Annotated in this window: 46 protein-coding genes and 1 riboswitch (2 of these 47 only partly in view); of the genes, 27 read left to right on the forward strand and 19 right to left on the reverse strand. The window is 34.0% G+C overall.

Going from position 1 to position 57,671, the window contains the following annotated elements; translation table 11 throughout:
• The 6 genes from V1468_RS12715 to V1468_RS12740 form a co-directional block, all read left to right on the forward strand.
• On the forward strand, positions 1–933 hold the 3' portion of the coding sequence (locus tag V1468_RS12715) for a metal-dependent hydrolase family protein (protein ID WP_331810604.1). It extends 345 nt beyond the left edge of the window; only the last 933 of its 1,278 coding nucleotides appear in the window; its start codon lies off the left edge, out of view; its stop codon occupies positions 931–933.
• A 189-nt stretch (positions 934–1,122) separates the two neighbouring features.
• Positions 1,123–1,314 (forward strand): hypothetical protein, encoded by a 192-nt coding sequence (locus V1468_RS12720; RefSeq protein ID WP_331810605.1) that lies wholly within the window; start codon positions 1,123–1,125, stop codon positions 1,312–1,314.
• A gap of 169 nt (positions 1,315–1,483) precedes the next feature.
• Positions 1,484–3,019, forward strand: a complete 1,536-nt coding sequence (locus V1468_RS12725) for a helix-turn-helix domain-containing protein (protein ID WP_331810606.1) — start codon at positions 1,484–1,486, stop codon at positions 3,017–3,019.
• A gap of 433 nt (positions 3,020–3,452) precedes the next feature.
• Entirely contained in the window at positions 3,453–6,620 is a 3,168-nt protein-coding gene (locus tag V1468_RS12730; protein ID WP_331810607.1) for a SusC/RagA family TonB-linked outer membrane protein, read from the forward strand.
• An 8-nt stretch (positions 6,621–6,628) separates the two neighbouring features.
• A complete protein-coding gene (locus V1468_RS12735) occupies positions 6,629–8,083 on the forward strand; it encodes a RagB/SusD family nutrient uptake outer membrane protein (RefSeq protein ID WP_331810608.1) in 1,455 nt (484 codons plus the stop codon).
• Between the two features lie 15 nt (positions 8,084–8,098).
• On the forward strand, positions 8,099–8,863 hold the full coding sequence (locus V1468_RS12740; protein WP_331810609.1) for a hypothetical protein: 765 nt from the start codon (positions 8,099–8,101) through the stop codon (positions 8,861–8,863).
• Between the two features lie 83 nt (positions 8,864–8,946).
• Here the strand turns inward: V1468_RS12740 and lspA are convergent, their stop codons facing one another.
• The 4 genes from lspA to V1468_RS12760 form a co-directional block, all read right to left on the reverse strand.
• The gene (gene lspA, locus V1468_RS12745) at positions 8,947–9,453 is read right to left on the reverse strand and encodes a signal peptidase II (RefSeq protein ID WP_331810610.1); all 507 of its coding nucleotides are present in this window, start codon (positions 9,451–9,453) and stop codon (positions 8,947–8,949) included.
• Positions 9,454–9,464: 11 nt separating this feature from the next.
• Complete coding sequence (gene fabD, locus V1468_RS12750) at positions 9,465–10,358, reverse strand: ACP S-malonyltransferase (RefSeq protein ID WP_331810611.1); 894 nt, start codon at positions 10,356–10,358, stop codon at positions 9,465–9,467.
• 74 nt (positions 10,359–10,432) lie between these two features.
• Positions 10,433–11,254 carry a hypothetical protein gene (locus V1468_RS12755; protein WP_331810612.1) on the reverse strand — a complete coding sequence of 274 codons (822 nt, stop codon included), beginning with the start codon at positions 11,252–11,254 and terminating at the stop codon, positions 10,433–10,435.
• Positions 11,255–11,332: 78 nt separating this feature from the next.
• On the reverse strand, positions 11,333–12,262 hold the full coding sequence (locus V1468_RS12760) for a dihydrofolate reductase (RefSeq protein WP_331810613.1): 930 nt from the start codon (positions 12,260–12,262) through the stop codon (positions 11,333–11,335).
• Between the two features lie 284 nt (positions 12,263–12,546).
• Here V1468_RS12760 and V1468_RS12765 point away from each other — a divergent pair, with 284 nt between their 5' ends.
• The gene (locus V1468_RS12765) at positions 12,547–12,843 is read left to right on the forward strand and encodes an isoamylase early set domain-containing protein (protein ID WP_331810614.1); all 297 of its coding nucleotides are present in this window, start codon (positions 12,547–12,549) and stop codon (positions 12,841–12,843) included.
• Positions 12,844–12,902: 59 nt separating this feature from the next.
• On the opposite strand, the gene V1468_RS12770 is transcribed toward V1468_RS12765, so the two are convergent.
• From V1468_RS12770 to V1468_RS12795, 6 genes are all read right to left on the reverse strand, one after another.
• Positions 12,903–13,742: an energy transducer TonB gene (locus V1468_RS12770; protein ID WP_331810615.1), complete on the reverse strand. Its 840-nt coding sequence runs from the start codon at positions 13,740–13,742 to the stop codon at positions 12,903–12,905.
• An 11-nt stretch (positions 13,743–13,753) separates the two neighbouring features.
• Positions 13,754–14,578, reverse strand: a complete 825-nt coding sequence (locus V1468_RS12775; RefSeq protein ID WP_331810616.1) for a thymidylate synthase — start codon at positions 14,576–14,578, stop codon at positions 13,754–13,756.
• A 175-nt stretch (positions 14,579–14,753) separates the two neighbouring features.
• Complete coding sequence (locus tag V1468_RS12780) at positions 14,754–16,478, reverse strand: NupC/NupG family nucleoside CNT transporter (protein WP_331810617.1); 1,725 nt, start codon at positions 16,476–16,478, stop codon at positions 14,754–14,756.
• 15 nt (positions 16,479–16,493) lie between these two features.
• Positions 16,494–17,111, reverse strand: coding sequence for a bifunctional nuclease family protein (locus V1468_RS12785; RefSeq protein WP_331810618.1), 618 nt, complete (start codon positions 17,109–17,111; stop codon positions 16,494–16,496).
• A 150-nt stretch (positions 17,112–17,261) separates the two neighbouring features.
• Positions 17,262–18,224, reverse strand: a complete 963-nt coding sequence (locus tag V1468_RS12790; RefSeq protein ID WP_331810619.1) for an electron transfer flavoprotein subunit alpha/FixB family protein — start codon at positions 18,222–18,224, stop codon at positions 17,262–17,264.
• A gap of 10 nt (positions 18,225–18,234) precedes the next feature.
• A complete protein-coding gene (locus V1468_RS12795; protein WP_331810620.1) occupies positions 18,235–18,981 on the reverse strand; it encodes an electron transfer flavoprotein subunit beta/FixA family protein in 747 nt (248 codons plus the stop codon).
• A 209-nt stretch (positions 18,982–19,190) separates the two neighbouring features.
• Here V1468_RS12795 and V1468_RS12800 point away from each other — a divergent pair, with 209 nt between their 5' ends.
• Positions 19,191–20,168, forward strand: a complete 978-nt coding sequence (locus V1468_RS12800; protein ID WP_331810621.1) for a pyruvate dehydrogenase complex E1 component subunit beta — start codon at positions 19,191–19,193, stop codon at positions 20,166–20,168.
• Between the two features lie 89 nt (positions 20,169–20,257).
• Positions 20,258–22,768, forward strand: a complete 2,511-nt coding sequence (locus V1468_RS12805; RefSeq protein ID WP_331810622.1) for a DUF5686 and carboxypeptidase-like regulatory domain-containing protein — start codon at positions 20,258–20,260, stop codon at positions 22,766–22,768.
• A 5-nt stretch (positions 22,769–22,773) separates the two neighbouring features.
• On the opposite strand, the gene V1468_RS12810 is transcribed toward V1468_RS12805, so the two are convergent.
• Positions 22,774–23,445: a hypothetical protein gene (locus V1468_RS12810; RefSeq protein ID WP_331810623.1), complete on the reverse strand. Its 672-nt coding sequence runs from the start codon at positions 23,443–23,445 to the stop codon at positions 22,774–22,776.
• A gap of 158 nt (positions 23,446–23,603) precedes the next feature.
• Between V1468_RS12810 and V1468_RS12815 the strand changes: the two genes are divergently transcribed.
• Together V1468_RS12815 and V1468_RS12820 are read left to right on the forward strand one after the other, a co-directional pair.
• The gene (locus V1468_RS12815; protein WP_331810624.1) at positions 23,604–24,131 is read left to right on the forward strand and encodes an inorganic diphosphatase; all 528 of its coding nucleotides are present in this window, start codon (positions 23,604–23,606) and stop codon (positions 24,129–24,131) included.
• Positions 24,132–24,256: 125 nt separating this feature from the next.
• A complete protein-coding gene (locus tag V1468_RS12820; RefSeq protein ID WP_331810625.1) occupies positions 24,257–26,734 on the forward strand; it encodes a sodium-translocating pyrophosphatase in 2,478 nt (825 codons plus the stop codon).
• Between the two features lie 80 nt (positions 26,735–26,814).
• Here the strand turns inward: V1468_RS12820 and V1468_RS12825 are convergent, their stop codons facing one another.
• Positions 26,815–29,346 carry a S9 family peptidase gene (locus tag V1468_RS12825; RefSeq protein ID WP_331810626.1) on the reverse strand — a complete coding sequence of 844 codons (2,532 nt, stop codon included), beginning with the start codon at positions 29,344–29,346 and terminating at the stop codon, positions 26,815–26,817.
• 179 nt (positions 29,347–29,525) lie between these two features.
• On the opposite strand from V1468_RS12825, the gene V1468_RS12830 reads away from it, so the two are divergent.
• Entirely contained in the window at positions 29,526–30,530 is a 1,005-nt protein-coding gene (locus V1468_RS12830; protein ID WP_331810627.1) for an App1 family protein, read from the forward strand.
• Here V1468_RS12830 and V1468_RS12835 read toward each other — a convergent pair.
• The 4 genes from V1468_RS12835 to V1468_RS12850 all read right to left on the reverse strand — a co-directional run bounded on the left by V1468_RS12835 (position 30,527) and on the right by V1468_RS12850 (position 34,303).
• Complete coding sequence (locus tag V1468_RS12835) at positions 30,527–31,141, reverse strand: deoxynucleoside kinase (RefSeq protein ID WP_278005291.1); 615 nt, start codon at positions 31,139–31,141, stop codon at positions 30,527–30,529. The two genes, V1468_RS12830 and V1468_RS12835, sit on opposite strands and share 4 nt — an antisense overlap.
• Before the next feature lie 3 nt (positions 31,142–31,144).
• Positions 31,145–31,927 carry a hypothetical protein gene (locus V1468_RS12840; protein ID WP_331810628.1) on the reverse strand — a complete coding sequence of 261 codons (783 nt, stop codon included), beginning with the start codon at positions 31,925–31,927 and terminating at the stop codon, positions 31,145–31,147.
• A gap of 137 nt (positions 31,928–32,064) precedes the next feature.
• Positions 32,065–32,748 carry a response regulator transcription factor gene (locus V1468_RS12845; RefSeq protein ID WP_331810629.1) on the reverse strand — a complete coding sequence of 228 codons (684 nt, stop codon included), beginning with the start codon at positions 32,746–32,748 and terminating at the stop codon, positions 32,065–32,067.
• Positions 32,741–34,303, reverse strand: a complete 1,563-nt coding sequence (locus V1468_RS12850) for a sensor histidine kinase (RefSeq protein WP_331810630.1) — start codon at positions 34,301–34,303, stop codon at positions 32,741–32,743. Before V1468_RS12850 ends, V1468_RS12845 begins: the two co-directional genes overlap by 8 nt.
• A 126-nt stretch (positions 34,304–34,429) precedes the next feature.
• Here V1468_RS12850 and V1468_RS12855 point away from each other — a divergent pair, with 126 nt between their 5' ends.
• The 4 genes from V1468_RS12855 (at position 34,430) to V1468_RS12870 (ending at position 39,475) form a co-directional block, all read left to right on the forward strand.
• Positions 34,430–34,798, forward strand: coding sequence for a hypothetical protein (locus V1468_RS12855; RefSeq protein ID WP_331810631.1), 369 nt, complete (start codon positions 34,430–34,432; stop codon positions 34,796–34,798).
• A 14-nt stretch (positions 34,799–34,812) separates the two neighbouring features.
• Entirely contained in the window at positions 34,813–35,661 is an 849-nt protein-coding gene (locus V1468_RS12860) for a GLPGLI family protein (RefSeq protein WP_331810632.1), read from the forward strand.
• 112 nt (positions 35,662–35,773) lie between these two features.
• A complete protein-coding gene (locus tag V1468_RS12865) occupies positions 35,774–36,670 on the forward strand; it encodes a GLPGLI family protein (protein WP_331810633.1) in 897 nt (298 codons plus the stop codon).
• A 21-nt stretch (positions 36,671–36,691) separates the two neighbouring features.
• Complete coding sequence (locus tag V1468_RS12870; protein WP_331810634.1) at positions 36,692–39,475, forward strand: carboxypeptidase regulatory-like domain-containing protein; 2,784 nt, start codon at positions 36,692–36,694, stop codon at positions 39,473–39,475.
• 57 nt (positions 39,476–39,532) lie between these two features.
• Here the strand turns inward: V1468_RS12870 and V1468_RS12875 are convergent, their stop codons facing one another.
• Together V1468_RS12875 and metK are read right to left on the reverse strand one after the other, a co-directional pair.
• Positions 39,533–41,353: a carboxypeptidase-like regulatory domain-containing protein gene (locus V1468_RS12875; RefSeq protein ID WP_331810635.1), complete on the reverse strand. Its 1,821-nt coding sequence runs from the start codon at positions 41,351–41,353 to the stop codon at positions 39,533–39,535.
• Positions 41,354–41,501: 148 nt separating this feature from the next.
• Positions 41,502–42,755, reverse strand: a complete 1,254-nt coding sequence (metK, locus tag V1468_RS12880; protein ID WP_331810636.1) for a methionine adenosyltransferase — start codon at positions 42,753–42,755, stop codon at positions 41,502–41,504.
• Between the two features lie 373 nt (positions 42,756–43,128).
• Positions 43,129–43,253, forward strand: a riboswitch (SAM riboswitch).
• Between the two features lie 283 nt (positions 43,254–43,536).
• Between metK and V1468_RS12885 the strand changes: the two genes are divergently transcribed.
• From V1468_RS12885 to V1468_RS12930, 10 genes are all read left to right on the forward strand, one after another.
• Positions 43,537–44,829: an O-acetylhomoserine aminocarboxypropyltransferase/cysteine synthase family protein gene (locus V1468_RS12885; protein ID WP_331810637.1), complete on the forward strand. Its 1,293-nt coding sequence runs from the start codon at positions 43,537–43,539 to the stop codon at positions 44,827–44,829.
• 97 nt (positions 44,830–44,926) lie between these two features.
• Positions 44,927–45,943, forward strand: a complete 1,017-nt coding sequence (locus V1468_RS12890; RefSeq protein ID WP_331810638.1) for an alpha/beta fold hydrolase — start codon at positions 44,927–44,929, stop codon at positions 45,941–45,943.
• Complete coding sequence (locus V1468_RS12895; RefSeq protein WP_331810639.1) at positions 45,906–46,988, forward strand: homoserine dehydrogenase family protein; 1,083 nt, start codon at positions 45,906–45,908, stop codon at positions 46,986–46,988. Before V1468_RS12890 ends, V1468_RS12895 begins: the two co-directional genes overlap by 38 nt.
• The gene (locus tag V1468_RS12900; protein WP_331810640.1) at positions 46,981–48,162 is read left to right on the forward strand and encodes a trans-sulfuration enzyme family protein; all 1,182 of its coding nucleotides are present in this window, start codon (positions 46,981–46,983) and stop codon (positions 48,160–48,162) included. Before V1468_RS12895 ends, V1468_RS12900 begins: the two co-directional genes overlap by 8 nt.
• Entirely contained in the window at positions 48,162–49,172 is a 1,011-nt protein-coding gene (locus V1468_RS12905) for a homocysteine S-methyltransferase family protein (RefSeq protein ID WP_331810641.1), read from the forward strand. Before V1468_RS12900 ends, V1468_RS12905 begins: the two co-directional genes overlap by 1 nt.
• A gap of 9 nt (positions 49,173–49,181) precedes the next feature.
• Positions 49,182–51,956: a methionine synthase gene (gene metH, locus V1468_RS12910; RefSeq protein ID WP_331810642.1), complete on the forward strand. Its 2,775-nt coding sequence runs from the start codon at positions 49,182–49,184 to the stop codon at positions 51,954–51,956.
• 72 nt (positions 51,957–52,028) lie between these two features.
• Positions 52,029–52,985, forward strand: a complete 957-nt coding sequence (gene metF, locus V1468_RS12915) for a methylenetetrahydrofolate reductase [NAD(P)H] (protein ID WP_331810643.1) — start codon at positions 52,029–52,031, stop codon at positions 52,983–52,985.
• A 251-nt stretch (positions 52,986–53,236) separates the two neighbouring features.
• The gene (locus tag V1468_RS12920) at positions 53,237–54,331 is read left to right on the forward strand and encodes an acyloxyacyl hydrolase (protein ID WP_331810644.1); all 1,095 of its coding nucleotides are present in this window, start codon (positions 53,237–53,239) and stop codon (positions 54,329–54,331) included.
• 62 nt (positions 54,332–54,393) lie between these two features.
• The gene (locus tag V1468_RS12925) at positions 54,394–55,137 is read left to right on the forward strand and encodes a head GIN domain-containing protein (RefSeq protein WP_331810645.1); all 744 of its coding nucleotides are present in this window, start codon (positions 54,394–54,396) and stop codon (positions 55,135–55,137) included.
• 13 nt (positions 55,138–55,150) lie between these two features.
• On the forward strand, positions 55,151–55,717 hold the full coding sequence (locus V1468_RS12930; protein WP_331810646.1) for a hypothetical protein: 567 nt from the start codon (positions 55,151–55,153) through the stop codon (positions 55,715–55,717).
• A 72-nt stretch (positions 55,718–55,789) separates the two neighbouring features.
• Here V1468_RS12930 and gldA read toward each other — a convergent pair whose 3' ends face one another.
• Entirely contained in the window at positions 55,790–56,683 is an 894-nt protein-coding gene (gldA, locus tag V1468_RS12935) for a gliding motility-associated ABC transporter ATP-binding subunit GldA (RefSeq protein ID WP_331810647.1), read from the reverse strand.
• A gap of 341 nt (positions 56,684–57,024) precedes the next feature.
• On the opposite strand from gldA, the gene V1468_RS12940 reads away from it, so the two are divergent.
• Positions 57,025–57,671, forward strand: the 5' portion of a protein-coding gene (locus V1468_RS12940; protein ID WP_331810648.1) for a prephenate dehydratase. 181 nt of this gene lie beyond the right edge of the window; only the first 647 of its 828 coding nucleotides appear in the window; the start codon lies at positions 57,025–57,027; the stop codon falls past the right edge of the window.

Consider the following 57,671-nt stretch of genomic DNA (forward strand, 5'->3'; position numbering starts at 1 on the left):
ACTCTAATGAATGGTTTCACAACCGTTAGAGATTTAGGAGGCTCAGGAGTTAATGTGTCTCTTAGAAATGCTATAAATGCAGGAAAAATAAAAGGCCCAAGAATCTTTACGGCAGAAAAAGCGCTGGCTACAACTGGTGGACATGCAGATCCTACAAATGGCTCTAATAGAGAATTAATGGGTAATCCTGGTCCTAAAGAAGGAGTAGTCAATGGTGTTGATGATGCCAAAAAAGCAGTAAGACAGCGTTATAAAAACGGTGCTGATCTTATTAAAATAACAGCAACAGGAGGTGTGCTTAGTGTTGCAAAAAGTGGTCAGAATCCACAATTTACAGTTGAAGAAATAAAAGCCATCTGTGAAACAGCTAAAGATTATGGATTTCATGTTGCGGCACATGCTCATGGTGATGAAGGTATGCAAAGAGCCATTTTAGGAGGTGTAAAAACTATTGAGCATGGCACTTTAATGAGTGATGAAACTATGGAGCTTATGAAAAAGCATGATGTTTACTTAGTTCCTACCATTACGGCTGGTAAATTTGTGTCTGATAAAGCTAAAATCAAAGGTTATTATCCTGAAGTTGTTGTACCCAAAGCACTAAACATTGGTCCAAAAATTCAAGATATGTTTGGCCGAGCATATAAAGCTGGTGTTGGTATTGCTTTTGGAACTGATGCAGCAGTTTTTTACCATGGAGAAAATGGAAAAGAATTTGGTTATATGGTTGAAGCTGGAATGCCAGCAATCGAAACCATTCAGAGCGCTACAATTACCAATGCAATGATTCTTAATATGGAAGATAAACTAGGTCAAATAAAAGAAGGTTTTATTGCAGATATCATTGCTGTAAATGACGACCCTACAAAGAATATTTCTACAATGGAAAATGTTGTTTTTGTGATGAAAGAGGGTGTTATTTATAAAAATTAAGTGTTCTTCGTGCTTTTTTGATTATAAATCTATCAAAGAGGAGGAAATTATATTACGAATTTTTTAATGATTTTAGTATCTGATTTTCAATATGATAATCTAAAATAAGCTTAACTAGGATTTAACATATATTTCTTGGGATTGCTTGTTAGTCTTTGTTGCTTTGTACGGAATGATAAATGGATTATAATGAAATTGATAAGCGTAAAAAGAGAAACAAAGCAAGAAGGTCGATTCTCTAAAAAGATGGGTGTACTATCTACAAAAGTTACCTACATTAAGAAACAATTCTTAAGTATTCCTTATAAAACCCTTCATAAATACCGCGAAACTTACTACGGAGAGGTTAAAGATTGTGAAGATTGTCAATTGGCAAGATAATCAGTGTTTTAGCTGCTTTTTAATTCAATTTTTCTATTCTTTAAAAGGTAAACCTTTATCGGTTTTTACACTTTTTTTACCCATTTAAGAAATTTTTAAGAACTTATTACGACTGATAACTATAACTTTAAAACTAACTGTAAAGTTATAATCAACTAAATTCTTAAAAATGGTATCTAAAAGGCACATATTTTTATTGCTTGCCTTGTTCTTGTTTTTTTATAAGAGCTATGCCATTTCCTGTGACAATTCGGATTCTAAAATTAATATAGAAACACTATCTGAAAAAGGGTTAGATAGTATATTAAAAGTTCAGAAAATAAAAGATTCGGTTGAGCGTGCCGATTTAATAAAAATTAACGAAACACTTCTATCTAATCATACTAGTGACTCGATTTCAGTTACTAAAACATTAGCAATTCTTTATTCGGAAAATAAAAATTCAGATAAAGCATCCGAGCATATAAAAAAATACATTAAGGATACTCAAGATTTGTCTATTCTTAATGACCATGTGTTTTCTGATATCAAGGGAACACAAGCTTACAGCAAGTTAACCAAGGAATATAAACCTCATTTTAATTTCTTATCACTAATACATGCTTTAACAGGTGTAATAGGCGTTTTTATTGTTATAATTCTTTTTGCTAAACGAAACTTAGATAAAATTTCAGTGTTGTTAATTGGTTCCTTTATCTTGTTTCATTCTTTTTTCATGTTGCACATTAGCTTGTTTATGTCTAATTACAATTTAATGTTTCCACATTCATTTTATGTATCTACACCATTTTCTTTTTTATATGGGCCATTACTTTATTTTTATTTTAAAAGGGTAGTTGAAAATTATAAAATATCTATGAAAGATGCTGTACATTTAATACCAACCGTATTGTTGGTATTATGGCTTATGCCTTATTACGGTCTAAGTGCTACAGAAAAATTCAACTTGTTAATAGATAATACAGAGTCTGTTCACCTTGGTAGAAAGGTTTTGGTTGTTATAAAGTCTTTATCGTTATGTCTTTATGCTATTGCTATTTATCTTGTATATAGAAACAAAAGGAAAAATATAAAAGATAGTAATTCTGAAATAAAAAGTAGAGCGTTATGGGAACGAAGCATTATGATTATTTTTATTTGTTATGCTTTTGCGTATTTGCTTCATGGTGCCGTTGTAGTTAGATTGGTAGATTATTTGCCTTTTGATTATCTGAAATCCGTTTTTATGATTGCTATGATTATTTACATGGCATTAATGTCTGGGTTGAGGCCAGAAATTATTATGAATGCTAATGGAAATGCTTTTGGAATAAGCAGTTTGCCAATAAAGTATGAAAAATCTAATCTTACGGAAAGCTTTTCCAACGAGTTAAAAGATAAATTGGTTGATTTGTTAACCCATCAAAAAGTTTATAAAAATAATAGTATAAGTTTAGAGGCACTTTCTGAAATGCTCGGAACGACTCGGCATAATACCTCTCAGGTTATTAATGAGCATTTTGATATGAGCTTCTATGACCTAATAAATCAATATAGAATTTTGGAGGCGGTTGATATTTTTGATGAGGATCAAAAACGAAATCTCAACATTATAGAGGTAGCTTATGAGGTTGGTTATAATAATAAAGTAACTTTTAATAAAGCCTTTAAAAAGCACATGAATCAAACGCCATCTACCTACATTAGATCACTTCGATTGGCTTAATCTTTTTTTCTAGGGTTTGGTTCATCAAATACATTCCTTTTTTTCTCAGTTCTTATCTAGTGACTCAAAACTTTATTATCAAAGTGAAAGTAGTCCGTAGCTGAAATGCTGGTGCATGGTTAATTTTTGTCTCAGTAAAAAGTGAATCTTATACTAACCTTCTCAAGTCCTTTTTTTAAAAGGTAAATAGGAGGTAATTATCTGTCGGTATAGGTAAAGTCTTATAATTCTTACCCCAAGTTTGCTGTCTTGTTGGTTGTTTTACTTGCGCAATTGCAAAGGGAGGCAGTGGAAGCCTTACTTTTTATGAAATAACCATGTTAACTTTAATTTCATCAATCAAAGTAATTATTTTGAATTAGTCTTTAAAATTACTTCGCTGCCGACCTTTCTTATTGCAACAAACTGAGTGTATAATCTAAAATGAAATTTTATGAAAGTAAAAAATTATGCTTTGGTTCTGTTGTATTTATTTTTTGGATCTCAAATGGTTTTAGCCCAAGAAAAAACAATCACCGGAACCGTCACAACCGAATCAGATGGAATGCCTTTGCCAGGTGCAAATGTGATTGTAAAAAACACCTCTAGAGGAGTGCAATCAGATTTCGATGGTAAATTTTCTATCCGAGCAACAGAAGGAGATATCTTAGTTGTTTCTTATGTTGGAATGGAATCTGCTGAGGTCGTAATCGGCAATGCCAATGTTTATGATGTTGCCTTAAAGGATGGAAGTGCCCTAGATGAAGTCGTTGTAGTAGCTTACGGAACACAGAAAAGAGAGGCCATTGTGGGTTCTGTTGCTGTGGTAAAATCTGAAGTTATCGAAAATCAACAGGTTACGTCGCCACTTAGAGCATTACAAGGAACAGTAGCAGGTATTAACCTTATTACAGCAGGTGGTCAGCCTGGTAACAATCCAAACTTTGTTATTAGAGGTTTTGGAAGTTTTAATGGAGCTAACAGTCCTCTTATTGTTATTGACGGAGCACCATTTACCGGTAATTTAAATACCATAAGTCAAGACCAGATAGAGTCTATTTCAGTATTAAAAGATGCCTCATCAGCATCACTTTACGGATCTAGAGCAGCAAATGGTGTTGTTTTAATTACAACAAAAAGAGGTAAGCGAAACACTAAAACAAGTGTAAGGATAAGAACACAATATGGTGTTTCTAATCCAGCTGTTGGTATACATGATGTTGTCGATTCTGAGGACTACTTAAAATTAATGTGGCAAGCTCTTAGAAATGATAATTTATATAACCAAGGGCAATTACCTGCCGAAGCAGCAAGCAATGCCACAAATGCTCTAATACCAACATTAGGTTACAATCCTTACAGTGTTTCTAACCCTATAGATACAGATGGTAATTTAGTGCAAGGTGCTAATTTATTGTGGGAGACCGATTGGCAAGATGCAGTATTAAGAGAAAATGTACCAAGAGTTAATCATAATATTAATGTTTCGGGAGGTACAGAAAATACCAATTACTTTTTTTCTGTAGATTATTTAAGTGAAGATGGGCCAGTAATTAAGTCCGATTTCGAAAGAATTGCTACAAGAGTAGGATTGGACAGTCAGGTTAATGATTGGCTAAAACTTGGTATTACAGGTGGTTATTCTAGATCGTATTCTAATAATCCAGATCAAACTTCTGGTAGTACCACACAAGCTATATCATGGATTTATAATGTAAATGGTATTTATCCAATCTATGTAAGAGATGTAGATGGTAATATTATTTTAGATGATAATGGAAACAAAATATACGACCTTGGTAATGGTAACGGAAGACCAATAGGTCAGCCAGTAAACTTCAATAGACCAACTAATCAAGGAGAGAATATACTAGCATCTATATTGTTAGGAACAGAACAACGTATTAGAACTAATTACTTAGGATCTGCTTATGCAGAAGTAAGCTTTCTTAAAAACTTTACGTTTCGATCTACTTTAAATTATGAAAACTTTGCTTTTGATAGTCATAGTTTTGATGATGATGAGATTGGTGCAGCATCCGCTGTTGGAGGTAGAGTTAGCAAAGCGAGAAATGTCACTACAGGTCTAAATGCTATCCAAGCGCTAAATTATAAGACTACGATAGCAGATGCTCATAATATTTCTGTAGATGCAATTTATGAAGCAAACACAACAACGTCAGATACGTTTAGTGCGTCTGCGACTGGTTTCTTGCCTGGTCAGGAGGAGTTAGGTAATGGTACAATTGCTGAAACGTTTGGTGGCTTTAGAACAGAAAGACGAATTGTTAGTATGTTGGGTCGCGTGGCTTACAATTATGATAATAGATATTTCATAGAAGGTTCAGTAAGACAAGATAAATCTTCACAGTTCAATACAGATTATAATACAGGAGAGTTTTTCTCAGTAGGTGCATCATGGAATGTTACAAATGAAGCTTTTATGGAAAATGTGGATTGGTTGAACAATCTTAAATTAAGAGCATCTTATGGTGAATTAGGGAATATTAATATTCCAGGAGGATTTTTTCCAACAAGCTTTTTGTTTGGTGGAGCCAATTTTGGTGGTGTTGTAATTTCTCCGGTTGAGGGTCAGCCAGCTAATTTACCAGCAGGAACGTTGCCAGATCCAGCACTACAATGGGAAACATCTACCAACCTTAATTTAGGCATGGACTTTACCATTTTTGATGGCGCACTAACAGGTACTGTTGAATATTTCAAAAGACGTAGTGAGGATTTAATTCAGGATATAACAGCAACACCTTCACCAGGAGTACCTGTAGTTAGAGCTAATGCTGGGATTATAGAAAATTCTGGCTGGGAAGTAACGTTAAACAGTGATATCTTTAATAAGAAAGATTTTAGTTGGAGTGTGGGTGGTAATTTTTCAGTATTGAAGAATGAAATCATTCAGATCTCTCCATTTACAGATCGTCAAGTTCAGGGAACAAAGCTTTGGGCACCAGGAAATTCATTATTCGAATTTTATATGAGAGAATGGGCTGGTGTAAATCCAGCAACTGGTGATGCGCTTTGGTATCAAGATGTTTTAGATACAGACGGAAATGTTACTGGCAGAACAGTTACCAATGATTATGACCAAGCTACACGTTATGAAACAGGTAAGGAATCTTTACCAGATTTTCAAGGAGGTTTTAATACAAGTGTAAGATATAAGCAGTTTGATCTTAGTGCATTGTTTAACTTTAGTTTAGGTGCTTACTTATTAGATACAGATTACTCTGGTCTAGTGAATAATTTTGATGCTATTGGAGCATCAGCGCATCCAGACAACTTTAATGCATGGTCACAACCAGGTGATATTACGGATTTTCCTAGGTTGACTACATCAAATAATAACTTCAATTCTCAATCAACAAGATGGTTGTTCAAGAATGATTATTTACGTCTTAAAAGTATTACTGTAGGTTACAATTTACCTGAAGATGCTTTAGAAGACATAGGATTAACCTCAGTAAGGGTTTACTTCCAAGGAGATAATTTATTAACGTGGCAATCTCATGGAGGTATTGATCCAGAACAAGCCTTTAATGGATTAACAGCAAACAGATCTCCATTACAAAGAACATTTACGTTTGGGACATTAATTCAATTTTAAAAAATAATATGATGAAAAATAAAAATATAAAACTTAGAGTATTACTGCCATTGGTGGTTATGATCTTGGCAAGCACAATGCTGTCTTGTGAAAAAGATTATATAGAAGAACCTTCGGACACAACAGGTGTTACTGATGAGTTGATTTTCTCATCTAGAGAAAATGCCCAGACTTTTGTTAATGGTATTCTTTCAAACTATAAAGGACAGTATGGCAACGTAGATGCAGGTGGTTTATATGCTATGTATTTTGCCAGAGCTGTTAAAGGGAATGATATCATTCAAGATTTTAATTGGTATACTTTCGATTACGGACATGAAAATAGAGAGCCTAATTTTAGAAGAACGAATTTTACTTGGGATTTTAATTATGAGAATATCAACTTTGCAAATACATTGATTTTTGGAGTTAATAATAGTGATGCTTTAAGTGAAGAAGAAAAGCGAGAATTTGTTGCCAAAGGAAAATTTTTTAGAGGCTTTCACTTATTTGAGCTTGCCTTAGAGTTTGCTCCAAACTACAATAATGACAGAAGTTTAGAGAGAATTCCGATCTACACAACACCAACATCTTTAGAAACCGTAGGAGGTAATCCTCCAGAACCGATGAGTGAGGTTTATGGTCAGATTATACAAGATTTAGAAGATGCTGTAGCCGATTTGCCAGATAATAGATTGGGTAAAAGCTTTATCAACAAAGCAGTAGCTCAAGCTGTTTTGGTAAGAGTATATTCTGTTACTCAAGATGACTGGCAAAGAGTTTCAGATTTAGCAAGAAGCGCTTATGGTGGTAACGCAAATCAGGCAGTACAATCTACAAATTGGGGAGCAGGATTTGGCGATATGCAAGACCAAGAGTGGCTTTGGGCCATGTTTCAAAATGGCTCTGATGAAACCAATTTTTTCTGGGGACATGCAGCTCCTATGTTCGATCATTTAACACTTAGTTACAATGCGTCGTATATAGATCCAGATTTTGCTGCTGAGTTTACTGCTACAGATGTTAGAAATACCTTTATAGATATTTACGGCGTCTCAGATACAACGCCTTGGCGAGAATTTGTGTCTACAAAGTACGCTTTTACGTTTGCCTCAGATATACCACTTATAAGAAAGTCTGAAATGGTTCTTTTTGATGCCGAAGCACAGTATCATTTAGGTAATATTCCAGAGGCTAGAAATCTATTGTTTGCATTGCAATCTGCCAGAGATCCTAATGCTACAATAACTACAAATTCTGGTCAGGCACTATTAAATGAGATTTTGTTAGAACGAAAGAAAGAGTTTTATGGAGAGTTTGGTCCGCAATGGTTTGATGCGAAGCGTTACAACTTGCCAATGACACGAAACGACATTCATAGAATATCTATAGACGTGCCTGCAGATAGTAATCTATTTTTCTTAAAAATTCCTGAGGACGAAATAGATTTAAATGACAATTATGCTGGCTTCAATAATATTTAATTAAAACCTATTACAATGAAAAAAATTATATATACAACCTTGGTGTTATGCAGTCTCATTTTTGTTGCTTGTGATAGCGAAATTGATGCAGATGCAACCAGTGTTTCAGATTATGAATTTATAAGTTTTGAGGATGATATTTTAAATTTTGAATTAAACCAGAGCGGTACATCAGTTAGAACCATAACGGTTTATAATTCTAGAAAATCATCTTCTGATGTTACCTATTATTTGGAGATTTTACCTTTAGAATTTAATGACGGACAGGGCACAACCATAAGCTCAGATTATTATAATGTACCGAGTTCTGTTACCATACCAGCCAATTCGTCTTCAGCTCAGTTTGATGTTACAATTACAGATAATGGTTTTGGAAGCGGAGATAGGTTGGTTGTAGGATTTGCAGACGATAATACAGCTTTAAATCCGCATCCATTACGTATGGATATCGTTATTGTTTGTCCTGCGAATGAACTTATTTTAGATATTACTTTTGATAATTATGCAGAGGAAACGAGTTGGGAGCTATATTCGGATATAACAACATCTCCAACCTTAATAGCCTCAGGAGGCGGTTATGATGACTTAGATGATCAGTCTATACAGCAACGACTTTGTATAGATGATGGTGATTTTGGTTTTGTAATCTATGATGCTTATGGTGATGGTATGTGCTGCAGTTTTGGGGAAGGAAGTTACTCGTTAACCGTAAATGGAGAGGTGATTCGCCAAGGAGGCTCTTTTGGTGCCAGTGAAGTAACAACCTTTTCTCTACCTTAAAGAATTATTTTTTAGATTTTTATCAAAACAAAAAAGACCCTTTCTGCAAAAAAGGGTCTTTTTTTATTTTTTAAATTCAGTGATTATGAATCACTTGTTTTGATGTTCTTTTTGTTATTGAAAATTCCACTGTAGAGTAGCATTATCATACCTGTTGTTACTGAGATATCAGCAATATTAAAAATACCTGTTTTAAAAACTCCACCTAAATCTATAAAAAAGAAATCGGTGACTTGTCCATAAACGATGCGGTCAAACACATTAGCAATGCCTCCACCAACAATACAACAAAATGCGATAAGACTAAGACGGTCTAGTTCTTTTGTTTTTACAATATAATATATAACGTACAAAAGGACTATGGTAGGTAAAATTAAAAGGAAAATAAGACGAAGTGTAGGATTCATATCACTTCCCATGCCTAAAAAAGCTCCTTTGTTTTCTACCCAAATCAATTGAAAATAATCTTTAATTATATCAATTTGACCTCTGGCGCCTTCAACCATATTGTTTCTAACAATAACCTTTGTGATCTGGTCTATAGCAATATTAAAAACAATAAGAAGAGTAATAAATAGGTTTCTATTCAAAATACAAAGATTTAAGCATTAGTTTCAAAAGTAGCTGAGGCAGTTTCAGCTTCTCTGTTAATTTTCTTTACTAAACCTTGTAAAACTTTACCAGGACCAACTTCTGTGAAGTGTGTAGCTCCATCTGCAATCATTTGTTGTACAGATTGTGTCCAACGAACAGGAGCTGTTAATTGAGAAATTAAATTAGCTTTTATTTCATTTTCGTCTGAAACTGCAGAAGCTGTTACATTTTGATATATAGGACAATTAGGTTTGCTAAAGGTTGTGTTTTCTATAGCAGCAGCTAATTCTTCACGTGCAGGCTCCATCATAGGAGAGTGAAAAGCACCACCAACAGGTAATACTAATGCACGTCTTGCTCCTTCTTCTTTTAGCGTTTCGCAAGCTTTGTTTATAGCGTCAACTTCACCAGAAATTACTAATTGACCAGGGCAATTGTAGTTTGCTGCAACAACAACACCTTCTGTATTTTCGCATACTTTTTCTACAACATCATCATCTAAACCTAAAACAGCAGCCATTGTGCTTGGCTGTAGCTCACATGCTTTTTGCATTGCTTGTGCACGTTGAGATACCAATTTTAAGCCATCTTCAAAAGTTAGAGCTCCAGCAGCAACAAGAGCAGAAAACTCTCCAAGCGAGTGGCCAGCAACCATATCTGGTTTAAAGTTATCTCCTAATGTTTTTGCTAAAATTACTGAGTGTAAAAATATGGCAGGTTGTGTAACCTTTGTTTGTTTCAGGTCTTCGGCAGAGCCTTCAAACATAATATCTGTGATAGAAAAACCAAGTATATCGTTAGCTTTTTCAAAAAGTTCTTGTGCTAATGGTGAATTTTCATAAAGGTCTAAACCCATTCCTGAAAACTGAGCACCTTGACCTGGAAATATGTATGCATTCATGTGACTAATTTTTAGTGCTGCAAAAATAGAGATAAAATATTAATCTATTATGTTTACTATGACATAGAGAATAACTAAAGGAAAATAACAATAAACTCTTTAGAGTTTAGTTCTATTCCATATAGTTTGGTCGATTGCCATTCGTTATTCAAAATTTGATTTTTTAATTGACTTTTAAAGATGTTTTCATACTCTTTACTTAAGCTAATAGAAGATAATTTTAAACTGTCTATATGTCCTGATCTGTTGATTATGAAGTCAGCAGAAACATAAGTTATGCTGTCATTTTTAACTGTATAGTTTTTAGGAATAATAAAGTTCTTACTAAAGGCTTTACTTATAGAGTCGTGCCAATTTCTATAAGTTTTAGATTTTGACCTATTCAACATTCCATAAGAATTAAACCTTGAATATATAGTATCGGGATTTTTATGATGATAAACACTATCCACAATTCTTTTCGATTTAGAAATAAAATCTTCTCCGTACTTTTTTTCTATTGCGTCATGCATTAATCTCTCATAACATTTGCCATACTTGTCGTCGTCTGTGACAACGCAACCTATTAACAATTGAATAGAATTAATTGAATAATTAGACTTTAGATACTCTGGTAGATTAGTAAGAGTTTGTTTGAGGTATTCTCTGTCATGACCAATGAAATAGTTTAGTTTACCTTTTTTTATGTCTAATTCGGCTTTAAAAGAATCTAAAAGACAATATGATTCTTTTGTTGGTCTAATCTTTAAAATTTCACTTTTATAATCCCTATATGATTCATAGTTGTAAATGCTGTAGCTATTTAGCATTTCTTCATACTCTGAAATTTTTTTGTATTTAGAGTTTTTGCAACCTAACAGACTAATTATAGAAAAAATGAAAAGCAGTTGTTTCATAGCAATTTAAACGATTAATTAACTTGAAAATTACTTATTCATGGATATATAAAAGTTAAAAATCGTTTTTTGAGTAGGCTATTTTCTTACATAAGTAATAAACGAAAATGCATAGTTATGATCTTCATCAGCTTCATGAGTGGTTCTAGAAACCTCTTTCCAGATGTTTGTGTCAACGTTAGGGAAGAAGGTGTCAGCACCATCAAAAGAAGCGTGCACTCTTGTCAGTTCTAGTTTGTCTGCAAGATTAATAGACTGTTTGTAGATTTCGCCACCACCAATAATAAAAGGTTGCTTATCTTTTCTTGCAGCATCTAGTGCATCTTCAAGATTGTTAACTACAATAACTCCTTCTGGTACTTTATAGTTACTTTGCCTTGTAATAACAATGTGTGTACGGTTTGGTAAAGGTTTTGGAAAACTTTCAAAAGTCTTGCGTCCCATAATGATATGATGACCAGAGGTTAACTTTTTAAATCGCTTTAAATCATCACTAAGGTGCCAAATAAGGTCATTGTCCTTTCCGATAGCATTGTCTTCGCCAGCAGCAACGATTATTGTTAATTCATTGGAGTTTTTTTTTTCGTCAGAAAGCTCTGTTTTGGCTTCGTTATAAGCTTGCGATTGTGCTATTTTCTTTTCCTCTTTAAGAAATCCTTCTTTTAACTTATCTATTCGTTTTTGTTGTTGGCTAACAAGTTTGTCTAACTGTTGTTTTTCCCAATCCTTGCCCATAAACTTATTTGTGATAAATACATTTATAAAATGGTAAACAAATAGGAATAACCAAATAAGAATAGCATACACAAACCAATTAATACCAGCTATAGTAAAATCCTTGCCAATACCAAGAACAGTATTTGCGAGAATTAAGAAAACAGCGCCTATTAGAAACACAACAAAATGAATGTATAATCGTTTTTTTTGTTTAATGCGTTTTTGAGCATTTTCAATAAGCTCTAATTGGTCTTTATCTATTGTAGAAACTTGTTTTTTCTTTCCAAACATGGTTGTAAAATTATAAGATAAAGATACTTCTTTTTCAGCAAAACGTTAACGCAAAACAATAGATTTTATGTTTACAATTTTCGAAAACGATGTCGTTGATTATCAGTTTATAAAGTGTGATTTGGTGTTTCTGATTTCATAAATTTCATAATGAAAAAATATATAGTTTACTAAAAAGTAAAGACTATTTTATTAAAATGATAATTCTTTCATTTAAAGTAAGTTAAACTGTATTTTCTGCTTTTTTCTTTTATACTTTTGGGCCATTATTTAAAACTATAATTATGGCAATTAAAAAACAGTATTTAAAAAGTAAGCCAGTTTGTAAGGTAACATTTTCTGTTCCTGCAGAGGAGGCAAAAAGTGTAGCGGTTGTTGGAAGCTTTAACGAGTGGAATACTGAAGCTACAGAATTAAAGAAACTAAAGAATGGTACATTTAAAGGTACTCTAGATTTAGAGAGTGATAACTCTTATGAATTTAGATATGTTGTTGACGGTAACTACGTTAATGATGAGCAAGCGGACGCATATGCTTGGAATGACTATGCAGGTGCTGAAAATGGTGTATTAAACTTATAATAGCCCTTATTTAAGACGGTAAAAGGCGTTTCTTTTTAGAAATGCCTTTTTATTTTTAATCAATCACTTACAGCAAAGACTATAGGTATGGAGAAAGGGACTATAACAGGTTTACCACGCTGATATCCTGGTTTTTTTAGTCGAGGTATTTTCTTTATAACTCTTATAGCCTCTTTTTCAATTTCAGGATGCGGTCCTCTTGCAACGATATCTTTAACGCGTCCTTTCTTATCTATTTTAAACATAACATAAATGCGCTGTATACCTGGTTTTAAGTTATGTTTAGTTGCAAGATTTGTTCTGAAATTCTCAGAAATTAATTGCACCACCTTATCATTCATACACTTTTTTAAACCCTCATTGCTCATGCTTTCATCACAACCTCTGTAAACAGGTACTTTTTCTATGATTTCGTAAGGCACTTCGCTTGGTGTATAACCAAAAATTGGTACGATTGTGTCTTTTGCTTTGTTGAGATAAAATCCAAATAGTTTTCTGATATTAAGTGCAACACCATTATTTTTTTTGTCTAAAACAGGCTTAACAGTTGGAATGCTATCCAGTAAATACTCTAGTCCTTCAATTCTATTGCTCGCTGGATTAGAAATTCTTGAATGTCGCTTAACAACTTTCCCGTTTTCACCATACAGAATGCTGGCGCTAACCGTTATGGTGTCTTTTTTTGCTTTAAAGAAAATAGAATCTTTTAAAGCTTTCCTATTAATGTGTTTAGCCAAAAACTCATGAAAAGAAATTTCATAACAACGCTCTAAATCTTCCGGGTCTTCACAACCTTCGTAGGCAATAAAAGAGCGTTTGTAAAAATCTTGTTTGGTTTCTTGAGTAAATCCTAAGTAACTAAAGAGTAAGGAAAGAATAGCAAACTTTACAATTTTCATAATAAGAAACGTTATACAGCAACTACACCTTTAATATGTGGATGAGGATTATAATCTTCAAGTGTAAAATCTTCGAACTTAAAGTCAAAAATGTCTTTTACATCTGGATTGATAATCATTTTTGGTAATGGTCTAATATCTCGAGATAGTTGTAATTCTAATTGTTCGAGATGGTTGTTGTATATGTGAGCATCACCAAATGTGTGTATAAATTCACCTGGTTGGTAGCCGCAAACTTGTGCCATCATCATTGTAAATAGTGCATAAGATGCAATGTTAAAAGGTACGCCAAGAAAGATGTCTGCACTACGTTGATAGAGTTGACAAGATAGTTTACCATTAGCTACATAAAATTGAAAAAATGCATGACAAGGAGGTAGAGCAGCTTTACCGTTGGCAACATTTTCTGAAAAGGATTTAGATGTATCTGGTAAAACAGAAGGATTCCATGCAGATACCAACATTCTTCTGCTGTTTGGGTTGTTCTTAAGCGTTTCTATGACTTCTTTAATCTGGTCTATCTCTTCACTTGCCCAATTGCGCCATTGGTGTCCGTAAACAGGACCTAAATCACCGTTTTCGTCTGCCCATTCGTTCCAGATTCTTACACCATTTTCGGTTAAGTAGTTAATGTTTGTGTCTCCTTTAAGAAACCAAAGTAACTCGTATATAATAGACTTAAGGTGTAGTTTTTTTGTAGTTACCATAGGAAAGCCTTCGCTTAAGTCAAAACGCATCTGGTAGCCAAACACACTTTTAGTACCTGTACCTGTTCTATCTCCTTTTTCGTTTCCGTTTTCTAATACGTGCTTTACTAAATCGTGATATTGTTTCATAAACCCATCTTCCGTCTTCCCGAAGGGAAGAAACTTTCATTTATAGTTAAAATAATTGAAGGCTAATGTAATTAAAATGAAAATTATAGACTTTGAATATCCATAAGCAGATATTAAAAGTTATTAACGAATTTTAAGTGCTTGATGTTTTTTCTTTAGGGAGTTAAAGGGGCTTTTACCCAATTATCATTCCTGCTATAGTTGCAGAAATTAATGAGGCAATTGTACCTCCAATTAGGGCTTTCATACCAAATTTAGATAATTGTTTACGTTGTCCTGGTGCTAAAGATCCAATACCTCCAATTTGAATACCTATTGAAGCAAAATTTGCAAATCCGCACAGCATATAGGTTGCCATAATTACAGATTTGTTATAGTTTAAATGTGTGGCATTAGCAATATCTTTTAAGTCAGCAAGCTGAATATAGCCTACAAATTCACTAGCTGCTAATTTGATGCCTAAAAGCTGACCCATCATCATCATGTCTTCTTTTGCAACACCAATAAGCCACATCAAAGGTGCGAAAATTGTACCTAGAATAGCTTCGAGAGAAAAGCTTTGATATGGTGTGTTATCTGCCATCCAATTATTTAGTGTAGTAACTTCGCCAGCCCAACCAAGAATACCATTAATCATAGCTATAAAAGCAACAAATACTAATAGCATAGCACCAACATTTACTGCTAGTCTAAGTCCTTCAGTAGTTCCATTTGCAATAGCATCTAGTATGTTAGCACCTATTTTTTCTTGAGATACTTTTACATCAGTGTTGATATCCTCTGTTTGTGGAAACAATATTTTAGAAATTACAATAGCGCCAGGTGCTGCCATTACAGACGCAGCTAATAGATGTTTGGCATATTCTAGTCTTAGCTCTGGGTCATCACCTCCTAAAAAGCCAATATATGCAGCGAGTACTGCTCCGGCAACAGTTGCCATACCACCAATCATAACCAGTAGTATTTCAGACTTATTCATTTTTTCTAAATAAGCCTTAATCAGAAGTGGTGCTTCTGTTTGTCCTAAGAAGATATTACCAGCAACACTTAAACTCTCTGCGCCTGATATTTTAAGAAGTTTAGTCAACAGCCATCCAAAAGCCTTTACCACCTTTTGGATTACTCCAAGGTAGAATAAAACCGAAGTTAAAGCCGAAAAGAATAATATTGTTGGAAGCACTTGGAATGCAAAAATAAACCCAAAGGTATCCATGTCTACAACCAAACCGTCAAATAAAAACTCGCTTCCTGCTCTTGTAAAATCTAGTACGCTTACAAATAAACTACCAACCCATTCAAAAGCTGTTTTTACAAATCCAACTTTAAGAACTCCTATAGCAATAAGTAGTTGAAATGCTAATCCGATTCCTACGGTTTTCCAGTTTATGGCTTTACGATTACTGCTAAATAGAAAAGCAATGACTATTAGGGTAAACATACCCAAAACACCTCGCCATAAACTACTAAAAGAAAAACCTTTACTTGGTTTTATAATGTTCTCAGAATTCTCATTTGTTATAGCTGCTGCTGAAGCAACGCTTTCAGATTCAAGAGGTTTGAAGTTATAAAAAGTTGATTTTTCAGTAAATACAAGTGTCGAATCTGTAAACTCACGAACCTTATACTTTCTAATAGTATCTTTAGGTGTGTTGTAATAAAAAACTAAAAGATTATTTTGGAATGTGTAATGACCAGAAGCTTTAAGACTGTCTTTACTTAATAATTTATACGAAAAGTCTCCGTCTTTAAACTTTAAAATGTCAGAATCAGAAATAGACAGTGATTCGTTTGTTTGGCTATTCTCTATTGATGAAAATTGCCATGTTTTTTCTAGCTCTTGTGCTGTAATTGATGAAAATCCAATAAATATAGCAATAAGGGCCTTGAAAAAATGATTCATAAAAAGAAGTGTTAGTTAGCGCTTAGAAATTTCGTCTCTGATTTTTGCTGCCTTTTCATAGTCTTCGTTATTTACAGCTTCTTCTAAAAGGCTATTTAATTCTTCTAAAGATTTATCTTTATAACCTTCTTGATCAGCAACAGCATTTTCAATTTCTTCGGCAATAAAATCATCTACAAGTATACTATCTTGTTCTTCTTCTTCCTCTTTTTTAGGATTAACTTTAAGATAAATACCTGCTTTGTCTAAGATGTTTTTGTAGGTAAATATTGGTGCCTGAAAACGCAGCGCTAAAGCAATGGCGTCACTTGTTCTGGCATCAATAATTTCTTCAATTTTGTCGCGCTCACAAATAAGACTAGAGTAGAAGACACCATCTACTAATTTGTGAATGATAACTTGTTTGACAACAATATCAAATCTATCGGCAAAATTTTTGAATAAATCGTGAGTTAATGGTCTTGGCGGACGAATCTCTTTCTCTAAAGCAATAGCAATAGATTGTGCTTCAAAAGCACCAATAACAATAGGAAGTTTTCTGTCACCGTCAACTTCATTAAGTATCAAGGCATACGCGCCATTTTGTGTTTGGCTGTAGGAAATACCTTTTATATTTAAACGTACTAAACTCATGAATTTTAAAACACAAAGAACTGTTTAAATTTGGACTTTACCAACTGCAAAATGGAGAATTGGATATTTTTCTCAATACTTTCGATAAAACGTAAAGCTATTCAGAAAATCTAAATTTAAACAGTCCTTTAATACTACAAGGTAATAAAATTATGCGTTTTGAGCTTTAAAAGCTTTTAGTTTTTCTATTAAAGTAGGTACAACTTCAAAAGCATCTCCAACCACACCGTAATCTGCAGCCTTAAAGAAAGGAGCTTCAGGATCTGTGTTAATAACAACTTTTACTTTAGAAGCATTAATACCTGCTAAATGCTGTATAGCACCAGAAATACCAACAGCAATGTATAGGTTAGAGGCTACAGGTTTTCCTGTCTGTCCAACGTGTTCACTGTGCGGTCTCCATCCAAGGTCAGATACTGGCTTAGAGCATGCTGTAGCTGCGCCTAAAACGTCTGCTAACTCTTCTATCATTCCCCAATTCTCAGGACCTTTTAATCCTCTACCACCAGATACAACAACTTCGGCATCAGCAATATTTACCTTGTCTGTTGCTTTGTCCACAGACTCTACATTAACACCAGAGTCTGGTATTGAAGGTGAAAAATCTTCAACAGAAGCACTACCACCAGCCTCAACTATTCCGAAAGAGTTGTTAGATAAACCAACGATTTTCACATCTGTATTTATTTCTGTATTGGCAAAAGCTTTGTTTGTAAAAGCAGTTCTTTTTACTGTAAAAGGAGACGTGCTAGATGGTGCTTCTACTACATTAGAAACATATCCTGCGTCTAAACCTACAGCTAATAATGGTGCTAAATATTTACTGTTTGCACTAGAACTTAAAACAACAACTTTTGCACCTTCATTTTTAGCAGCTTGTTCTATAACAGCTGCATGCTTTTTTGCGTTAAATTTATCTAAACTACCATCTTTTACAGACAATACTTTAGAAGCTCCGTAAGCTCCTAAATTATCATTTTTATCTGCATTAATAGCAACAGCAGTTACTGTTGTACCCATTTGGTCTGCAACAGCTTTTGCATAAGAAACGACTTCTAAAGCTGCTTTCTTAAATTTTCCGTTCTCTGATTCTGTATATACTAAAACTGACATAATTCTTTTTTTAAATGACTTTAGCTTCGTTATGAAGTAAATTTACTAACTCATCGATATTATCGGCATCTACTAACTTTACCGCTCCTTTAGGTGCAGGTTTTTCAAAACTAGCTGTTGTAGTTTCTGAAGTAGTATCAACAGGTTCAACAACATTTAGCGGTTTTTTACGAGCCATCATAATACCTCTCATATTTGGGATACGAAGATCACTTTCTTCAACAATACCTTTTTGTCCTGCAACAACTAATGGAAGAGAAGTACTCACAGTTTCTTTACCGCCATCAATTTCTCTTACGGCTTTAGCACTTGTGCCATCGACTTCTAATCCTATACAGTTAGCAACAAAGTTAGCATCTGTCATGGCTGCTAACATACCAGGAACCATTCCGCCATTGTAATCAATAGACTCTCTTCCTGCTATAACTAAGTCGTAACCACCATCTTTAACCACCTTCGCTAATTGTTTTGCAACGGAAAAGCCGTCAGTAGCATCAGTATTAACTCTAATTGCAGTATCTGCACCAATAGCTAAAGCTTTTCTCAATGTAGGTTCAGTTTCTGCACCACCAACATTAACAACATCTACGCTAGCACCTTGCTTTTCTTTAAACCACATTGCACGGGTTAAACCAAACTCATCATTAGGGTTAATTACAAACTGTACACCATTGGTATCAAACTTTGTGTCTCCATCTGTAAAATTAATTTTGGAAGTCGTATCAGGTACGTGGCTGATACATACTAAAATCTTCATACTTATATCTTATTTAAGTTTACATTATTATGTGAAATTTTACGATAACGATTTCGCTAACCATTTGTAAAACATCAAAAAATTGTGGTTACGAAGGTAAATATTTTATTTCGAATATTTACTATGCGTGCATAATAAATTTTAAAGAAATTTGATTTACTTAGTTTTTCTTTTATTGCTATTTTTGTTCTTCGTTTAAAAAGAAAATAATGAAGACAATTCAATTTAGAGAAGCTATCGCTGAAGCCATGAGCGAAGAAATGCGAAGAGATGAAAGCATTTATCTTATGGGTGAAGAAGTTGCAGAATATAATGGTGCATACAAGGCATCAAAAGGGATGTTAGATGAGTTTGGGCCTAAGCGCGTTATTGATACGCCTATCGCAGAGCTTGGATTTGCAGGTATTGCTGTAGGTTCTACGATGACTGGTAACCGTCCTATAGTTGAGTATATGACGTTTAACTTCTCTTTAGTAGGTATTGATCAGATTATAAATAACGCTGCGAAAATTAGACAAATGTCTGGCGGGCAATTCAAGTGTCCTATCGTTTTTAGAGGCCCAACAGCATCCGCTGGTCAGTTAGCAGCAACACACTCACAAGCATTTGAAAGTTGGTTTGCAAATACACCTGGTCTTAAGGTGGTAGTGCCATCAAATCCATATGACGCAAAGGGACTTTTGAAATCTGCAATTAGAGATGACGATCCAGTAATTTTTATGGAGAGTGAGCAGATGTATGGTGATAAAGGAGAAGTACCTGAAGGCGAATATACTATTCCTTTAGGTGTTGCAGATATTAAAAGAGAAGGTACAGACGTAACCATTGTGTCTTTTGGTAAAATTATTAAAGAGGCTTTTAAAGCAGCGGACGAATTAGAAAAAGAAGGTATTTCTTGTGAAATTATAGATTTGCGTACTGTACGTCCTATGGACAGAAAAACGGTTGTAGAATCTGTAAAGAAAACAAATAGATTAGTTGTAGTAGAAGAAGCTTGGCCTTTTGGAAACGTAGCTACTGAGATTACATACCTAGTACAATCTGAAGCGTTTGATTATTTAGATGCACCAGTTGTGAAAATTAATACAGCAGATACACCTGCTCCATACTCACCAGTACTTTTAGAAGAGTGGTTGCCTAACAGCGATGACGTTGTAAAAGCGGTGAAAAAAGTAATGTATAAGTAAATAAATCGCAGTTTTCTGCGTTAAATAAACTTCATTAATAACCAAAATCTAATTTTAGTATGGTTGTTGATGAAGTTTATTGTTTAAATATGAAGTTAAAACTATTCTTTGCCCTATTTACTATTGGCTTAACCTCAGCTTTTGCTCAAACAAAAGTTAGTGGTTACGTTTATGATGCAAACGATGAGCCAATTCCTTTTGCAAACGTAGTTTTTAAAGGTTCTACCGAAGGTACCATTACAAACGAAGATGGACGATTCTATTTAGAGTCTGACGAAATCTGGAATGCTTTAGTGGTTTCTTTTGTTGGTTATGAAGTATTAGAATTTCAACTTACAAAAAAGGTAAACTACGATTTAAGATTTGTGCTCAAGGAGGAAGCAGAATCTTTAAAGGAAGTGGTTATTGTTAGTGGTAAACAATCAAAGAAAGCTTCAGAAAATCCTGCAATACGCATTCTTAAGAAGATTTGGGAACGCAAGAGGCAAAACGGTCTTAGCCAGTTTAAACAATACGAGTACGACCAATACGAAAAAGTGGAGTTTGACCTTAATACCATAGATAGTGCGCTAATAAAAAGTAAACTGTTTAAGGGTATGGAGTTTGTTTTTGAAGAAGTTGATACTTCCTCGGTAACAGGTAAAACGTATTTGCCAATTTTCCTGAATGAGTCTGTAAAAAAGGTTTACGGTGATAATGAAAGAAATGAAAAGCGAGAGGATTTAGTAGGGAATAAAAACTCGGGATTTAGTAACAATCAGGTTATTATAGATTTCATAGATGACTTATATTCAGACTATAATATTTATGACAACTATTTAAAGTTCTTTGATAAGAGTTTTGTAAGTCCGTTGAGTCGTACAGGTATTCAAACCTATAACTATGTACTTTCAGATAGTGCATACATAGACAACAAATGGTGCTACAATATCATTTACTACCCAAGACGTAAAAATGAATTAACTTTTAAAGGAGACTTTTGGGTTAATGATTCTACTTATGCTATCAAAGAAATAAATCTTCAAGCCTCTAAAAGAGCCAATATTAACTGGGTAAAAGAAATATATATAGAGCAAGAATTTGAAGTTTTAAATGATTCAGTTTTTCTTATAAAACGCGATTATTTTCTTTCGGATTTTGCCTTAAATAAGAAAGAAAAATCACGAGGAGTTTATGGTAAGCGAACAACGTTGTACGATAATTATAAATTCGATCAACCGAAGGATGAAAAATTCTATGATAAGGTTGTTTATACCTATGATGCAGATATTTATAATAGAGAAGATGATTTTTGGGAAAAGAATAGGTTAGAAGCTTTAAATAAAGATGAAAAAGGTGTCTACAAAATGCTAGACACTTTAAAAACCGTAAAGAAGTTTAAGCGTCTTTATAACTTAGGAAGCATATTAGCTTCTGGATATGTAGAGTTTCCAAGTATAAATTTTGACTATGGTCCAATTTTTTCAACATTCGGTTTTAACGAGGTTGAAGGTATGCGACTAAGAACAGGAGGAAGAACTTATTTTGGTCCAAATGATTTGTGGCGACTAGAAGGATTTTTAGCTTATGGCTTTAGAGACGATAAGTTTAAATATGGTATTTCTGGAAAATGGCTTTTAGATAAGCGCAGTCGTTTAACTGTTTTTGGAGGTAACCGAAGAGATATAGAACAGATAGGTGCAAGTCTAACGAGTTCTACAGATGTTTTGGGTAGAAGTTTAGCTTCTAATGCGGTTTTTACGGCAGGCTCAAATGATAAATTAACTAACATTAATTTAACCAATTTGGGGTTTTCTATTGAGCCGTTAAGAAATTTTGAAGTACGTCTGGATGGAAGTTTTAGAACCTTAAGTTCGGCATCGCCAACCTTTAGTTTAGATTATAATGATGCTGAATCTTCAACAGGAATTTCTTCAGAAATTAAACAGTTTGAAAGCAGGTTAGCGTTGTCCTATTTCCCAAAGCGTGAAATGACAGGTTTTGGAGTAGAACGCAAAGAGAAGAACGATAATTTTGCAAGACTTTTTGCTCAGGTGACACGAGGAGATCGCAATTGGTTTGATAGTGATTTTGACTATACCAAAGTGCAATTTTCGTATATACAACCATGGCAAGTAGGTGGTTTTGGACGTTTGGTAACATCAATAGAAGCTGGTAAAACATTTGGTGAAGTGCCCTTAGGATTGCTTAGTGTAGTGCCTGGTAACCAAACCTATTTCTCAATATATAATACATTCTCACAGCTAGATTTCTATGAGTTTGTAACAGACACTTACACTTCTGTTCATTTTGAACATAATTTTAATGGTCGTTTATTTTCTCGTATTCCATTCTTAAAGAAATACAACCTCAGGGCAATTGTTGGTCTTAGAGGTGTTTGGGGAGAATTATCTGATGAAAATATAGCTTTAAGTACTACAGGAAATCCTGTTGAATTTCCTCTTATAGCTCCAGATACACGCATGTATTATGAGTACAGTTTTGGTGTGGCTAATATTTTCAAAATCTTAAGAATAGACTTTAATTTTAGAGGAAACTATTTAGATAATCCAGAAGCGAGACGTTTTGGTGTAACAGGTAGTTTTGGCTTTTATTTCTAAAAGATTTATTTTTTTCTTTTTAATTCACGTAGAGCATCTTCATAATCTTCTTCATCTACAGCTTTAAAAATATATTCTGGTTTTAGGTCAATGTTTAGGTTCATACCGTTAAGAAAATCTATTATTTCTTCAGAATATAATTCAACAGCTTGGCTTTTAAATTGAATTGTTGGTGCAAATCCATCAGTGTTAACAGAGTAGTATTCTTTCATCTTTTTTAGTTTAGCACTGTTTTTTGCTAATTCATACCCTTTTTTGGTAGGCATATATAGTTCATATTGAGTAGAAGATGTTTTAATTAAGGTGCCTAATATCGTTATACTTTCTCCACGTTCCCAGAGAGTTCCTTGTGCTAAATATCTGTCGTCAACGGTAGATTCTTTTAATCGTATATAGAATTTAGCCTTTTTTTTTGAGTTTTTTTCTTCAACTTCAGCAACCCAAATTTTACTTTTGTTAAAGTAACCAGCTTTATTAAATACTAGTGGCATTATTAATTCTTCATCGAGATTTTCATCAATTTCATACACTAGCCAGTATTTGTCAGAGATATTGATGGAGTCGCTATTTATATCCGTAAGTAGTAAACTTTCTGTTGCGATTCCACTACAATTAAATATTAATAGTAAAGGCAAAATTATAAATAAGTATTTGTAATACAGCTTTAGATTGGTCATGGTCGGTGTAAATTTTTGATACTGTTAAAGATATAAATTTTTATTATGATAAGAGAGAAGTGAATTTTTATGAAATTTCATAATAACATCACATAGAAATGTTTCCAAACATGGTTTAATCTAACTATCTTTACAGCCTTTTTTAAATGTAATAGAAAATGACAGATACAACTAAGTTAACCTTCGATGTTTTAATAGAAATTCCTAAAGGGAGCCGAAATAAATATGAATACGATTTTGCACTAAACAAAATCCGTTTCGATAGAATGCTTTTTTCATCAATGATGTATCCTGGTGATTACGGTTTTGTGCCAGAAACATTGGCGCTAGATAGCGACCCTTTAGATGTTTTGGTTTTAGGGACAGAGCCAACATACCCAATGGTTGTAATGGAAGTAAGACCGATAGGTGTGTTTCACATGACAGATGAAAAGGGACCAGATGAGAAAATTATTTGTGTGCCAGTTTCGGATCCAATTTGGAGTAATAATCATGATATTAGTGATCTTAATCCACACAGACTTAAAGAAATTGAACATTTTTTCCAAGTCTATAAAGATTTAGAAGAAAAGAAAGTAGACGTAGGAGGATGGGGAAATGCAGAAGAGGCTAGAAAAATCTACAACGAATGTGTTAAGCGATATGATGAAAGTGAACATAAGAAAAAGCGCACCTTCACAATATAAATAATCAGATTTATTAATATAATTTATATTAAAAAAGCAATATCATGTATTTGATATTGCTTTTTTCGTAAAATTTGATTGATTTTACTACATTAGCCACGCTAAAAACAAATCAAATTAATTATATGGAACAATACATTTTATATGTGCCAGCATTATTGGCAATTATTGGTTTAATCTTCATGGGTGCTAAATACGCATGGGTAAAAAAACAAGACTCTGGTAACGAACGTATGAAAGAACTTTCTGCAAGTATAAAAGAAGGTGCACTTGCGTTTTTAAGTGCCGAATACCGACTCTTGCTGATTTTTGTAATTATAGCCAGTATTTTGTTGGGTGTCGTAGCTTATGTAGTACCTTCTACAGAATATATTATCATATTAGCATTTATAGTTGGTGCTATTTTTAGTGCTTTTGCAGGTAATATAGGTATGAGAATAGCAACAGATGCTAATGCGCGTACAACGCAGGCCGCAAGAACGAGTTTGCCTAAAGCCTTAAAAGTGTCTTTTGGGGGAGGAACAGTAATGGGTATGGGTGTAGCAAGTTTGGCGGTACTAGGATTAAGCTTATTCTTTATCTTATTTCTTAATATGTACATGTCTGGCGAAGGCTCCTTTTACGATAACATGACAGTGGTATTGGAAGCTTTAGCTGGTTTTTCTTTGGGTGCTGAGTCTATTGCGTTGTTTGCACGTGTAGGAGGAGGTATTTATACCAAAGCAGCAGATGTTGGAGCGGATTTAGTTGGTAAGGTAGAAGCAGGAATTCCTGAGGATGATCCTCGTAATCCAGCTACTATTGCAGATAACGTAGGTGATAATGTTGGAGACGTAGCAGGTATGGGAGCCGATTTGTTTGGTTCTTATGTAGCAACAGTATTAGCATCAATGGTGTTAGGTAACTACGTGTTACGCGATATGAGAGAAGCAGGCCAAGTTACAGAAGCTTTTGATGGTATGGGTCCAATTCTTTTACCATTGGTTATTGCAGGTGTAGGTATTATAGCTTCAATCATAGGAACATTATTAGTAGGTATTAAAAATAATGAAGCAAAAGAAGCTCAGGTACAAAAAGCTTTAGATACAGGAAATTGGATAGCCATTGTTATTACCCTTGTTGCAAGTTGGTTTTTAATAGATTGGATGTTGCCTGAAACTATGTCAATGAATTTCTTTGGGGAAGGTGCTAAAGAAATCTCATCAATGAATGTGTTTTGGAGTGCATTAATCGGTTTGGCTGTTGGCGGATTAATTTCATGGGTTACAGCCTACTACACAAGTATGGGTAAGGATCCTGTAAATGATATTGTAAATAACTCAGGTACAGGTGCTGCAACAAATATTATAGCAGGTCTTGCTGTAGGTATGATTTCAACAGCAGGTTCGGTATTGCTTTTTGCTGCTGCAATTTGGGCTTCATATGCTTTTGCAGGTTTTTATGGTGTTGCAATCGCCGCTAGTGCTATGATGGCAACTACAGCTATGCAATTAGCAATAGATGCTTTTGGACCTATAGCGGATAATGCAGGTGGTGTTGCTGAGATGGCAGAATTGCCAGAAGAAGTTAGAGAACGTACAGATATTTTAGATTCAGTTGGTAATACTACTGCAGCTGTTGGTAAAGGTTTTGCAATTGCATCTGCAGCTTTAACAGCATTAGCGTTATTTGCCGCTTTTGTAACCTTTACAGGTATAGATGGTATCAACATTTTTAAGGCACCAGTTTTAGCAGCCTTATTTGTTGGTGGTATGATTCCTGTAGTATTTTCTGCTCTAGCTATGAAATCCGTAGGAAAAGCAGCTATGGCAATGGTAATGGAAGTTCGTCGTCAGTTCAAAGAAATTCCTGGAATTATGGAAGGTACTGGTAAGCCAGAATACGACAAGTGTGTGGCTATTTCTACACAAGCTTCATTAAAAGAGATGTTATTACCAGGATTAATCACTATTGTAACTCCTTTACTAATTGGTTTGGGTACAGCTATGATAAGTGGTAACTATACATTAGGAGCAGAAGTTTTAGGTGGTTATATGGCAGGTGTTTGTGTAAGCGGTGTTATGTGGGCAATTTTTCAGAATAACGCAGGAGGAGCTTGGGACAATGCTAAAAAGTCTTTTGAAGCAGGAGCTATGGTAAATGGTAAAATAGAAAAGAAAGGTTCTGATGCTCATAAAGCAGCAGTAACTGGTGATACAGTTGGTGATCCTTTCAAAGATACGTCTGGGCCATCCATGAATATCTTAATTAAATTAACCTGTTTAGTTGGTTTAGTAATTGCGCCAATATTAGGTGGTCATTCTTCTGAAGAAGGTTTAGCAATGAATACTACAGTAGCTGAGGTTAACTTTTCTGAAAACGAAAATTCGGTTGAAAAACGAGTTGAAGTTAAGATGACTAAAAATGAAGATGGAACAACTAAAGCTAACGTAGTAACTACAACAGTTACTAATGGAGGTGAAGAGGTTGTTGAAGAAAAGGTTTTTGAAGGAACTGAAGAAGAAGTGAAAGCTCAGTTAGATAAAATGAGTGAGACCTCTGAAGATGTTCAGGTAAAAGTAAAAAAGGTCATAAAAGAAGTAAAAGAAGAAGTCGAAAACTAAAAAGGTGTTTAACTTCTTAAATTGAAATAAAAAACCACGCTCATAAGCGTGGTTTTTTATTGACTATAAATTCTTTTTAGTTAAGACTTTGTTTTGGGCTTATCTCTGTTCATTTCAGTAATATCAATACTTGTAGCTTCTACACCTAAAAAGTGTTTGCTAAAGTGATCTGCTCTTAACCAAAAAGAGTATTCCGTCATGTTACCAAAGCCGTGTCTTTGACCTGGCATTAGCATAAAATCAAAACGTTTGTTGGCTTTTATCAATGCATTAGCCATTCTTATAGTGCCTCCAGGATGTACGTTGTTGTCTACATCACCTGTAATAAGCATTAAATGACCTTTAAGGTTACTAGCTAATGATTGGTTATTGTCAATCATATACTTGTATTTTACATTACCGTTTTCATCAATTTCTTCTTGTACACCATGATGTGTTTCGCTCCACCAACTATTATAGATGTTGTTATCGTGATTTCCTGCGGAAGATACTGCTGCTTTAAAAAAGTCTGGATAAACCAAAATAGCAGCTGTTGACATAAATCCACCACCAGAATGACCATAAATACCAACTTTATTAATATCTATATATTCGTATTTGTCTGCTAACTGTTCGGCAACGTGTCTTTTGTCTGCTAAACCGTAATCTCTTAGATTGCCGTAACCATAATTATGATACCATTTTGAACGGTCAGGATGTCCACCACGATTACCCATGGTTACTACTATAAATCCAACTTGAGCCATTCTATCTAATCTATCCATACGAACAGAGAAAGACTTGTTTACAGCTTCAGTTTGAGGTCCAGGATATACATATTCTAATAATGGATATTTTTTAGTAGAATCCATGTCAAATGGTCTGTAAATTACACCATAGATGTCTGTAATACCATCATCAGCTTTCATCTTAAAAGGCTCAGGGAATTTGTAACCAGTAGCCATTAGTTGCGATAAATCAGCTTCTTCTAACTCCATGACTACGTTGCCGTTGCTATTTCGTAATTCAGATTTAGGAATCGTATTTACTCTAGAGTAGTTACTAACGAAAAAGCCATTAGAGTCACTCATACTTGTATTTGTATTGAAATCCCCTGGATTTAGAGCTTTTAAACCGCTTCCGTTTAAATTAATCTTATATAAATGCTCGTAGTAAGGGTCTTGATCTTTAGGAATGCCATGCGCTGTAAAGTAAAGCGTTCTTGATTTTTCATCAACACCTATAGCTCTTTCTACGTGATAAGAACCTTTGGTAACTTGGTTTTTTAGGTTTCCTTGTGTGTCATACAAATAATAATGTGCCCAACCAGAGCGTTCTGCCCAATGCAACATTTCAGTTTCATTATTTAATAAGACAAGAGGACGAGATTCTATATAGGTGTTAAATCGTTCTTCAATGAGAACTTTAGTTTCTCCTGTATTGATATCAGCAACACAGATGTCTAATTTTTTTCGATCTCTGCTTATCGTATTGTAGTATATTTTACCTTTTTTAGATAATAAGAGAGAAGGTGTGAAATCATCATCATAGCTAGATTTTTTTATAGGTTCTCTATATACTTGTACACTTTGCTGTTTTACGGTATCTAATTGTACTAGTATATTACTTTTAGAAGGTATATCAAAAACATAAAGTTGGGTTTTGTAAAACTCATCTTCACCTGGCATATGATACTTGTATGTTTCTAGTGTTGGTCGTTTGCTAGCTGTGGTATTTATAACCCAAAGATCCTTGATGTGTCTGGAGTCTCTTCTTTGAAATACAAACTTTTTAGAATCGTGAGACCATATACCAAAGATGCGCTGGCGCTTGTCTTTGTTTTTTTTCATAGACTCATTGGTTTCTCCGCGACCACTAGATCCACCAAAGGAATAGTATAGTTCACCATCAGTTGTCCATTGGTTTTCTACGATTGTTGTGTCTTTTTCGTTTTCAACAGCTTTTAGGAAATTTTCCTTGTCCATCCAATAAAGATTATAGTTTTTAGAAAATAAAACAACCGAGCTGTCTGGAGCAATATTTGCCCATTTTCTCCAATCTTCTTTTTCCTTTTTCTTGTTGTCTAGTAGTGTTAAGGAATTACTGCCTAATGTGTATTCAAAATGATAAACTTTATTTACCATTTTAGGTTTCCCTTTTTTCTTTTTCTTGGTTTCTGTGGAATCTGTTTGCTTTTCAGCTTCCTCATCAGAATTGTCATTTTCTTCTTCAACTTTTTCGGTGGAAGTCACGTAAAATTGGATAGCTGTTTCGTTTTTTACAAACTTAAAGTCAAAACGAGGCAAGTGTTGAGCATCATAAGGGTCTTTGGTTATTTCTGTTAACCATTGAGCCATTTTTTCATTGTCAAAAAGTTCTTTTTTACTTCGCTTATCAGCATCGACGATATAGTATTTTGAACCACTTGTGGTTTTGTATTGATACCAAAAACGATTACCATTTTTTAGCCAATGAGGTCTTACTGAAGTAGAGTGGACTAATTTGCCTAGATTGGTTGGCGAGTATTTTGCTGCTGCCCTGTAATTTGGTTTAGGAGTTAAGTTGTTTGCGTCCTGGGCAATACAAAAATTGAATAATAACCCAAATGTTAGGGCTAGTGCTATTTTTTTCATTTAATGGTTAGTTTAATTAGAATGTCACTAAAATACTAAAACTACTGCCTTATGCTCGTTATTTAACGTGTTAGGAGCTGATTTAAAGAAATATTTAACAATTGTGTAATAGAATATAAGGTTTTAATGTTTACGTTATTTTACTTTTAGTATCTTGAGACCTTTAATAAATAAGAATCTTGAGCTGGTTTAAAAAAGATCCACTTCAAATAATTGCATTTCAGGGTTATGGCACAGATACGCATTTTTATGCGCGTGGCAGAGCTTTAGAAGATGAGTCTATTGATCTCGAAAGTCAAAATATTTGGCATCTTATTATTAACACATGGAAACGGTTTGAAACGGATGAAATTAAGAATGTAGGCATTAACATAAAGTTGCCTAACGGAAAGATATTAAAAGGCCAAACAGATAGAGATGGTTATTATAAAGTTGAAGCCAATTTAGATGAATTAGCTAAGCTGGCGAATGATGAAGGTTGGTTGCCTTTTGAATTGTCTTATGACGATGTCAACATCAAGAGAACCATTCAAAATGATAATAGGTTTCCTGGCGAAATACTAATACCATCTACAAAAGCTCAATTTGGAGTTGCCAGCGATATAGATGACACTATTTTACATACAGGAGTGGTAAGTACTTTAAAATGGAAAGTGATTTATAACTCTGTGTTTAAGCATGCTAAAAACAGAATTCCACTAGAAGGTGCTGCGGATTTCTATCATAAATTACACAGAGGTGCGTCTAGTAAAAATGCCAATCCCATATTTTATGTAAGCCATAGTCCTTGGAATCTCTATCGCTATCTTGAATTATTTTTAAAGCAAAATAACTTTCCAAAAGGCCCAATTTTATTGAGGTCTATGAGTAATTTGCTAAAACGTAAAAAGCAAGATGAAAAGCCTCAAAAACAAAAAGAGATTCTTAATCTGCTAAAAACTTATCCTGACTTACCATTTATATTAATTGGAGACAGTGGTGAGCACGATCCAGATATCTATATGGAAATAGCAGAAGACTTTCCAGATAGAATTTTAGCCATATATCTACGTAGCGTTAAGCACAAAAAGCGAATGCTCCGCGTAAAAGGGCTTATAGAAAACTATAAAACGACAGAGGTATTATTGGTAGAAAGCAGTGATCAGGCTATTAAACATGCAAAAGAACACGGATTTATCTCTTAAAATAATCCATTGATTTCTGCATCAATTTTATTGATGATACCACCTAAATCTTCAGGGTTAGCGACAAAGTCTAAATTATCAACATCTATAATTAATAAGTTGCCTTTGTTGTATTTTGTAATCCATGCTTCATAACGTTCGTTAAGACGGCTTAAATAATCAATACTAATGGTGTTCTCATAATCACGACCACGTTTATGAATTTGAGCTACCAGATTAGGAATCGAACTTCTTAGATATATTAGTAAATCCGGACCTTTTACAAAAGATTCCATCAATTCAAACAATGATGAGTAGTTCTCAAAATCGCGATTGGTCATTAAGCCCATAGCATGCAAGTTAGGAGCAAAAATATGAGCATCTTCATATATGGTTCTATCTTGAATGATGTCTTTGCCACTATCATGAATTTGATTTACTTGTCTAAATCTGCTATTTAAGAAATAAACTTGCAAGTTAAAGCTCCAGCGCTCCATCTGGTTGTAAAAATCATCTAAATAAGGATTGTCTACAACGTCCTCTAATTGCGCCTCCCATTTATAATGTTTAGCTAATAATTTTGTGAGTGTGGTTTTACCTGCACCTATATTTCCTGCAACAGCAACATGCATAATCTATTCTTGTTTAAGTTGGTATTGACGCAGAATTTCGTCGTGGTAAATATACAAGGTTTCATTGGTTACCAAAAACTGATTTATTAACAAATTTGGATGTTTTACAGGTAGTATTTCATCACTGTTTTTAGATAATAAAAAGAGATTGTTATCCTTTTTTAAAACCAGGTGAGCCTTACTGAATGCTAGACTTTCATAACCAATATTAGGATGCTTTGAAATTAAACTTCCAAAATAATTATAGATATAAAGATACTTTTCTGTAAGCATGTAGCAGTTGTTGTAGTCGCTTTTTAAATCTAAAACTTCAGACTGCACAGGTACTGTTTTCTGCTTTATTTTATTGGTTTTATAGTCGTACAATTCTAATTGTTGTAAATCCTGATTAAAAATCCAAAGCGTATTATCATATCCTGTAGATACAAAACTTACATTTTTATAATTCTGAAGCGTGTTAAAGTCTACTTTATAGACCTCTGCCAAACGATTGTCTAGTATTACAACAGTATTAAAATCTTTGTAAAAAAGATTAATTTTTAGAGGGTTAAAGGTGTTGGCCGTTGTGATTTCTCCAAGCTGAAAGTTGGCATACGTTATTGTAGTGTCCTTAGCTTTTTTATTAAAAGTGTTGTTGTCTGTGGCATAATATAACGTGCCAAAAGTGTCTACTCCAAAAATGGTTTTAGCTTTTAAAGCTGTAGAATCTATTAAAACAGCTTTTGCTTGGTTTTGCGAATGTGCCGCTATACCAATAAATAAAAAAATAAAAATTAACCTTTGCATATTGATGTTGAAATTACAAAAATTGAACCAATGATTATGTCATTCTGAATATGTTTCAGAATCTTTTTGGCAAATTAATCTTGAAAGGCAATTTAGAAGCTGAAATCAATTCAGAAAAACTAAAAAGAGATAAGATTTTAATCTGTGAGTTTATAACCAAATCCTCTGACATTTATAATCTGGATACTGTCATCTTTTTGAAGTTTTTTACGGAGTTTGGTTATAAAAACATCCATGCTTCTGGCAGAGAAAAAATCGTCCGTTCCCCAAAGTTTATTAAGAATTAAAGAACGATCTAAAACTTGATTTTTATTTTTTATTAGGTGAAATAATAGATGCGCTTCTCTGTGTGTAAGTTGTGTTGGTTCCTCGTTTTTAAAAGCAAGTTGTTGCTTAGGGAAATCAAAAGTATATGCACCAATAACTAAACTTTCTGAGGTTTTCTGAACTTTTGTGCGGTTTAGTAGATTATGAATTCTTACGATGAGTTCTTCCATGCTAAATGGTTTCTTCAAATAGTCGTTACCACCAATAGAAAATCCTTCTACCACATCTGCTGTTTGAGATTTTGCGGTTAAAAATATTATAGGAATAGCATCGTCAATGGCTCTAATATCTTTGGCTAAGGTAAAACCATCTTTTTTTGGCATCATAACATCAAGTACCAATAGTTCTGGTTGCTCGGATTGGTATTTTTCAAATGCTTTTTCACCATTATCACAAAGTGTCACTTCAAAATCTCTGGTTTCTAAGCTTTCTTTTATAATTTGTCCTAGAGCCGCCTCATCCTCAGCCAGAAGTAGTTTTATTTTTTCAGCCATTGGGTAATGTAATTTTAAAAGTGGTAAGGTTTTTACTAAGGTTTACATCTATATTTCCTCCATGTTTTTCAATAATAGATTTGGTGTAATATAAGCCAATACCAAATCCCTTAATGTCGTGTGTGTTGCCTTTTGGGACGCGGTAGAATTTTTCAAAAATACGTTCTTTATTGGCTTTAGATAGTGTGTTTCCGTTGTCCGAAATTAGAATTTCAAAGTTTTTTTCGTTCGGAATTAAATCGATAGAAATAATATCGCCTCCATATTTAACGGCATTATCTAAGATGTTATTTAAGGCGTTTTCAAAATGAAAACTATCGACTTTAGTTTCTAGAAGTTCAACTTTAAGACTTGTGTTAAATTCTTTTTCAGGATATTGAATTTTATAACGTCTAGATAGGTCATTTAGAAGTGTTACAACGTCAATGGTTTCAGTATTAAGTTCTAGGTTATTGCTGTCTAAGGTTGCTGTTTCTAATAGTTTTTCAACCATAAGATTTAGTTTTTCTAACTGTTGTGACGACATACTTATGTAGTTCTTTGTTTTTTCTTTGTCTTCTATAGCATTAAAATTACTAATACTTTCTAGCGCTACTCCTATGGTAGCAATAGGTGTTTTAAACTCGTGTGTAATATTACTAATGAGGTCGTTTTTTACTTCGGCGAGTTGTTTTTGATGTTTTATGATTTTTAGAAGATAGAAAAGGCTGCTTATAACGGCTGCTATTAGTAATGTTGAAATAAGAATACCACCAAGACTTCGTTTTAAAACTAACGCGGTTTCATTGGTAAAGCTAATATCTAATGTGCTTCCTTTTGGTAAGAAGGTAGATTTTGAAGTTGTTTTTAATCTTTTTGATAGATGCTGAATAGAATTTGCGGTGTTTTTCTTTCCATTATCGAAATGTAAATCATAATCTAAGAAAAGCTTCTTTCTCAATAATTCTATACCAACCAAACTATCTAGTTCAACCAGGTCTAAACTATCGTTGTTTATGGATACTACAATTTTTGAAGTTAGCATTTCAATTTGGTAGGCATCAGTTAATACTTCAGGGTTTTTAATACTATCAAATTTACTTTTAAATTGAAAAGCTTGATTTGCTCCTTTTACTTTTTTTAGACTATCAATTTTAAGATTAAACTCTTTGAATTCTATGGGTTTAAGTTGTCTGTCAATAACCTCAGACATAGAGTCGGCACTAAAACCTCTCATTACTGTAATACCTTCAATTGAATTAACATCAATACTATCTATGTTTTTAAAGCCAAAAGAATCTTCATCGATTTGTTTTAAGAGTTTTTGGATATGACCACCTTCTTTTAATGGATCTTTCTGTTCATCTCCTTCTAAGAAAATTCCAATTGTAGTGCGTTCGGCTAAAGCAGCATAATAGTCGTCAACAGCTTTGTCTAAACTTACCTGAACATCGTTAATAAGCTGCTGTTTATTAGATTGATAGTTTTTGTAATTCCAAAATAGTTGTATTCCAATCGTAACTGTAATTACAGTAACAATGGTATACAAAATCCATTTATATCTTTTGTCGTTCATACTTCAAAAGTAAACGTAAAAAACTAGTTAGTATCAATCGGTTAACACACGTTAACACTAGTTAACGCAAATGCTGAAAATTGATATTGATATTTGCGATGTATTAATCAATTAAAAACAACAGTTATGTTTAAAAAATTATTCACTTGTTTAGCGCTTACAGCAGTTACACTTGCATTCAGTCAGAATCCATTAAAAGGGACAATTAGTAATTTATCAGAAACTAAAATCACTAACTTAGAAGTGGTTGTTACTGTAGACTCAGCTAAAGATATTGAAGATACTTTTAAGGTTGCAGATATAAAAGAAATCTTAAATGACGTCGATTCTAATGAAGAAATTTCATTTAGCCTAGTTTGTAATGGAACTAAAATGTCAAACGGAAAAAAATCTACTATGACATACAAAATTGAAGGTAACTCTGATGAGCCAGAAGAATTTTTATCTTTAGTTACAAAGCTAAGAAAATCAGCTATAAAGTATTACGAAAATTAAAAATCAATCAAAAAATGAACACAATTATTAGAGTTTTAGTTATGACGTTAACGGTAGTTTTTACTACCGTTAATGCTCAAGAATTTCAGGGTATAGCAACTTACAAAACCCAACGAAAAGTAGACATTAAGTTAGATAGTACTCAGATGGATTCTCAAATGCAAGAGCGTATGCTTGCTATGATGAAAAAACAGTTTCAAAAAACATACAATCTTACATTTAATAAAGAAGTTTCAACCTACAAACAAGAAGAAGAGTTAGATAAACCTCAAGTAGGTGGTGGAGATTTTCAAGTGATGGTCGTTGGTAATGGAGGTGGAGATGATGTACTTTATAAAAACACCAAGGAAAGCAGGTATTCTGAAGTTAGAGATAGCTTTGGTAAAATTTTCCTTATTCAAGATGAATTAGATCTAATTGAGTGGAAATTAGAATCAGACACTAAATACATTGGTGAATATCAGTGCTACAAAGCCACATATACCAAAATGGTAGAAAAAGCGAAGGTGTTCTCTAACGTTGAAGACGATAAAGACGATGATACTGAGCCAGAAATGGAAGAGCGTACAGTTACTGCTTGGTACACTCCTCAAATTGCTGTAACTAATGGGCCAGATAAATATCAAGGACTACCAGGTTTAATATTAGAAGTGCATGATGGTGACTTAACTGTGATTTGTAGTAAAATTGTTTTAAATCCGCAGGATAAAGTAGAAATAGAAGAGCCGACTAAAGGTAAGAAGGTGAACCGTGATGAGTACGAGAAAATTATGGAGAAAAAGGCCAAAGAAATGATGGAACGCTATGCACCTAGAAAAGGAAGAGATAACGGTGAGACTATAGAGATACGAATCGGAGGCTAAATCATTAACATAAGTTTAACGCAATTAAATTTAACAAATAGCATCTAAAAAAGTCTAAGTAAACGCTTAGAACAATAAATTTACATTTGTTAATCAAGATTAAACTTATACAATGAAAAAATTACTTCAAAACTTTACTGCCTTAGTTTTATTATGTTTTTGTGCTGTTTCATTTGCCCAAAAAGACTTTCAGGGCAAGGCTTATTACATGTCTAAAACAACAATGGATTTAGATGAATGGGGAGGACGAGAAATGACTCCTGAACAAAAAAAGAGAATTGAAGAACGCATGAAAAGCTTTCTTGAAAAAGAGTATATACTAACCTTTAATAAAGAGGAATCCATATACAAAGAAGACGAAAAACTAGAAGCTCCAGGTTCTGGACGAGGTTGGGGAGGTTTTTCTGGTGGTTTTACTGGAGGGCCAAAATATAAAAATGTAAAGTCTAAAGAATTACTACAAGATCAGGAATTCTTCGGAAAGCAATTTTTAATTAAAGATGAGCTAAAGTCTCTAGAATGGAAAATGGGCACTGAAACTAAGCAAATAGGTCAGTATACATGTTTTAAAGCAACTGCTACAAAAACAGTTGATGGATTTGATTGGAGAAGTATGAGACGAAGAAGAGATAATGATGATAAAGACAAAAAAGAGGCTGAGAAGAAAAACGATTCAATAAAAAAGGATGATGACCCAATGAGTGAAATTGAGGTTCCAAAAACCATAGAGGTTGTGGCATGGTATACACCTCAAGTACCAATTAATCAAGGGCCAGATGATTATTGGGGTTTGCCAGGTTTAATCTTAGAAATTAATGCAGACAGAACTACTATTCTTTGTACTAAAATAGTTATGAATCCTGATGAAAAGGAAGACATTGAAAAACCTAAAAAAGGAGAAGAAGTAACTAAAGCCGAGTATAACGACATCATCACAAAAAAAATGCAAGAGATGCGCGAGATGTATGGACGTAGAGGTAATCGTGGAGGAAGAGGCAGAAGAAATTAATATTATACTAACAACCAATTTATGAAGAAAATACTAATGCTACTTTGTTTAGTAGCAGCAGGAAATTCCTTTGCTCAAATTAAAATGCAAGGAATTGTAAAGGATAGCATAGGTGCTCCACTAGAGTTGGCTAATGTTATTGCAATTAATCAAGAAACTAATGGTTTAGAGTCTTATGCTGTAACAAACGATCAAGGTAAATATGTTTTGTCTTTAGGGAAAAACGGCAAATACAAGTTACAAGTAAGTTACATTGGTTTAAAGTCGCATGAAGAGGTTATTTCAACAGCTGAAGCGGATATCACAAAGGACTTTACTTTAATGCCAGATAATTCTCTTGATGCAGTTGAGCTAACTTACGAAATGCCAGTTACTGTAAAAGGAGATACTATTGTGTATAATGCAGACTCTTTTAAAAACGGAAGTGAGCGTAAGCTAGAAGATGTTTTAGAAAAATTACCTGGAGTAGAGATTAACGACGACGGACAAATTGAGGTAGAAGGTAAAACCGTAAGTAAGCTTATGGTAAACGGAAAAGATTTCTTTGATGGAGATACCAAATTGGCGACTAAAAATATACCTTCAAATGCTGTAGATAAAGTTCAGGTGTTAAGAAATTATGCAGAAGTTGGTCAGTTAAGTGGTGTGCAAAACAATCAAGATAATGTTGCTATAAATATTAAGCTGAAAGAAGGAAAAGAAAATTTTTGGTTTGGAGACGTCACAGTAGGTGCTGGTACTGCACCTTCGCCAAACGATGAGCTTTATTTAGTGCAACCCAAGTTGTTTTATTATAGTCCAAAGTATAGCATTAACCTCATTGGTGATATGAATAATATTGGTGAGGTAGCACTAACCAATAGAGATCTTCGTGGTTTTGGAGGTGGTTTTAGACTGCCCAGCAGAACCAGTGGCACAAGTATCAATCTTGGTGATAACGGACTTGGAGGTCTTACCAGTATTGCAAATGCACAAGAAGTAGTAACAAAATTAGCATCGGCTAACTTTAGTTACTCGCCTAATAAGGCTTTAGATTTAAGTGGTTTTTTAATTTTTAACAGCAGCCGCTTAAGAACCAGAGAAGAAAGTTTTATAGATTACATAGAAGTAGAAGATGATCCTAATACGGCAATTGATGAATCAACAACGATTCCGCCAGATGAAGAAACCTTGTCTACAGGTAGAGAAGCAACCAATCAGTTTATTACTAAATTGAGCGCATCTTACAAGCCAAACGTTAATAATCAATTAGATTATGATGTATTGGCACGTATATCTGATGATGAAGAGCGTCAGAATTTATTTTCATCTGTAGTAGGAAATACTAATCAAGTAGATCAGGTAAAGCCTTTTAGCATCAATCAAAATTTGAATTATTACTACACTTTAAACGAAAACAACATCTTTGCTTTTGAAGCGCAGCATTTAATTAAGGATGAAGATCCTTTTTACAATGCCTTGCTGCAAAATGACCCAAACAATAATGACGATGAAGATAATGATGCTTTTGATGATACAGCTTCAGGTTTAGGGCTAGACTTAGATCAATTATTTTATGATTTAAATCAAGATAGAAGAGTAAAAAGTAATCAGTTAGATGCTAAGGTAGATTACTTCAATATCTTAAATTCAAAAAGTAATATCAACTTTACTTTAGGAACTATATTTAGCAATCAAAAGTTTAATTCTAATATCTTTCAATTTTTAGATAGTGATACTCGATTAGATCCAACGCCAACAATAACAGATTTAGAAGGTAATCCATTATCTGCTTCTAATGATGATGTGGAGTATCGTTTTAGCGATGTGTATTTAGGTGTACACTATAGATTTAAAACAGGTAAATTTACGTTTACACCTGGAGTATCTTTTCATGCGTATAGTAATCAGAATACTCAAAATGGCGACACGTTTAAAGACAATTTCTTAAATGTATTACCTGATTTTGAAGCACGAGTTCAATTTAAAAAGAGTGAGTCATTGCAGTTTAATTACAACATGACCAATACCTTCACAGACATCACCAACATAGCTGAAGGTTTAGTGCTTAATAATTATAACAGCATACAATTTGGTAACCCTGAATTACAGAATGCATTATCGCACAATTTCAGACTATTCTACAGTAGCTTTAATTTATTTAACTACACCAATGTATTTGCTGGCGCAAACTATAGTAAAAATGAAGATCAAATACGTGGATTAACCAATTTTGAAAGTGTAATAAGAACAAGCACATTCTTTAACTCGCAGTTTGCAGATGAGAGTGCTTCAGTTTTTGGTAGAGTAGAGCGCACGTTTGGTAAGTTTAGAGCACGATTAGGGGCAAACTTTAATTATAGTAAATTAAATCAGTTTGTACAGGGAGCGCAATCGTTAAATGAAAGTTTTACTCAATCCTATTCTCCTGAGCTAAGAACCAACTTTAGAGAGGCACCAAATGTTAGATTGCGTTACAGATATACTGTTAGAGATAACGAGCAAGGTGATAATACAACTAAGTTTATAACCAGAGCGCCTTCTGTAGAGTTTGATGCTTACATTTGGGATGCATTATCGTTTGTAACAGAGTTTACTTATAACGAGCAAGAAAGCGATGGACAAACACAAGTTTTTAAAACTTGGGATGCATCTTTACGTTACAGAAAAGACAGAGATGCTAAATGGGAATACTCATTAAGAGCTTCTAATATCTTAGATATCGATTCTAATATTAGTAATGGTGCAGGTACTATTTCAGTATTTAGTTCTGAAACCTTTATACAACCTCGATTTATTACGTTTAGGTTGACGTATACTTTATAAAACAAAAAGGGCTTCTCAAATAACATGAAAAGCCCTTTTTTTCTTTATAAATCTATCTTAATTATCTCTCAATACATGTACCACTCCATTTATGTTATGTGCGTTACCGTTCCAATCTTCATAAGAGCCACTAAAATTAATGTCAATGTATTCACCGACTTCTCCTAAGGCAGTGAGATTGTATATAATATTATTGCTTTCTTGTGCAACATTTATACATTCTCCAATAAAGAATCCTGTATCATTGGTTCCAGGATCAAAAATGTAATTATCATAAGTACCTAGATAGTCAGGGTCATTAAGTGCGCCATACATATAATAACAATTTCCTTGATCATTACTTGACGCAAATATATCTAGTGTTGGATCAGGGTAATTAGGGCTATCTGTGTAAAAGTTAGCAGAAATATTTTCAAAAATAAAAGTACTCTCACCATCATCGATAGTGTATTCAATAAATTCTGTGATGGCATTACAAGCACTTATGGTTCCTATATTGGTTATAGGTGTTGCAAAAGTATAACTTATACTATCTGTAACCTGTAAGTTAACGTAGTCACTGGCTTCTATAGTAAATGTGTTATTATCACTACATCTTAAAAGATTAATTTCAAATTCACCATTAGTTACAGTATCAATAAAGGTTTGGTACCCATAGCTTAATTTTACATAACCATCTGTTACAGCATTTCCATCACAGGTATTGAAGGTTCCTACTACAGTTTCTTCGATAATATCAGGATTATCTGGTACTATAACTGTAATGTTAGAATCTACTGTAAAAGGACCTACGGTTTCTGTGTGTAATGGATTATCTCCACATAAATCGTAGCTATATACGTTTAACTCTAAGCTTTCATTACTTGGTACATAACCACAAACTTCACCATTCTCATTGGTGTGGCCATACGTAGTGCCAAAAGTAGCACTTGTAATAGATACATACATATTTGCTAAAGGAACATTATCTTCATTTGTAGCTGTAACACAAAGCGTAATAGCTTCCGTTGGGATATCGCAATTCCAAAAGCTAAAGTGAGATACTGTCCCAACATACATATTACCTTGCAAAGTTGCTTGTCCTTCTTCTTTCCAATAACCGTTGGCTTCATCAAAATACCAAAGCGGAATTGTGGCAGGTGCAATGCTTATTAAACTAGCATCAACAGGAACTTTAATTTCAGAAGTTGAACCTTCTGCTAAATTTAAATCTTCTCCACCAGAACCTCTAAGTTCTACAGCAAGCATACCTAAGGTTTGCAACATACGTTCTGCACCATTTTCATTTTCAGCATATAGCATTCCTGGCATTTGCATTGGCATATCGTCATCGGCAGGATCTAAATGATGTAAAATAACATCTACAGAACCATCATAAGTTGAGCCGTCTTCTTTGATGAAATTTCCATCAAAACTTACAGAGCTACCATTGGTTGCTGTAACAGTACCGGAAGTGCCGCTTGTTACAGAGCCTACAACTGTAGCTTCTAGCATCATAATGGTGACTTTGTTAGTTCCGATAGATGGTACAACACTACGTGAAGCATGAATGTATCCATCTTTTTCAGCTTTTATATAACCAAAACGTTGCTTAACCGTAGCTCCGTTAATCATAAAAACACCATTGCTGTCTGTTGTTGCGGTTTCGCTACCGATAGTAATGGTTACGCCTTCAATGGGATTATGGTTTTTGTCAATTACTGTTCCTAGAAAGTCGCGAGAAATTTCATTTCCAAAATATTCAGAAAAGGTGTCTGGAATATTTTCTTGTGGGTCACCACCACCTATGCTTTCGTCATCACTAAGGCAAGATGTAACTACAGTTAATGACAATAAAAGTATTAAAATAAGATTTGGGAAGTTTTTAATTCTTTTCATAATGAGTTGATTTAGTTAAAAGTAAGTCTCGGTGAGACGTTGTGTATATAAAACAATTATAACCCTCAAACTCCTACTTTTTCTTATAAATAAAAAACTCTGACTAAATTAATAATCAGAGTTTTTTAAATTTTATAATGATTGTTCCTTACAGGCCAAACGCAGATTTAACCTTATCTACATAATCGAGCTTTTCCCAAGTAAATAATTCTACTTCTAGAGTTTTTGGTTCTCCATTTGGTTGCTGAAAGGTTTTGGTAACTATCTCATTATGTCTTCCCATATGACCATAAGCGGCTGTTTCACTATACATTGGTTGACGTAGTTTTAAACGCTCTTCAATAGCTGCTGGTCTCATGTCAAATATTTCAGAAACTTTTTTAGCAATTTCTCCATCTGTAAGATTGAATGGACAAGTGCCGTAGGTATCAATAAAAATTCCCATCGGTTCTACAACACCAATAGCATAGGAGACTTGGACTAATACCTCTTCACAAACACCTGCAGCAACTAAGTTTTTTGCAATATGTCTTGTTGCGTAGGCAGCACTACGATCTACTTTGCTTGGGTCTTTTCCAGAAAATGCTCCACCACCATGTGCACCTTTTCCTCCGTAGGTGTCTACGATGATTTTTCTACCTGTTAAACCTGTATCTCCGTGTGGTCCACCTATTACAAACTTTCCTGTTGGATTAATATGATATTTAATATCATCAGTAAATAATGGTTTAATATGATCTGGCACTTTAGCTACAACACGAGGGATTAAAATCTCAACAATATCTTTTCTGATTTTTGCTAACATAGCCTCATCGGTATCAAAATCATCATGTTGCGTAGAAACCACAATAGCATCGATGCGCTGAGGTGTGTTATCGTCACTATATTCTATAGTTACCTGACTTTTAGAATCTGGTCTTAAGTATGTAATATCTTTGTTTTCTCGACGTAATGCAGCTAATTCTTTAAGTATTAGATGAGAAATGTCTAATGCTAAAGGCATGTAGTTATTAGTTTCATTGGTAGCGTAACCAAACATCATGCCTTGGTCTCCTGCACCTTGCTCTTCTTTGCTTGCTCTATCTACACCTCTGTTAATGTCTTCGGATTGTTCGTGTATTGCAGAAATTACTCCACACGAATTACCGTCAAACATATATTCCCCTTTTGTGTAACCAATCTTGTTAATGGTGTCTCTTGCTATTTGCTGTACATCGAGATAGGTATTAGACTTTACTTCACCAGCTAGGACAACTTGTCCTGTAGTTACTAAGGTTTCACATGCTACCTTAGACTCTGGGTCAAAAGCTAAAAAATTATCAATTAATGCATCACTAATTTGGTCAGCAACTTTATCTGGATGTCCTTCTGAAACACTTTCAGAAGTAAATAAATACGGCATAAATCCTATACTTTTAATTTGTTGTTTTAAAATTGTGAGATTGCTTGGTCGCTAGAGAAGTCTAAAACTAACTGCTTTAGCATTTTTTAACGAGGTTGCAATCAGACAAATTTTTCCTCTTTGTAAATCTTGGCAAAAATAGAGATTAAATTTAAGATAGAACACCTTCAAATTATAATGAAATCTTAAAATAGCAAAAGTGTTTTTATTTTAGTTTGCATAATGCTTAGTTCAACACCAATAAACATAGTGGTTTGAAATATTTTTTAGGTTGTAAGTTTTGTTAAATATTTAAAAAACATCAAAAATAATTTTGAAATTAAACTTTTGTATCGCAATATTTGTACTCACAAAGTTCAAAACACTTACTGAAATGTTATCAAGAAAGGTGGAGGGAATAGACCCGATGAAGCCTTAGCAACCCTTAGACTTACTAAGAAGGTGCTAAATTCTACTTGAACGCGCAAATCATTTCTTGCCAGTTCGGATAGATAACTCAAGACCAATTACCCATTTGTAATTGGCATTTTCTTTATAACATTTTTCTATTAAGTACGCCTTACGAAAAGGCTTATTTGGCTTTTGGTTTAATCGTGCTATTTGTTGAAAGGGATTGATGATAGGAAGCAGATAGATTTTTTGATTAGACGAGAAATAAAAATTTAGCATAGCCTTAGTTATGGTCAATTTTTATTTTGAAGTATTAGTGAAAAAGAAACTTCTTACTCCATTAATCTCGTTCTGCAAATAGCACTCATTATTAACTCAAAAACTTAGAAAAATGAGTACACAAAAATTTGCAACACAAGCGTTGCACGCAGGACACGATGTAACAAACAATGGCGGAACCAGAGCAGTTCCTATTTATCAATCTACAGCTTATGTCTTTAACGACTCAGATCATGCTGCTAATTTATTTTCCTTAGCAGAGCCAGGGAACATTTATTCCAGAATTAACAACCCAACCAACGATGTTCTTGAGCAGCGCTTAGCGGCTTTAGAAGATGGTATTGCGGCTGTGGTAACAGCATCTGGTACTTCTGCTATAGCAACATCATTGCTGACATTACTTAAAGCAGGAGATCATATTGTGGCATCAAACAGTTTGTATGGCGGAACGTATAATCTGTTGAGCGTAACTCTACCAAGACATGGTATCACCACAACTTTTGTAGATCCATCAAATCCAGAAAACTTTAAAAATGCTGCTCAAGAAAACACCAGAACATTCTTTATAGAATCTCTAGGAAATCCGAAGTTAGATGTTTTAGATATTGAAGCAATTTCTAATGAAGCCAAAGCATTTAAGGTGCCATTAATTGTAGATAATACAGTTGCTACGCCTTATTTATTAAACCCAATTGAATATGGTGCCAATATTGTTATTCACTCGTTGACAAAGTACATTAATGGCAATGGTACGGCACTTGGAGGTGTAATTATAGATGCAGGTACTTTTGATTGGACAAACGGAAAATTTCCAGAGTTTACAGAGCCTTCAGCTGGTTATCATGGTTTGGTGTATAGCGAAGCTTTAGAGGCAGCAGCATTTATTGCAAAAGTGAGAATTGAGGGGTTGAGAGATTATGGTGGAGCATTAAGTCCTTTTAATGCATTTCAAATCATTCAAGGTTTAGAGACCTTAGAATTACGAATAAAAAAACATAGCGAAAACGCACTGGAACTTGCCAAATGGTTACAAGAACAACCAGAAGTTTCATGGGTAAATTATCCTGGTTTAGAAACCAGTAAATACAAAGTTCTGGCAAAAAAATACTTACCAAAAGGACAAAGTGGTATTGTAACTTTTGGAGTTGATGGTGGCTATGATGCTGCAAAAATTGTGGCAGATAAAACAAAATTATTTTCGCTATTAGCCAATATTGGCGATACAAAATCTTTAATCATCCATCCTGCAAGTACAACGCATCAGCAATTAAGTGATGAGGCGCAGGAAAGCACTGGAGTAACAAAAGACCTTATAAGATTGTCTGTTGGTATTGAGAATGTTGAAGATCTAAAAGCTGATTTAAAAGAAGCATTTCAATTAATAAAAAAGTCTCAGTTAGCTTAATCTCTTTTTGTATTAGTGTTGTTTAATTAAGCTGGGCGACGAGGCTTTCGCTCAGCTTAATTTAAAAATTTTCAGATAAGAAATAAAAAATACAATTATGAGTGTGCTTAAGTTTATTGAAATAGATCATTTTGAGTTGTGCAGTGGCAGAAACATTAGCCTTAGATTGTCGTATCAGGTATTGGGAAAGCCATTAGGAAACAACCCAGTAGTATTGGTAAATCATGCCTTAACCGGAAATTCTCAAATAACAGGAAAAAAAGGCTGGTGGAACGATATTGTTGGTAAAGACAAAATTATAAACACAGATATTTATACGGTTTTAGCGTTTAATGTGCCAGGTAATGGCTTTGGTGGATTAGAAGAATCCTTTCTAGAATATTATAAAGAGTTTACTGCAAGAGATGTAGCTCGTATTTTTTCCGAAGGACTAAATCGTTTAAATATTAGTACAATATATGCTATCGTTGGTGCGTCAGTTGGAGGCGGTATTACTTGGGAGTTGGCAGCGTTACGACCAAACTTGGCAGAATATGTAATACCAATAGCTACAGACTGGAAATCTACAGACTGGGTAATTGGTAATTGCTTCATTCAAGATGAAATTTTAAATCATTCCTCTCAACCTTTGTTTGATGCCAGATTGCATGCTATGACGTTTTACAGAACGCCAGAATCTTTTGCTTCAAAATTTAAAAGAGAAAAACAACGAAAAGATGCTTTTAAAATCGAAACTTGGTTAGAGCATCATGGCGAAAAATTAGAAGGAAGATTTGAGTTGTCTGCTTACAAAATGATGAATCAAATTTTAAAAACTATCGATATTACACAAGGCAGAGGCACGTTTACCGAAGTAGCAAAACACATTGCTTCTCATATTCATATTATAACAATTAATTCAGATTTACTATTTAAATCAGACGAAAACTGGAACACGTTTGTAGAGCTAAAATCCGCAAAAGAAAACGTTACTATAGGCGAACTAAAATCTAATGATGGTCACGATGCTTTTTTAATAGAGTATCAGCAACTTATTAAGCTATTAAAACCAGTTTTTAATTTAAAATTAAAAAAGCATGACAACGATACATCTTGCCATATTCGGAATTGGTAATGTAGGTTCTACGTTAATAAATCAAATTCAGAACATCAAGTCAAAACTGCTAACCGAACAAGGATTAGATATACAAATACCAGTTATTACAAACTCGACTTTAGCATTTTTTTCAAATGATATTAATGGGCAATGGGAAGTAGATTTTGAAAATTTTTCTGAACCTTACAATGTAGAAGATATTATTCGTCATTTTAAAGCAATAAATGTAGAAAATGCTATAGCTATAGACGTTACAGCTAGCCAGAGTTTTATTGCGCATTACGAGACGTTGATAGAAAATGGTTTTCATATCATTTCTGCAAATAAAGTAGCTAACACATTGAGTTTTAATTATTATAAAAAATTAAGGAAATTGTTAGATGAAAACAATAAAACTTTCCTTTACGAAACCAATGTTGGTGCAGGATTACCAATTATTGAAACCATAAAAAACTTACATCAGTCTGGTGAGAAAGTTGAAAAAATAAAAGGTGTATTCTCAGGCTCGTTAAGCTACATTTTCAATCAGTTTTCAGAAGAATCTTTGCCATTTGACCAAGTATTAAATGATGCGGTAAGTCAAGGTTTAACAGAGCCAGATCCTAGAGAAGATTTGTCAGGAAAAGATGTTGCCCGAAAATTACTGATTTTAGCCAGAGAACTCGGTTCTGATGCAGAATTGAATGATGTAAAAATTGAATCTCTAGTACCAAAACAACTTAACGGAGCTACAACATTACAAGAGTTTAAACAGCGTTCACACGAGTTAAATAGCATTTTTGAAGCCAATAAATCTCAACAGAAAGAAGCGTCTGTGTTGCGTTATGTTGGTCAATTAGATGTTCTAAATAATGTTTTAGAGGTAAAATTAATATCAGAACCAAAAGCTTCCCCTTTAGGACAGTTAAAAGGATCGGATTCCATTTTTGAAATTTACACAGAGTCCTACAACTCGCAACCTTTGGTTATACAAGGTGCAGGCGCAGGATCTCAAGTAACTGCTCGTGGTGTTTTTGGCGATATCTTACGCCTTTCTAATACTTTAATTAAGAAAAATGCATAATAAAACAAGAACCAAAAATCACATAGAAACAGAAGCAATCCGTACACAAATAGAGCGTTCACAATTTTTAGAACATTCTAATCCATTGTATTTAACATCGAGTTACATTTTTGAAGATGCTGAAGATATGCGCGCTTCATTTGCAGATGAAAAACAGCGCAACATTTACAGCAGGTACACAAATCCGAACAACTCAGAATTTGTTGATAAAGTATGCCGAATGGAAGGAGCAGAAAACGGTTACGCTTTCGCAACAGGAATGTCTGCTGTGTTTTCAACTTTTGCAGCTTTGTTAGATTCAGAAGACCATATTGTGTCTTGTCAAAGTATTTTTGGTTCTACTCAAACCTTATTCAACAATATTCTTCCTAAGTGGAATATTTCAACAAGCTATTTTAGAATTAATGAAATAGACCGTATTGAAAGTTTAATTCAACCTAACACCAAGATTCTTTATGCCGAAAGTCCTACGAATCCTGCAGTTGATATTTTAGGCCTGAAATTATTAGGCGATTTAGCCAAAAAACATAACCTCATTTTTATAGTCGATAACTGTTTTGCAACACCATATTTGCAACAGCCAATTAAATTTGGCGCGCATTTAGTAATTCATTCAGCAACAAAATTGATGGATGGACAAGGTCGAGTGCTTGGTGGTGTAACGGTTGGAAGTTCAGAATTTATTCAAAAAATCTATTTATTTTCAAGAAATACAGGTCCTGCGCTTTCGCCTTTCAACGCTTGGATATTATCAAAAAGTTTAGAAACACTACCTGTTAGAGTAGAAAAACATTGTGATAATGCCTTGAGAATTGCTGAATTTTTAGAAGGTCACGACAAAGTGAATTTCGTAAAATATCCATTTCTAAAATCTCATCCTCAGTATCAATTGGCTCAAAACCAAATGAAACTTGGTGGCAATGTCGTTGCTTTTGAAATAAAAGGCGGCATTGATGCAGGACGAAATTTTCTCAACGCAATACAGCTTTTATCATTGTCAGCAAACCTTGGCGATACCAGAAGTATTGTTACGCATCCTGCTTCTACAACCCACGCTAAGCTATCGGAAGAAGACCGACTTAAAACCGGAATCACAGGTGGACTTATCCGAGTTTCTGTTGGCTTAGAACATCCTGAAGATATTATTAATGACCTAAATCAAGCTCTAAACTAATGTCAGACATTTTCAAAATATTACAACACCGAATTTTAGTTTTAGATGGCGCAATGGGAACGATGTTACAGCGCTATAATTTTACTGAAGACGATTTTCGTGGTTCAAGATTCAAAGATTTTAAACATCCATTAAAAGGAAATAACGATTTATTATCGCTAACACAACCAGAAGCTATTGCCGAAGTACATAGAAAGTATTTTGAAGCTGGCGCAGATATAGTAGAAACCAATACCTTTTCTGGCACAACCATTGGTATGGCAGATTATCATATGGAAGATTTGGTCTACGAATTAAATTTTGAATCGGCTAAAATAGCTAAACAAGTTGCTGAAGAATTCACAAAAGCCAATCCTAAAAAACCACGTTTTGTAACTGGAAGTATCGGTCCAACAAATCGTACCGCGAGCTTAAGTCCAGATGTAAACAGACCAGAATATCGCGCGGTAACCTTTGACGAATTACGTATTGCCTACAAACAACAAGTCGAAGCTTTAATTGATGGCGGAAGCGATATTTTGTTAGTCGAAACTATTTTCGATACATTAAATGCCAAAGCAGCCTTATTCGCTATTCAAGAAGTTAAGGAAGAACGTAATATTGACATTCCTGTTATGGTATCAGGAACCATTACCGATGCTTCTGGTAGAACATTATCTGGGCAAACCGTTGAGGCATTTTTAATTTCAATATCACATATACCGTTGTTAAGTGTTGGTTTTAATTGCGCACTTGGTGCAGACCAATTACAACCGTATTTAAAACGCTTATCTCACGAAACCGATTTTTACACATCAGCACATCCAAACGCAGGATTACCAAATGCTTTTGGCGAGTACGACCAAACTGCGAAACAAATGCAACAGCTTATAGAAAATTACCTAAAAGATGATTTAATAAACATCATTGGTGGTTGTTGCGGTACAACACCAGAACACATAAAAGCAATTGCTGAAGTTGCAGCTAATTACAAACCACGTGTCATTCCTGCGCAGGCAGGAATCTCTTAATCTATGTCAATGAAAGAAAGTGACTGTAAGAAATACTTGAAATTATCAGGTCTAGAACCATTAATCATAACGCCAGAAAGTAATTTTATAAACGTTGGTGAGCGTACTAACGTTACTGGTTCGCGTAAATTTTTACGATTAATAAAAGAAGAAAACTATGCCGAAGCATTAGATGTTGCAAGAGACCAAGTGAAAGGTGGCGCGCAAATCATAGATGTCAATATGGATGAAGGTATGCTTGACGGAAAACACGCAATGGTAACCTTCTTAAATCTTATCGCATCAGAGCCAGATATTGCACGCTTGCCCATAATGATTGACAGCTCAAAATGGGATATTATCGAAGCTGGTTTGCAAGTCGTACAAGGTAAATCGGTAGTGAATTCTATCAGTTTAAAAGAAGGCGAAACAACTTTTATTCATCACGCAAAACTTATCAAACGTTATGGTGCAGCTGTGATTGTTATGGCGTTTGATGAAGATGGTCAAGCCGATACTTATGAGCGTAGGATAGAAATCTGTAAACGCTCTTACGATATTTTGGTAAATCAAGTTCAATTTCCACCAGAAGACATCATTTTCGATCCAAATATTTTTCCTGTTGCAACCGGAATGGAAGAGCATCGTTTAAATGCTTTAGACTTTTTTAATGCCACAAAATGGATTAAAGAAAATCTACCTTATGCTAGCGTTTCTGGTGGCGTAAGTAACGTGTCGTTTTCATTTAGAGGAAACAATGTCGTGCGTGAAGCCATTAACGCAGCATTTTTATATCACGCGATTCAACACGGAATGAATATGGGAATCGTAAACCCAACTATGTTGGAAGTGTATGACGAAATTCCGAAGGATTTATTAGAACACGTTGAAGACGTACTTTTTGACAAACGAGATGATGCAACCGAACGCTTACTAGAATTTGCCGAAACCGTAAAAGGACAGAAAAAAGACGATGTAGCAAAGGTACAAGAATGGCGAAGCGAACCTTTGCAAGACCGTATTACGCATGCTTTAGTAAAAGGTATTGATGCCTTTATTGTTGAAGATGTTGAAGAAGCGCGACAAGTGGTAAACAAACCTATTCAAGTTATCGAAGGTCACTTAATGACCGGAATGAATGTGGTTGGCGATTTGTTTGGAAGCGGAAAAATGTTCTTGCCTCAAGTAGTAAAATCGGCTCGAGTGATGAAAAAAGCAGTCGCTTATTTACAGCCTTATATTGAAGCTGAAAAAGACGATTCGCAACGCTCTAACGGTAAAATTTTAATGGCAACTGTAAAAGGCGATGTGCACGATATTGGTAAAAATATAGTGAGTGTAGTTTTGGGTTGTAATAATTACGAGATTGTGGATTTAGGCGTAATGGTTCCGCCAGAAAAAATCATTGAAACCGCTAAAAAAGAAAACGTCGATGTCATTGGATTAAGCGGTTTAATTACACCATCGTTAGACGAGATGGTTTACGTTTCGCAAGAAATGGAAAAACAAGGATTTAATATTCCGTTGTTAATTGGAGGCGCAACAACATCAAGAGCGCATTCTGCGGTAAAAATTGCACCACATTATTCTAATACTGTTGTACACGTCAACGATGCTTCTAGAGCAGTTACTGTTGTTGGAAATCTGTTGCAGAAAGACAACAATGTTTACAAAGAACAGATTCGTGAGGAATACGAAAAATTCCGTGAGCAGTTTTTAAAACGTGGGAAACAAAAAGAATACCTCTCTATTGAAGAAGCGCGTGAGCGAAAGTTTAAAATCGATTGGAACACAACCGAAATTGTAAAACCAAAACAATTAGGAATACAAGATATTCAAGATTTTGATATTACGATTTTAGACGATTATATCGATTGGTCACCATTTTTTAGAAGTTGGGATTTACACGGAAAATATCCAGATATTTTAACCGACGACATCGTTGGTAAACAAGCAACCGAATTGTTTAAAGACGCTAAAGTCTTGCTTCAAAAAGTCTTTGATGAAAAGCTGCTGAAAGCAAAAGCGGTTTTTGGATTGTTTCCTGCAAATACTGTAAATGATGATGATATTGAGGTGATAATCGAAGATTGTCATGCTGAACTTGATTCAGCATCTAAAAAAGATTTCGATGGAGTTAATCTTGAGCGCAGTCGAAAGGTTGATTTAGTATCTAGCCAAACGCCAAACACCAAACACCAATTTCTAACCTTACGTCAGCAACTCAAAAAAAGAGAAGGCGTTCCAAACTTTGCATTAGCCGATTTTATCGCGCCTAAAGACATAGGAATTCAAGATTATATCGGTTGTTTTTGCGTGACTACAGGTTTTGGAACCGAGCAATTAGCTAAAGAATTTGAAGCGAATCACGACGATTATAATTCCATAATGATAAAAGCATTAGCCGATAGATTAGCTGAAGCTTTCGCAGAATATTTACACAAAGAAGTGCGTACAAAACATTGGAACTACGCTTCTGAAGAAAACTTAACCAACGAAGATTTAATTGCCGAAAGCTATAAAGGTATTCGTCCTGCACCAGGTTATCCAGCCTGTCCAGATCATTTAGAGAAAAAGACCATTTGGGATATTTTAAATGTCGAAGAAACTATTGGTGTGAAACTAACCGAAAGTCTTGCGATGTGGCCAGCAGCAAGTGTAAGCGGTTATTATTTTGCAAATCCAGAAGCTAAATATTTTGGCTTGGGAAAAATCACCGAAGATCAATTAGAAGATTATGCTAAACGAAGAAACATTAGTAAAGAAGAAGCTGAAAAATGGTTAAGCCCAAATTTGGCAGATTAGCTGAATTCCTGCGCAGGCAGGAATCTCAAATAAGATAAAATTAATAAGATACCTGCTTTCGCAGGCATTAGTATGAAAGTAACAGAACATTTAAAAAACGCTAACGGAAAAACTTTGTTTTCGTTTGAAATTTTACCGCCTTTAAAAGGGCAACATATCCAATCTATTTTTGATAATATTGATCCGTTAATGGAGTTTAATCCTCCATTTATTGATGTTACATACCATAGAGAAGAATATACGTATAAGGACGTAGGTAATGGGTTGCTTAAGAAACAAATTGTAAAGAAAAGGCCAGGTACCGTTGGGATTTGTGCAGCCATTCAGAATAAATACAATGTGGATGCTATTCCTCATATTTTGTGTGGTGGATTTACAAAAGAGGATACTGAGAATTTCTTAATAGATCTAGATTTCTTAGGCATTGATAATGTTATGGCTTTGCGTGGAGATGCTGTTAAAAGTGAAACTTATTTTAAACCAGAAAAAGATGGACATGCTTATGCTAGTGATTTGGTGTCTCAAATTGAAGATCTTAATAATGGAAAATATTTAGACGAAGAATTGCTTAATACTTGCGCTACTAACTTTTGTATTGGTGTTGGTGCATATCCTGAAAAACATATGGAAGCACCAAGTTTAGATAGTGATATTCACTTCCTAAAAAAGAAAATAAAAAATGGAGCGACCTACATTGTAACACAAATGTTTTTTGATAATAAAAAATATTTTGATTTTGTAGATAAATGCCGAAAAGAAGGGATTACAGTGCCAATTATTCCAGGGTTAAAACCTATTGCAACCAAAAAACAGTTGAATTTAATTCCACATCGTTTTCATGTAGATTTACCAGAAGAATTAATTATAGAGGTGGTAAAATGCAAAGACAATGCTGCTGTAAGACAAGTTGGAATTGAGTGGTGTATTGAGCAATCTAAAGAGCTTCAAAAAGCTGGTATTCCTGTGCTTCATTACTATTCTATGGGAAAAAGTGATAACATTAAAGTGATAGCTTCGGAGGTGTTTTAAGGAAATGTCTTTGGTTACATAAGGGTAACATTAATGTTATAGAATAATAATTTCTTAACCATTTATTGCTTTATTGCTAAAATTTAGAAAAGAGATATTATAGAAATTTGTAGCAAAACCAAATCACATGAAAAAGTATAAATTAGAAGTCGGTTTTGCATTAAAGTTAATGGCAATAACTCTGTTATCTTTAGTTGCTACGTTGTTTTTAAATTAAATATTCTGTTACTTTTGCCAGTAACCAATTTTTTATGAAGTACTGGCTTACAGTTTTTGCATTTTTGTTTGGATTATTGTTGTTTTCTCAAAATAATAATAACACAAATTCATACTTAGATATCAATTATTTCTCAGGGAATATTGCGCTTCACAATAACGATATTCTTCATCTTATCAAAGGTCATCCTGAAGGTGTTATTCTAAGCTGGAATAAAAAAACCTTTGGAGAGGAAGCGTGGCAACAACGTTTTAATTATCCAGATTATGGAGCATCGTTTATTTATCAAGATTTAAAGAATGATGTACTTGGTGAAAATTACGGCCTCTATGCACATTATAATTTTTACTTTTTCAAACGGAATTTAATGTTTAGAATTGGTCAAGGTGTTGCCTATAATACCAATCCTTACGATAAGTTAGATAACCATAAAAACATTGCTTTCGGATCGCATTTACTGAGTTCTACATACGTAATGCTTAATTATAAAAAAGAACGTTTGTTTAAGAGGTTTGGCTTACAAACAGGTTTGTCTTTAATTCATTATTCTAATGCCAATGTAAAAGCGCCAAACACCAGCGTTAATTCAATGGCTTTTAATTTAGGGTTAACCTATAATTTAGATGAAGATGATACCGAATATATAGATAATCTAAACGATGAAAAATTCACAGAACGTATAAAATACAATATAGCATTTAGAAGCGGAATTAACCAAAGCGATATTATTGGCAGTGGGCAATATCCTTTTTATATAGTTTCGGCTTATGCGGACAAACGTTTAAGTCATGTTAGTGCAGTTCAGTTTGGTGCAGAAGTGTTTTTTTCTAATTTTTTAAAAGAGCTGATTTACTATCAATCGGTGTCTTTTCCTGAATTAGATGTTACTGGAGATGAAGATTATAAACGTGTGGGATTATTTGTGGGTCACGAGTTGTTTATCAATAAAATGTCTGTAGAATCGCAAGTTGGTTACTATGTGTATTATCCTTACGATTTTGAAGGAAGAATGTACTTGAGAATTGGTTTAAAACGCTATTTTGGTAAGAAATTCTTTGGAGCTGTAACCTTGAAATCTCATGGCGCAAAAGCAGAAGCTGTTGAATTTGGAATTGGAGTGAGATTGTAAATTTGTCATTCCTGAGTTGGTCACTGAGCGAAGTCGAAGTGAGGCAGGAATCTATTTTAGATATGAAGAAAATAATTTATTTATTGGTTTTTCTAGTTTTTGCTTGCAACAGCGAAGATGCTAACGATTGCTTTCAAACATCAGGAACTATAGTGCAACAAGAAATTGATGTTGTTGACTTTGAAAGAATTTTGGTGAATAGAGATATAGAATTAATCATTACCGAAGCACCAGAGTATAAAGTTACTATTGAAACAGGTGAAAACTTAATCAATGATGTAAAGGCTGAGGTTATTGGAGATAGATTAGTGCTTACAGATGATAATAATTGTAACTATGTAAGAGACTATGGTATTACAAAAATTTATGTTGAAGCGCCAAATCTTACAGAAATAAGAACATCTTCGCAGTATGAAATTTCATCAAATGGCGTGTTAACATATCCTAGTTTAAGATTATTCTCAGAAGATTTTAATGAAGCCACAGATTTTACTGTTGGTGATTTTAGATTGTCTATAAATTCAGAGAGCTTACGTATTACTTCAAATAATATTTCATCATTTTATATTAATGGTGAAGTAGATAATTTGTTTGTTGGTTTTTTCTCAGGTTCTGGACGTTTTGAAGGTGAAAATTTAATCGCTCAGAATGTAGAGATAAGTCATCGTGGTAGTAATGATATGATTGTAAACCCTATACTATCCTTAACAGGTATCATAAGAGGAACAGGAGATGTCATTGTAATTAACCAACCTCCTTTGGTTGATGTCGAAGAAATCTATATTGGAGAGTTGATTTTTGATTGATTTAATTACATAAATGAAAGCGATAGAAAACTTAGATGATTTGCATAATTTATTTTTTAGTGAATGGTTATTGCCATTTGTTGAATTAAAAAACACAGATTTAATTTTAGAATCTAATTTTATATTATTTAACTACGTCAAGAATTTTGGAGCTTCAATTCCGAAAAACAATAATCAAGACCACTTAGAAATCAATCAAAATTCAAATAAATTTGAGTTAATAAATTTTATTGCTGAAAATTCTGGAAATTGGAATATTGCAGTTAGTAAAAAAACAGAAGAGATCTACACTAACGAACATTGGCTGTACACAAATAGTAATTTTTCGGAATATAAAAAATTGAATTTTGGAATTGAAGAATGTCTGATAACCTTTAGTCTACAGGAGATTTATTTTGCTTTTTGTGAGAATAATGTAGAAATAAAATCAGAATTAAATCTAGAACCACTGTGGGTTAACAAAAGATATAATTCAATAGAAAGAACTCACAGTTTTTTCTATGATTCTGAATTAAAAGCGCTCAAATTAGTTCATAGCGAAAACAATTTTGATAATATCGCATTTATAAGACCTAATTAGCTTAATAATAAATTTTCATACTTCTTGAGTATGGTGATTCCTTCCCTCTGGGAAGGCAAGGATAGGCTTTTATTAACTCGTTAATTCCCTAAACAAACTCTCTAAACTTGCATTTTTTTGATTCAGCTGAAGAATCTTCAGTTCATTATCGTGAGCAAAATCAAAAACATGAGAGCGCATATCTTCTTTGGTGGAAAAAGTAATTTCGTAAACAAAATTATAAATGTTTTTTACAGAGGCAACTTTAGGTAAACGTAATAGAAAGGCTTCTTCAACACGATAGTCAAACTCAACAATAATAACTTGTTCTTGTCCTTCTCTGAGATCTTTGAGGTACTTGTCTGCAACAACTTCGCCTTTGTTAATGATTATGACACGATCGCACATGGCTTCAACCTCTTGCATGATGTGCGTAGATAAAAAAACGGTTTTTTCTTTTCCTATATCTCTAATTAGATTTCTAATATCTACCAGCTGGTTAGGGTCTAAGCCTGTAGTTGGCTCATCTAAGATTAAAACATCAGGATTGTGTAGTAGTGCGTTTGCCAGACCAACACGTTGCCTGTAACCTTTAGAAAGTTGCCCTATTTTTTTATGCGCCTCTGGTGTTAATCCAGTAAGTTCGATTACCTCGTCAATTCTAGATTTTGGTGTGCCATACACATTGGCATTAAAGTTTAAATATTCTTTTACATAAAGATCTGTGTAAAGCGGATTGTGTTCTGGTAAGTAACCAACACTTTTCTGAACGTTTTTTTTGTCCTCCGTAACATCAAATCCGTTCACGTTTGCATTGCCTTCGGAAGCTTCAATATACGTAGTAAGAATCTTCATCATTGTCGATTTTCCGGCACCATTTGGGCCCAAAAAACCTACAATCTCAGCATCGTTCACTTTAAAAGAAACGTTGTTTAATGCTTTTTGATCTTTATATAATTTTGAAATATTATTGACTTCAATAGACATAATTCAGAATATTTAATCAAAAATAACTAATATCTAATACCACACATTATTTATTATAAAATCTTTAAAATTTTGTGCACAACTCAAAAAAGGTATAGCAACAATTTTGATTTGTAAAAATATTATTTACTTTAGCCACAGAATATTATGAAACACATAGCTAAAACATATTATAACTGGTTTTATTTCTTTTTTAACGGAAGAAACGAGGCTTAGTATGTTTTAGTGAATAAAATATAAGTTTTAAAAAGTCTCGAATTATTCGAGACTTTTTCTTTTTTAATCCTTTTGATTGAAAAAGTCCTGAACTGGTTTCAGGATCTCATTAAATAATTGTTAGATTGACAAAACCAATAGCCATACAAGGAATAAGAGGATCATTTCATCACGAGGTGGCCCAAAAGTACTTCAGCTCTACAGCAGAAGTCATTGAGTGCATGTCTTTTGATAGTGCTGTGGACAATTTATTACAACACCAGACAGATAGCATGGTTATGGCTTTAGAGAATTCTATAGCAGGTTCTATAATTCCTAATTACGCACTAATAGATAATCATAATCTGAGTATTGTTGGTGAGTATTATTTGGATATTCAGCACAACTTAATGGCATTAAAAGGTGAAACTTTAGCAACTATAAAAGAAGTGCACTCGCATCCAATGGCATTGTTACAATGTAAAGTATTCTTTAAGGATTATCCACATATTAAGTTGGTAGAAGCAAAAGATACAGCAGAAGTTGCTAAGCAAGTTTCAAAAGATAATATTAAAGGCATCGCAGCTATAGCAAGCAAAAATGCAGCAAGTTTATATCAATTAGATATTTTGGCCGAAAGCATTCAAACCATAAAACATAACGAAACACGCTTTGTTATTGTTAGGCGAGAAAATAATAACCTTGAACGAAAAGGAATTAATAAGGCATCTCTAAAATTTGAATTAGATCATAAACGTGGTAGTTTAGCTACAATACTCAATGTAATGAGTGA

This window comes from Winogradskyella poriferorum (genome assembly GCF_036553625.1).
Lineage (GTDB): Bacteria > Bacteroidota > Bacteroidia > Flavobacteriales > Flavobacteriaceae > Winogradskyella > Winogradskyella poriferorum.

What these genes read in the sequence shown, in the direction of transcription:
- V1468_RS12785 (WP_331810618.1), bottom strand. Translation starts at nt 17,111, where the DNA reads ATGAGTTTAGTACGTTTAAATATAAAAGGTATTTCCTACAGCCAAACA.
- V1468_RS12810 (WP_331810623.1), bottom strand. Translation starts at nt 23,445, where the DNA reads ATGACCAATCTAAAGCTGTATTACAAATACTTATTTATAATTTTGCCT.
- V1468_RS12900 (WP_331810640.1), top strand. Translation starts at nt 46,981, where the DNA reads ATGCATAATAAAACAAGAACCAAAAATCACATAGAAACAGAAGCAATC.
- V1468_RS12855 (WP_331810631.1), top strand. Translation starts at nt 34,430, where the DNA reads ATGTTTAAAAAATTATTCACTTGTTTAGCGCTTACAGCAGTTACACTT.
- fabD (WP_331810611.1), bottom strand. Translation starts at nt 10,358, where the DNA reads ATGAATGCATACATATTTCCAGGTCAAGGTGCTCAGTTTTCAGGAATG.
- V1468_RS12765 (WP_331810614.1), top strand. Translation starts at nt 12,547, where the DNA reads ATGGCAATTAAAAAACAGTATTTAAAAAGTAAGCCAGTTTGTAAGGTA.
- V1468_RS12795 (WP_331810620.1), bottom strand. Translation starts at nt 18,981, where the DNA reads ATGAAGATTTTAGTATGTATCAGCCACGTACCTGATACGACTTCCAAA.
- V1468_RS12755 (WP_331810612.1), bottom strand. Translation starts at nt 11,254, where the DNA reads ATGAAACAACTGCTTTTCATTTTTTCTATAATTAGTCTGTTAGGTTGC.
- V1468_RS12840 (WP_331810628.1), bottom strand. Translation starts at nt 31,927, where the DNA reads ATGCAAAGGTTAATTTTTATTTTTTTATTTATTGGTATAGCGGCACAT.
- V1468_RS12730 (WP_331810607.1), top strand. Translation starts at nt 3,453, where the DNA reads ATGAAAGTAAAAAATTATGCTTTGGTTCTGTTGTATTTATTTTTTGGA.
- V1468_RS12790 (WP_331810619.1), bottom strand. Translation starts at nt 18,224, where the DNA reads ATGTCAGTTTTAGTATATACAGAATCAGAGAACGGAAAATTTAAGAAA.
- V1468_RS12775 (WP_331810616.1), bottom strand. Translation starts at nt 14,578, where the DNA reads ATGAAACAATATCACGATTTAGTAAAGCACGTATTAGAAAACGGAAAC.
- V1468_RS12725 (WP_331810606.1), top strand. Translation starts at nt 1,484, where the DNA reads ATGGTATCTAAAAGGCACATATTTTTATTGCTTGCCTTGTTCTTGTTT.
- V1468_RS12805 (WP_331810622.1), top strand. Translation starts at nt 20,258, where the DNA reads ATGAAGTTAAAACTATTCTTTGCCCTATTTACTATTGGCTTAACCTCA.
- V1468_RS12820 (WP_331810625.1), top strand. Translation starts at nt 24,257, where the DNA reads ATGGAACAATACATTTTATATGTGCCAGCATTATTGGCAATTATTGGT.
- metK (WP_331810636.1), bottom strand. Translation starts at nt 42,755, where the DNA reads ATGCCGTATTTATTTACTTCTGAAAGTGTTTCAGAAGGACATCCAGAT.
- V1468_RS12815 (WP_331810624.1), top strand. Translation starts at nt 23,604, where the DNA reads ATGACAGATACAACTAAGTTAACCTTCGATGTTTTAATAGAAATTCCT.
- metF (WP_331810643.1), top strand. Translation starts at nt 52,029, where the DNA reads ATGAAAGTAACAGAACATTTAAAAAACGCTAACGGAAAAACTTTGTTT.
- V1468_RS12890 (WP_331810638.1), top strand. Translation starts at nt 44,927, where the DNA reads ATGAGTGTGCTTAAGTTTATTGAAATAGATCATTTTGAGTTGTGCAGT.
- V1468_RS12845 (WP_331810629.1), bottom strand. Translation starts at nt 32,748, where the DNA reads ATGGCTGAAAAAATAAAACTACTTCTGGCTGAGGATGAGGCGGCTCTA.
- V1468_RS12905 (WP_331810641.1), top strand. Translation starts at nt 48,162, where the DNA reads ATGTCAGACATTTTCAAAATATTACAACACCGAATTTTAGTTTTAGAT.
- V1468_RS12800 (WP_331810621.1), top strand. Translation starts at nt 19,191, where the DNA reads ATGAAGACAATTCAATTTAGAGAAGCTATCGCTGAAGCCATGAGCGAA.
- V1468_RS12925 (WP_331810645.1), top strand. Translation starts at nt 54,394, where the DNA reads ATGAAGAAAATAATTTATTTATTGGTTTTTCTAGTTTTTGCTTGCAAC.
- V1468_RS12920 (WP_331810644.1), top strand. Translation starts at nt 53,237, where the DNA reads ATGAAGTACTGGCTTACAGTTTTTGCATTTTTGTTTGGATTATTGTTG.
- V1468_RS12760 (WP_331810613.1), bottom strand. Translation starts at nt 12,262, where the DNA reads ATGTTTGGAAAGAAAAAACAAGTTTCTACAATAGATAAAGACCAATTA.
- gldA (WP_331810647.1), bottom strand. Translation starts at nt 56,683, where the DNA reads ATGTCTATTGAAGTCAATAATATTTCAAAATTATATAAAGATCAAAAA.
- V1468_RS12930 (WP_331810646.1), top strand. Translation starts at nt 55,151, where the DNA reads ATGAAAGCGATAGAAAACTTAGATGATTTGCATAATTTATTTTTTAGT.
- V1468_RS12825 (WP_331810626.1), bottom strand. Translation starts at nt 29,346, where the DNA reads ATGAAAAAAATAGCACTAGCCCTAACATTTGGGTTATTATTCAATTTT.
- V1468_RS12885 (WP_331810637.1), top strand. Translation starts at nt 43,537, where the DNA reads ATGAGTACACAAAAATTTGCAACACAAGCGTTGCACGCAGGACACGAT.
- V1468_RS12875 (WP_331810635.1), bottom strand. Translation starts at nt 41,353, where the DNA reads ATGAAAAGAATTAAAAACTTCCCAAATCTTATTTTAATACTTTTATTG.
- V1468_RS12870 (WP_331810634.1), top strand. Translation starts at nt 36,692, where the DNA reads ATGAAGAAAATACTAATGCTACTTTGTTTAGTAGCAGCAGGAAATTCC.
- V1468_RS12780 (WP_331810617.1), bottom strand. Translation starts at nt 16,478, where the DNA reads ATGAATCATTTTTTCAAGGCCCTTATTGCTATATTTATTGGATTTTCA.
- V1468_RS12895 (WP_331810639.1), top strand. Translation starts at nt 45,906, where the DNA reads ATGACAACGATACATCTTGCCATATTCGGAATTGGTAATGTAGGTTCT.
- V1468_RS12835 (WP_278005291.1), bottom strand. Translation starts at nt 31,141, where the DNA reads ATGCATGTTGCTGTTGCAGGAAATATAGGTGCAGGTAAAACCACACTC.
- V1468_RS12720 (WP_331810605.1), top strand. Translation starts at nt 1,123, where the DNA reads ATGAAATTGATAAGCGTAAAAAGAGAAACAAAGCAAGAAGGTCGATTC.
- metH (WP_331810642.1), top strand. Translation starts at nt 49,182, where the DNA reads ATGAAAGAAAGTGACTGTAAGAAATACTTGAAATTATCAGGTCTAGAA.
- V1468_RS12860 (WP_331810632.1), top strand. Translation starts at nt 34,813, where the DNA reads ATGAACACAATTATTAGAGTTTTAGTTATGACGTTAACGGTAGTTTTT.
- V1468_RS12770 (WP_331810615.1), bottom strand. Translation starts at nt 13,742, where the DNA reads ATGAAAATTGTAAAGTTTGCTATTCTTTCCTTACTCTTTAGTTACTTA.
- V1468_RS12735 (WP_331810608.1), top strand. Translation starts at nt 6,629, where the DNA reads ATGATGAAAAATAAAAATATAAAACTTAGAGTATTACTGCCATTGGTG.
- V1468_RS12740 (WP_331810609.1), top strand. Translation starts at nt 8,099, where the DNA reads ATGAAAAAAATTATATATACAACCTTGGTGTTATGCAGTCTCATTTTT.
- V1468_RS12865 (WP_331810633.1), top strand. Translation starts at nt 35,774, where the DNA reads ATGAAAAAATTACTTCAAAACTTTACTGCCTTAGTTTTATTATGTTTT.
- V1468_RS12850 (WP_331810630.1), bottom strand. Translation starts at nt 34,303, where the DNA reads ATGAACGACAAAAGATATAAATGGATTTTGTATACCATTGTTACTGTA.